A 57,671-nucleotide genomic window follows, 5' to 3' on the forward strand; every position below is an offset into this window, starting at 1 on the left:
ATCGGGAATAAAACCGGTGGGGATTCGGGTAAAGAGCAAATAACAGAATAATAAAATCAGAATAATTGAGGCGATACCGATAAGCGGTATTTTGATACAAGCCCTCACCATTCCCACATAAAAACCTGTAGAAATATGCAGAGCTTTATTAAAGAAACCAAAAATACCGGTCTCCTTAATACCGGCAACTTCCCCGTCTTTACTCGGCTTTAACAAGCTGGCACAGAGAGCCGGACTTAGTGTCAGTGCATTCAGGGAGGAAATGGCCACCGCCATTGAAATGGTGACAGCAAACTGCTGATACATTTTTCCCGTAATTCCCGGCATCAACATTACCGGGACAAAAACTGCAAACAAAACAAGGGTCGTAGCAATAACGGGGCCGGTAACTTCACGCATGGATTCCAGCGCGGCTTCCTTTGGCGGGAGGCCATCAGCCATTAACCGCTGGGTGTTTTCCACCACGATAATCGCATCATCTACCACTATGCCGATCGCAAGGATTAAGGCAAACAATGTGATGGTGTTAATCGTCATCCCAAATGCCAGCATTAAGGCAAAGGTGCCTATCAGGGATACGGGAATAGCAATGGCTGGTACCAGCGTAGAGCGCCAATCCTGCAGAAACAAAAAAACCACCAGGATTACCAGTATCAGGGCAATAATCAGTGTTTCCACAACCTCTTTAATTGAGGCCTCTACAAATAATGTGGTGTCGTAGAGAATCTCCGCTTCCAGCCCATCCGGGAAGCGCTTCGACAACTCAGCAACCTTGGCCTTTATGCCATCGGCCACTTCGATCGCATTTGCCTCGGGCAGCTGGTACACCCCTATCACTGCTGAAGCCTGGTTATCCAATTGCCCATAGGAAGAGTAAGATTCACTTCCCAGCTCCACCCTCGCCACATCCCTGACTTTTACCATGGCCCCATCGGGCTTGGCGCGGATGGTGATGTCCTCAAATTCGCTGGGAGATACCAAGCGCCCCTGCACCAAAATATTGTATTGGAACTGCTGATCTTGGCGGATCGGTGGCGCCCCGATCTGACCGGCGGCTACCTCTACGTTCTGTGCCTGCACAGCAGAGATAACATCCTGGGCGGTCACATCTAACGAGGCCATCCGGTTGGGGTCGAGCCAGAGGCGCATGGCGTAATTGCGCGAGCCAAAAATAACAACACTGCTCACCCCCAGCACCCGCGCCAATTCATCTTTTAAATAAATCTCGGCGTAATTTGCCAGAAATAATTCATCAAACTTTTCATCTGGGGAGAACAAATTGACTACTAGTAACAGCGTGGTGCTCTGCTTGGAAACTACCACCCCATCTCTTTTCACATCCTCAGGTAGCTGGGGAGTGGCCTGCTCCACCCGGTTCTGAACATTAACCTGGGCGATGTCATCGTCGTAGCCAGGCTTGAATGTCACCGTGAGACTGTAGGAGCCATCATTGCCACTGGTGGAAGACATATAATCCATGCCCTCCACACCATTAACTTGCGACTCAATCGGCACAGCCACACTATCGCGCACTACTTCGGCGCTGGCACCGGCAAACGTGGCGGCGACATTGATGGTCGGTGGCGTTATTTCAGGGAATTGCGACACCGGTAATTGTGGCAAGGAGAGTATCCCAGCGAGGGTGATCAATATGGAAATAACAAAGGCGAATCGTGGCCGCCGGATACAAAAGGCGCTAATCATGGGCAGCGACAGCTATTTGTAGTCATCGTCATGCCCCTCAGATTCAGGGCTTGCTGGTGCCGCTTCCCCATCAATTACCGGTAGTTCTCTCTCCCCTTGACTGTCTGTAGAGCCAGATTTCGCCGCAGAACTACTACTTTGCTCAGCGGGAGGGGCTGGTGGCGCTTCAACATCGTAGGGGTTTCTAGGGGTGTTTTGCGGCGTCACCGGCTTCCCTGCGACAACCCTCTGTAAACCATTAACGATTACAGATTCACCGGCGACAAGCCCGCGATCTACAGCCCACAACTCCCCTTCCCTCTGCCCCAAGGTCAGGTAGCGCTTCTCCGCAATATTATCTTTGCCCAAAACAAAGACATAACGCCCCTGCATATCCTCCATGACCGCTGACTGGGGTACCAGCGGCCTCAGGGCGTCATTGCCGGTGTAGACGCTTATGGAAACTCGGGCAAACTGGCCCTGTACTAATAGTTGGCCTGGATTGGGAAACAGGGAGCGCACCGCTACCGATCCGGTATTGGGATCGATCTGATTATCGATAAATACGATTTTGCCCTTATGGGGGTAGTAATTGCCGTCGGGTAACTCAATGCGGACATCCAGGCGAGTGGGACTTAAACCCTCTCGCTGCCGCCGCTGGGAATCCACCTGCACCGCATAAAGTTGCTCTTCTGGCACTTCAAAGAGCACATAAATGGGATCCATTTTTACTATGGTGGCCAGGGGATCGGTGCTTGGCCCTACCAGGGAACCCACTGGAAATTCTGTACGCCCGATTCTTCCAGTGAGTGGCGCGTAAACTTTGGTATAAGAAAGATCCAGCTCAGCGCTTTGAACTTTGGCGCGATTGGCATCGACTTGGGATTCCGCTTCCTCAAAATTACCTTCAAGCTCATCCATCTGTACCTGACTGATAGCCCCTGTGGCCACCAAACGTCGGCCACGCTGGAAGTTCCGTTCAGCAACTCTCAGGGAGGCTTGGGATTGTTCCAGAGTGGCGCGCTGATTCGCCAGTTCGGCAATAAAAGGGCGCGGGTCAATTTCAAACAGTAACTGCCCTTTCTGGACGGTTTCCCCCTCGGTAAAATTGCGACTCTGGATATATCCTTGTACACGTGGGCGGACTTGATATTCATCAGTTGCCTCTACCCGTCCGACGAATTCAAAGCGGGGGATAACAGGCTCCTCCCTAACAACCAGTACTTCTACTGGCGGGGGAGGTGGCGCCTTTTCCTCTTCGCCTTTACCACCACAGGCGCAAAGGGCAAGGAGCGCTAGTCCGAGCAGAAAAAAACGCGCCATCGCAGGGTAGATACCGCCTTTATACTTCAACATCACTAACAACTATAGGCGTCAACCGGTCCGGAAGCTGGCGCTCAAATCTCGCATGGGTATACTGACGCCATGAAATTTTGCAGCCAATGCGGCAGTAACGCCGTAACACTTTCCATTCCCAAGGGCGATGACCGCCCCCGCCACATCTGTGGCAGTTGCGGCGCCATTTACTACATCAACCCCCGTGTTATTGTCGGGGTTGTCCCTTACGTTGGCGACAAGGTGATGCTGTGCAAGCGCGCCATACAGCCGCGCCTGGGGCTCTGGACTCTGCCTGCCGGGTTTATGGAGAGTGGCGAAACTAGCGAAGAGGGCGCCTTGCGAGAGTCCTGGGAGGAAGCCCGGGCCAGTATCCGCGTGGACGAGCTCTACTCCGTCTACGATATTCCCCATATCAATCAGGTCTACATGATGTACCGGGGTGAATTGACCGATATGAATTTCGGACCCGGGCCTGAATCGCTCGAAGTTGAGCTATTTCGCGAAGACGAAATTCCCTGGAGGGAGATTGCATTTCCCATCATGCACCGCACTTTGGAGCACTATTTCGAAGATACCCGTATCGGGCAATACCAGTTACACCGCGGTGTCATCAATCGAAAGCTGTAAACCACTTTACTTAGTTAGTTAATGACCCTGCATTAAAAGGATGTTTGCATGAAATACTTTCCAATGCTCGGTGCCTTGTTACTGGTAGGCATTGTCCTGCCTATGATCTTACCGGGCCCAGATGGCAAACCCATTATGTCACCCTCCGACTGGCTGCCACAAAAACCGGATATTTCAGCGATTCGCGAAACCGGTGAGCGAGCTATGCAAAGTGTGCGCGAAACCACCCAGGAATCAGTGTCAAAAATTGAAGAGTTGGCAACTTCCAGCGGGCTTGTATCTCAAGGGGATTCTGACAAGCAAACATCTGAGGTTTTTACCTGGAAAGATAAAGATGGGAACTGGCACTTCTCAGACACCGTGCCGGAGGGGTTGGATTCTCACGTGCGTATTCACCGCGTCAAGCCTCTAAATACAGTCACTGCCAATGACCCTATTGAGTTGAGATCCGACTCGATCGTTGAAGACAGTAGCCCCGCCGAAAATAAACTGCCGACCCATCACACCAGTGTTTCAAAATTACTGGAAGATGCGAAAGCGATCGAGCAAAAAAGCCACGAACGACAAAAGGTACTCGATAGCCTTTAAGAGACCTCTGCTTTATTTAAGCCGGCACTACTGCAGCGATCATCCAATCGCCAGAGGTCAAACGCCGGTTCTTCATAGGGGTGGGCTGCTCGCATTGCATTGAGAGCAGCATCCACCAGCTCATCGGCACAGACCATCTCCACACGGTATTCCATTACAGTCTCGACCTGTCCCGACTGACCAATAAATGGCTGACTCCCATCCAGCGGCCTGAACTGCCCCTCTCCCAGGACTTGCCAACAACAACTATCGTAGTCACCAATACGCCCAGCCCCCACGGAAAATAGCGCTTGCTTTACCGCTTCCAAGTGAGACTCGGGAATATAAACACATAGCTTATACATAAATAATCGTCCTTCTCTCCCCCAAAAACAAAGAGGCCTCTTGGGCCCCTTTGTTTACCGGTAAAGTATTTTTTAAAACATCATAGTCATTAACTTGCGCTGGTACTGAGTGGCAACAGGGTCGCCAGCACCCAAACTTTTTACAATATCCAGGAACGTCTGCTTGGCAGCACCATCGGCAAAGCCCATGTCTTTACGCAAAATATCCAGCAATAATTCCAATGCTTCTTCATGGCGGTTGGCCTGACTGTACTGTACGGCCAATTGATAAGCAGAATCGCTATCCGCAGGGTTTTCTTCCAGCGCCTTTTGCAGAGCCTGAATTTCTGGAGTTTCCGCTGCCTGTTGCTTCAGCTCCAATTGAGCCATCAGCTGCTGGTATTCCGCATCCTGATCTGCCAGCAGAATTTTACTGAGCACAGTCTCCGCTTCCTGGGCACGGTTTTGGTCGAGCAGGATAGCAGCCAGTTGCTTGGCGATATCAGTGCGTTCAGACGATTCCGTATAAGCCTGACGCAACAGAGGCAGAGCTTCCGCCACTTTATCTTCACCGATTAACGCCTGTGCCTGCTGCAACTTTATGTCCCAGGGTTTTGGTAGATACTTATCCAGCATCTCACGAATCTGTGTCTCTGGCTGCACACCGGCAAAGCCATCTACCGGCTGGCCATCTTTTAAAACCATTACCGTGGGCAAACTGCGTACACCCAGCTGACCCGCCAGCATTTGCTCGGTATCTGCATTGACCTTGGCCAATAAAAACTGACCGCTATACTCATTGGCCAGTTTTTCCAACACCGGCATCAACTGCTTGCACGGCTCACACCAATCGGCCCAAAAGTCCACCACTACCGGGCGCTTCATGGACTCTTCAATCAGAATTTGCTGGGCGTTCTCTGCCGTTACATCGACAATAAATTCGTTCACATCCTCTCCTAGACTAAATCTGGGTATTTCTATTCTCAGGGGCCTCTAGCGGTAGAGCAGCTCCGCTCCATAGGCCAGTTCCAGGGACTCCCGCTCAAGCTTGCGAAGCCCCTTAACCACCAAGCCATATGAGCGATCCACCATTCGCTCAATCTCATAATCGGGCACTGTGCCATCCAACAACACCGTATTCCAGTGTTTCTTGTTCATATGGTAACCCGGGATAACACCGGAAAAGATGTCCCTTAAGGCCTGGGCTTCATCGGGATCGCACTTGAGATTACTGGCGTTCACCCCGCGGTAACAGCTTAAGGTAGCAAACATACGCCCCTTAATCTTAAATACCGCTACATCCGGGCCAAAAGGAAAATCCTCGATAGCTTCCGGGCGCGATAGTAAATACTCTCTCAAAGTGCCTTTTTGCATGATTACCAATCCAGGGATGACGGCAGGCGCGGCGAGGACAATAAGCGGGTAAAGCGCTGCCAGCGCTCTTCACTATTTTGACTGCCCTGCTCTACATAATCAGCAACCAGTGTCTTACCCCAATTGTAATTAATTACGTAGGCGCCGTAGGCATCTACAAAATCCTTCCGCTGTGCTGCCTTGGCGGGGCTCATCAAGGTATATTTCTCAAACAACGCAGGTACCTGCGCGCCCTCAATTTCCCCGTCGATATACTGGCGGGCAATCTCATTGCCGGCAAAACCCAACTTATCTACCAGGGCCATTACCTGCTCATACTTTTCCGCCGTTTTCGGATCCAGGCCAGCTAGGGGGTAGAGAACTTCCATTTCAAAACGGGTTTTCTCTTCACCGGGGAAAGTCAGCTCAATCCCGTAGTTTGCACTTCCTTCGGCAATCAGTGACTGTGGACTGAAAAGCGGGTAAACGCTGTACTCTGCCCAACCCCGTTCCTTGACCAGAGTTTGCTCCAACAGCGCGTTATAGGTGTGATGCCCCGGATACCCTTCGTGACAGCCCAGATCAATAGCCCTATCTATCGTAATAGGCAGGCCATTGTTCACCTGTATAAGACTGTGCGAACGCCCCTTATACCAGTTGTAGCCACTCCAGGGTTTGTCGCTGACATACTCCAGAACAAAACTCTCATCCGCTGGGAGTGAAACATACTGCTTGGTGCGCGCGCGGCATTCTTTAATGGCGGCATCAAATACGGCCTGAAGGCGATCGGCAGGAATTTCATAAGCTTTGCGGAAGCTGGCTACCCTCTCACTCAAGGGCTGCTCACCTGGGAGTAATGCTTCCAACTCCTCCAGCATGGGTTCAAAACTTTCCAAATCCTGCTGCGGGGGCTCGGTGTCGTAGAGGGTTCGAGCTTCATTGGTGAAGCTTCTCGGGCTCTCTCCTGCCAGACTACGAGCATGGAACACCAGGGCCCGCAACTGTGTCTTCAGGTAATGCATGCGCAGGTTTTCGATAGACCCATCGCCGTCGATTACCGCTGGCAGCTCTGCCAGTAAAGACTCACCGCGCCGGGCGATATCTGCAGCGCTCGCCTTACTCTTGGTGGCAGTTTCACGCAATTCAGCCGGACCGTAATAGGCATCGACATAGCTGTCGTCATGATTTCCCAGTTCAAGTACTAGAAGGACATAAGCCTGGGCCAGACTATCCATCGCACTAACTCCATTATCGGATTTGGGATTGGTTGTAGTCGATTGATTATCAACCCCGACTTCAGAATCGGCTTTTTTATTAGCTGTAGTTTGGCCATCACAAGCCCCGAGCAGAAGGGAAATAGCCAGCACTGGTAGCGCCTGTGCCAGTGTTCTCAAATACATAATTCTTATTTCTCTCACGTACATTAACAATGGGAGCTGGAAACTAATGGAATCAGGCCCCTCCAGGACCGAGACGCAGTGACATCAGGAACGCTAAAACAACTTAACCCTGGCGGCTGGGCTGCTGTTCTACGTCCTCCCCTTCCCCAAGGCTATCGCTGCCACCTTCATCCAGGGGCTCCCCCTCCCCATGAACTTCAAACTCATCGGCCACCGGAGCTTTGCGCAATACCAGGAACCCCGCCACTCCAGCAATTACTGATGCCAGTAGGATACCCGCTTTAGCTTGGATCAACAGCTCATATTCAGAGCTAAAGGCCAGCTCGGCAATGAAGATCGACATAGTGAAGCCAATCCCGCCAAGGAGTGCAACACCGACAATATGTTGGAAATTGGCGGACTTAGGCAGCTTACCCCAGCCAAGCTTCCAGCCAATCCAGGTGGCGCCAACGATACCTACCAGCTTGCCCACAACCAAGCCGGAAATGACCCCAAGGGTGACAGGGTTTATCACTGCCGAAGAACTGGTAAAACTACTAAAGGGAATACCGGCGTTAGCCAATGCAAAAATAGGGATTATTACGAAGCCCACCGGTGTGTGCAGGCGGGTTTCCATGCGCTGTAGCGGTGATTGCGCCAGGTTGACACCATTTCCCAGCGCCATCACTCGGGCGCGCAACGCATCGTTAGCAATAATCTTATCGCCTGGCCGGAAACAGCGGTCAAAGCTGCGAATAATATCCTTAACAAAGGTACTAAAGGCCACCGGGTCATATTTGGGTTTGGCCGGCAGTGCCATTGCCGTAATCACCCCCGCAATAGTCGCATGTACCCCCGCCAGGTAGAACTCATACCAGAGCAGCACACCGACAAATACATAGGCCGGAGAACTGCGAACCCCCGCCGCTTTTAGCAGCCACATAATCACTACCAGGCAACCCGCCGCAATCAGCGCAGTGATATTCACCTGTTCGGTATACCAGATTGCAATCACTAAAATTGCGCCCAAATCATCCACAATGGCTAGCGCAACCAGGAAAGTAACTACCGCACGAGGCACCCGATTCCCCAAAAGGGCAATACAGCCGACAGCAAATGCTATATCCGTGGCCATGGGAATGCCCCAGCCGCGTTCTGCACCACTATCCGCATTAAAAGAAGCGTAAATAAGTGCCGGCACCACCATTCCGCCAATTGCCGCCATCACCGGAAGTACAGCCTGGCGAAGGTCGGACAGCTCTCCCACCATAAATTCGCGCTTTAATTCCAATCCCACCAGAAAGAAAAAGATCGCCATCAAGCCATCGTTGATCCAGTGATGTAAGGAGAGAGAGAATTCCCAGTTTCCCGCGCTGAGGCTGATGGGCATGTGCAACAGGTGTTTGTAAGCCTCCTGCAAAGGAGAGTTGGCAATAACCAACGCCGCCAGAGCTGATAGCATCAGCAAAATACCACTGCTGCTTTGGCGATGGATAAATTCTTCAAAGGGAGTAACCAGGCGCCCAAAGGCGCCCTCAAGTGGCGCCTCAAAGACCTTTCCCTTGCGAATTTTGAACTTATCCAGAACGCTTTTTGCCATCAGCTAACATCCTCCTTACTAAAGATTAGTCCCACAATTTGCGGAGCCGCACTTCTACCTGCTGGAGCCAGAGGTTAGCATGGGCCCTGTATTCTCAATTATGTAACCAGGATTGCACCGCGAAACATGACCCGATTGGATCAACTGCTTGTACAGAGAGAGCTGGCAAACTCCCGCACCCATGCAAAGAAACTGATTGATGCCGGAAGGGTCATGGTATCCGATGGCGGTACCCTCCAGCCCGCGCGCAAGGCCGGGCAGAGCATTCCGGAAGATTGCGCCCTTGAAGTCACCCCCCTACCAGAAGACCAGTATGTTTCCCGAGCGGGCGTGAAATTGGCCGCCATCCTCGACCAGACAGGACTAAACCCCTCCGGATGGCACGCACTGGATGTTGGCTGCTCTACAGGCGGTTTTAGCGACTGCCTACTTCAACGGGGAGCAGTATCAGTTGTCGGTGTTGATGTTGGGCGAGATCAGTTGGCGCAGAAGTTACTGGATGACCCCCGTATGCACCTATTTGAAGGGGTAAATGCACGCCACCTGGAAGCCTCCCAAATCGCCCCCCACGGAGACGCAGGTTTTGATGCCATCGTTATGGATGTCTCTTTTATTTCCCAAGTACTCATTCTGCCGCAGTTACCGGCCTTGCTTAAACCTTCGGGACAACTCTTAAGTCTGGTTAAACCGCAATTTGAAGTGGGCCCGGAGGGGATTGGCAAGGGTGGTCTGGTGCGTGATGCCAAATACTACCCGGAGGTGCACGAGCGCATCACTGCCTTATGCGAAGACTTGGGACTTGAGGTGAAAGAGTATATTGACAGTCCAATAAAGGGCGGCGATGGCAACCGGGAGTTTTTACTTTGGGCCACTCGGTATCTACGCTAACCTGAATTTCTTCAGGTGAATTAAACCTTACAGAAAAAACCATTGCTGAAGTTTCGATAGCCCTAACGAATAAGGGCTATCTACCGAGTTAATATTTAAATACATATTTAGTTAGCTTGATATGCATCTTGAAAAGGTTTTTTAACGCGTTCAGCCCAGTCGATTCATACACGCCTGCTGAACAAAGGCCAAAAAAGAGCTCACCTTTGGCAATTTTTGTCGATGTTGTGGGTAGAGCGCATACAGATCCACCGGTGGCATCTCCCACTCAGGAAATACTGGCACCAATAAATCCGCAGCTACTTCTTGTTGGCACATATAGTCGGGGAGAATTGCGATTCCACAACCATCAACCAGCATCTGCTTTAGCATCAAGAAGTCATCGACTCTCACTCTCGGCTCGATCATTATTTCTCGAACATCAGTTCCATTCGTTAAATTCAACCTGCCACCATACTGTGCACTGCTCATAATTAGAAACTCGCAATCGGCCAAAGATTCTAACTCGGCATTCAGATTCTGACGCTCTATGTAATTTGGGCTAGTGTATAAACGGCGCCGAATTTTCCCTAACTTCTTGGCTATCAACCGAGAATCAACCAACTCTCCCACGCGGATAACCAGATCGTAGCCCTCCTCGATCAAATCCACTCTTTTGTTAGATAGAGTTAACTCCAATTCAATATCAGGATGGGCCTGTAGAAACTCACCCAGCACATCTTTCAATATCGCATGGCCTACACCAACAGAGACGCCCACCCGCAGCTTACCGCACGCCTTGCTCACTAAACTGCCGACTTTGCTTTCTGCTAGATCGACTTCATGCTGTATTCGACGGCAATGTTGCAAGTAGGTACTGCCGGCTTCGGTCAAGCTTTGTGTGCGGGTGGTTCGCTCTAGCAAAGTGACTCCTAGAGCATGTTCCAGCTTGGCAATTTTCCGGCTGAGATTTGCCTTAGGCAAATTAAGCCTTTCCGCAGCTGAGGTAAAACTACCTGCATCCACTACTGCCATAAAAAGCAGCATGTCGTTCAAATCAACGTTACGGCCCATTCTATGAAACCTGCAAAGCTTTATTGTTGTTAAAAATGGGATAATGATTACGAAAAATAACTATATATCAAACAAAAAGGGATATCTAGAATGACTCCATCGACTACAGCAACAGACAAACCACCCGGAGAAAAAAATGGAAATTTTAGCCCGAGACACACTGGAGTTAGGCGGATTCGCAGGTATTACTGAACATCGACTGGTGACTGATAGCCGCGTATTTGGTGCTCGCAAAAAAGCAGAGGCTTTTGAAGGACTGGGCAACATGGTGTATTTGGCTGATGCACGCTATTTACCCCAGGGCTCATCGGGTATGCATCCGCACAGTGAAATCGATGTTATCTCTATCATTGTCGAGGGTCGGGTCAGCCATGAGGGATCTTTAGAACACGGCAAGGATTTAGCCGCAGGTGAAGTTCAGGTACAACGTGCAGGGGGAGAGGGTTTCTCTCACGATGAAATTAATCCAGACAAACAACAAAATAGAATGCTGCAAGTCTGGGCGCTGCCAGAGAAAGCTGGCCAGCCTGCGGGGTATAAAACCTACAAACCAGCATTAGATGGCGCCACTCGTATTTATGGAGGTATTGACGAGAAAGGCAGTACTTTTGATAGCAGCACTTTAATGGACATTGCACACTTAAAAACAGATGAACAATTATCTTTAAATGAAACTCACTTAATCTATGTAATTAGTGGAAGTGCAAAAGTAACCTCAGGGCACATCACAGAGCAGGTGAAGGAGGGCGACTTAATCCGAGGGGACAACTTAACTCTCACCAGTACAGCAGCGCTGCACTTGCTTCTTGTGAGCCATAACAATTAAATCCTCAGTTACAGAAATATCAATCTGAACTATATGACTGGCCAAGCAACAACTCTACCATTAGTTAGAATGTGAGCTTTATCCGCTTTGATGAAGGCGCCTAAATCAAAACCAAATAAAGTTCTATTTTACGGATGCTGACTGCCAAATACTTCCCGGAGGTGCGCAAGCGCATTAGGGCTTTATGCGAAGATTTGGAATTTGAAGCAAATGAGTATATTAGCAGACCAAAAAAAGACAGAGATGGAAACTGAGAATTTTATCTATGGTAACACCTGCCAATGCTGTATTAATATGAGATATTTAAGAGATATAAAATAGTAAGCGAGGGACCTCAATAAAGCCCCCTCACCATAAATAAAACTAATAGAACCTATTGTGAACCACTAAACTGATCGGATAGCAAGCTGAGTGGTATAACGCCATTTTTCAAAATTTTTCCATGAAATTCTTTGATATCAAAATTGACCTTCTCCTGCTCTTTCTGACGCAACTGAAGAATATGTGTAAAACCAATATGATATGAGCTTGCCTGGCCAGGATGAAAAACAAAGCGATTAAGATCTTTAAAAACCTCCCACTCTACCAGCCCTGTAGCTTGAGAAAAATATTCTTCGGCCTCAGTTAGATCCCATCCTTTTGCATTTATACCCGTATCTACCACTAAGCGGGCTGCCCTGCGGGCCTCTGCTTGTAATCTTCCTAAGTTTCCATACGGATTGTTGTCATGCCAACCCTGCTCAAAGGCTAAACGCTCTGCGTACAACCCCCAACCTTCAGAGAAACCTGAAATATTGGTAATACTCCTAAATAGGGGCAGGTCTAGATTACCCGTAAATGAAAATTGCGCATGGTGGCCAGGTATTCCCTCATGGTAAACAAATCCGGGCAATTCCAATAAGGTGGTATCTACAGAAGTATCTACAAAGATCACTGCACTTTCTCCTCCGCTAGCCTGACGGTACCCATAGCCAAGCGATTCTATGAACTCCAATTCAGGGTACTGAAAATCAGGAAACAGACCAGCACTTTTCCCTGCTGCCTCATCTAACAACGTCTTAAATACACTCAGAACATCTTCCCTGGCAATTTGCGGTGAATCCCGGCGAGCCATCTCATATAGCGTCGGCAAATCATTTGAGACATCATAACCAAGTGATTCAAACTCAGAATATATTTCAGTGTGAATATCTTTCAGAGCAGCAATCCCAATTTGATGTGCTTCATGGGCATCTTGTGGAAGACCGACAAACCTACTTAACAGCCTATTGTAAAATTCATTTCCTCCCGGGTACTGGGAAAACCCAGGGTTTTCGGGTGCGTTTGGTAGCAACTTCAAGAGCTTACTAGATACTTTTGCACGGGCTGGTGCTATCTGATTTGCTAAGATATCTTTACACTGGAGCAACCACTCTTCTTTTTGCAAGTCAGAAACGGCCATTTCATTTACGGCTGACTCAAATAACAGATAGATGTTGTCTTGCTCAGGAACTTCATTCCAAAATTCAAGTGTATCACTAACCCATATCACTGTTTCTTTATCATCAATTATTCCCAATCGTGCCCTAACAGACAGCCAACTATTTATTGAAGAATAATATGAAGGCAAGCGTTTCATTTGTGCTAAATAGTTTTCAACACCACTAACATCATCAAGATTAAAGCTCTGGAAGACATACCAAGCACTAATCGCAGTAAATGCATTAACTCTAAATTGAGGCTGCCCCTCAACCGACAAGTAATTCTTTAAAAACCATAAATAATAGTCATAATCAACCTTCTGCACCTCACTCAACTTCCGTCTATCAAATGACTTTAACTTAGCCAGCACTTTGACATATAACGCAAGTGTTTTAGCTTTATACTGTAGAGATATTGGTGTAATGCCAGGTGATAAAAGCCCTATTTCTTCATGCACTTGATGAATCAATGCCAACTCAGGATCTCGCCTAAGCAGCTCAGCATTAGATACCTCTATAAAATAATCAAATTCCTGATCATAAGCCTTAGCCGGCAAACCAATAAAAACACAGAGAATAACCCAGGCATATTTTAACTTCTTCATAGAGCTTCCTTGAATACGCTTCGTTATGTTATGCAACCAAAATAATAATGCCTAGTAGAAAAAAGAAAGTGAAATAATATTTACTTAACCCACATGATATTCATACTTTAGAATTAAAATTTTCTCTATAACCACCACATCCCCCTCGATCTCATTCAAATATATTTTAAGCTCGAGGTATATTCAGCCAAAAAAGCCACGTTATTTGCCAACCAATGTCACCCCCTTCGCTATGCACTTCTTAGCAAAAACAAAAAATCAAAAAACGCCTTATCAGAAATTTAAGAGCTTTATATTTCCATCACCATTCCTACATAGCCCCGTAACAACCCACACCTATGCTGCGCCATGTAACTCTATCGAGGATAAACATAATGAAAAAATTACTTATCATGGCGGTCCTATCCACTTCTAGTCAGGCAGCTCCGCTAACAAACTATCAAGTTATTGATGGCGATACAGTTCACGGTTACGTCGACAATGAGTATGTAAAAATACGCTTGAACTGCATTGATGCCCCTGAGACCAACCCCAGCACCCAAACGTACGGCCCCGAAGCCACTCAAACCCTAAGCGACCTATTGTCATTTGGTTCAGTTGATTTTGAATCTACAGGGAAAGACATCTATGGTCGGGAAACTGGGTATCTGCATGTGAATGGGTACAATATCAATCAAGAAATGGTAATACGGGGAGCTGCCTGGAATTATGAATACTATTGCGGCAGCGAGTTTGAACTCGAGCAGGAATTTGCTTACTACTACGGTCTTGGGTTGTGGTCGAACACTGATGCTATAGACCCCTACTGTTTTCGCAAGAACTTGGACTACGATTACTGCTACTACAATCCAGAGAACAACTTAATTTTAGATAACTAGATCAAACGCAATAGAAATCAGAAAAATACAGCATAAAATAACTTGGGGGTCTGACTTTAGGGCAACGGCAGCACTTCAGATCACCAGGTTAAGCATAACTACTGAAAATAAATCTAATCGACCTCAAGTTGAGCCATTCTATTTCTTGCTGTTTCATTATCAGGATTAATTAACAATGATTTTCTATAGCAATCTATAGCAAGCTCTTTCTTCCCCTTTACCATATAAGCTTCAGCCAAGCTATCCCAGGTCTTATATGAACCTGGATAAAACTGTGTATTCAATTCGAAAAACTCTATTGCCTTATCAACATCTATGCCAAACTGATCATTATAGAGACGATCATAGCCAAAGAAACTAATAACATCTTCCCTCAACATGAACGTTCCTCCGAGCTTTCTTGAAAACTGTTCGAAGTGATTTTTAACATTCACTAGGGGCGAAATCTAGCTTGATCATCGATCATATAACCATCAAAAATTGATCGAAGCCCTCTATAAAAGCTAATAACGGGCATTGTATGATGATTTTCTTCTGTCCCATAGGTTACTGAATCTACGTACAGCCCTTTCTTAGGCTTCTCATTTCGCAGCCTGATAAATTCTGCAACATAGTTTTCATCAAGATATACACCTTCTACTCTCTTTGACGTAGAGATAAACAGCCTGCGCTTTTCAGTTGATTTACCTTGTAGGAATTCAGAATACCGCTTTAACATAATCTGCTCATCCCACCACATACTTGGATCAATAGCGATATACGCATTAAAGTCTTCAGGCGATGAATATAAGCTATGGATAACAGGTAAACCTGTAAATGAGTAACCTGCAAGAATTTGATACCCAGATGTCGGATATTCCGCGTTTATCTCTGGGATAAGCTCTTCTCTTAAAAACTCAAGAAATTGATCAGCGCCCCCTGTATTGGATAGCGCCTGATTTTTACGTCCACCATATTCAGTTAGCGATCGAGTAGGTGAACTATCTCTTACACGCTCTTGACTTACGATACCTACAACAATCATTTCAGGAATTACTGGAGTGGCATCAGAACTCAGCTGCCGAACCATACCTGTGAAGACATGAAAGAAACTATTAAAATCTGCATCAAGTAAATAAAGAACCGGATAATCTTTATATCCACCTTCTTTAAAGGATGCGGGAAGAGAAATCCAATACTCCCTTCTCTCTTCGAGAATTTGCGAGACAATGACCTTGCGCTCACCAATAGTTAACTCATTGGATTGAGCAGTCAAACTCCAAACTGCGGCAATTAAAATTGCTATAAATTTGCCTTTCATAGGAACACTCCATCTTTCCACCAGCTAACCATTTAACCCACTAATAATTTAATAATCATAAGAGAAAGAAAAGCATACGCCGCGTTCTGGGCTCAATGAGAATGAAGAATTCACAATGTGTTTAGAATGCAGCTTAGTCTTTCCCCCTGCCTCAAAAGTAAGTGGTTAAACTGCGATATATACTCAACCAATCATTTGGACCTTTTAGGCATTAGTCCAAAATATTTCCTGCTTTGCGAAGGGATCCTTGTAAGAATCCTGGCTGACCTGGGTTAAACCAAGCCTTTGCATGGACATTTCAGCTACATGTCTATTAAATGCTGAGATATGCCCTCCATTTAAATAGTGGTCAATATCTACCCAGGAAGCATGCTTAATTTCTTCCGTATCTGTTATTACAATATCCCGATTTAAGGCGCTCAATTCACATACGAAGTAGATATCCGTATAGCCTAAATTCGTAGGAAATCGGGTAGCAAATCCTAGTACTGAGGAAAACTCGCAGGACACACCGGTCTCCTCATAAACCTCACGAATCACCGCATCGGCTATCTTTTCACCCAGATCAACGGTTCCTCCAGGCAGCTTCGGGCTCGATGCTGCACTGTGGCCCTGGACACAGAGCAGTTGCCCATCAAGAAGTACGAATCCCCCAACTCCCACCGTATGGGTTGGGTAGAAGGGAACATATGCATCTTCCTGAAGCTTAAGAACCAGCCTTGTAGCAGAATCCCGACAGCTATGAAATGTAAAACCATGCTTTAGGCATATCGGGATAAACCGGGTAAGTGCATCTCGGAGATCTATCCATATCAACTTTCGGCTGTTAACTCTGGATACTTCTATAATGGCTACCAGTTCAACCAAGAACTGATTTTCCGTACCAGAAAAATTCTCAAGATCCAAAGTAACGCAATTAAAGGAATCAACTGTATGATGAAACACAAGCAACCTATTCAACACCTAAATGATTTCAATACCATAAACGATATAGCCGACACTGAATCAATCATTCGTTCATTGATGTAAAGCCAACTTAGAATCCACAATAATAGCTCTGTGCCATTATTTGATAAGATACATCCCTTCAGTGTCTGGACGGCTCAATTCAAATCCAAATTTTCTATAAAGCTCGGGAACATCTGCCATCAACGTAATATATGCTGAATGAAGGGCTTCTCGATCCAGGTAAGCCATAATGTGCTCCATGATCTGACGCCCCAGGCCAATACCTTGGAATTTTGGATCGACAGCAACATCCACTATCTCAAAATTAAGTGCGCCATCCCCCACTACCCGCCCCATAGCGACAGTTTCAGATTGTCTTTTTATATGGATACCATACAAACTATTTGGAAGGCCTTTTTCCGCTGCTTCACGGCTTCTGGGGGTTAAGCCTGTTATCTCTCGCAGTTTGAGGAAATCCTCGGTAGAAGCTACTTTCTCAATAATTGTGTACATACCTTGCCGAATAAAATAAACAAATAAATAGTACCGCTAAGCCTACCTAGTACCCAGCGACAACCCAATCGTTATAGGAAGGTACTTAAACTGGAACTTCCTGGATCTCTGTCACCACTTCAGCTTTCACGGAGTTCGCAATAAAACACTGTTTGTGGGAAAGGTGATGTATTTTTTCTAACTGCTCGCGACTGGGTTGTTTTTCACCGGAGAAGCGCACTGAAGGACGCAGGGTAACTTTAGTCATAGCAATGCGACCATCCTTATCGGCCCCCATAATTCCTATAGCTTCATCGCAATATTCATCAACCACAAACCCTCGCTTGGCTGCAATCGATAGAAAAAACAACATATGGCAGCTGGACAGAGCCGCTACAAAAGCTTCTTCTGGATCAACGTTTTCAACTACTGAATAGGGAATGGGTACAACATGGGGGGAAGAGGAGGCTGGGATAGATGCCCCACCATCAAATTGCCAGGTGTGGGCTCGACTGTATTGATTATCGGTGAAAATCTGCTCGTCGCGTTTCCAGGTCACCGTTGAAGTATACTCTGACAAGACTTATCTCCCTTTAGACGACACCCCTAGTCTTGGAGAAAAGGGGCTAAATTGGGATGCTCACCAGCCCTAAGATTACCAAGAACCGGTGAGTGCTATTTCAAATGGTCCATCGCCTCCCGAAGCCGGATATAGGCGCCACAAGAAATACTAGTTAAGCGGCATCCACCTGCTCATCGGTGCGAGCAGCCATGATAAAGTCATTTTTGTGCAGGCCCTTAGCCTCGTGACTCCACCAGGTAACCGTAACCTTACCCCATTCAGTCAGCAGTGCGGGGTGATGCCCCACCTCTTCAGCAATCGCGCCGACACGGTTGGTAAACGCCAGAGCCTGCTTGAAGTTACGAAACTTAAACACGCGTTCCAGCTGCATAATTCCGTCACGGGTCATCGGCGTCCAGTCAGGGATCTGCCGCAGCAGTCCTGGCAGTTCGTCATCACTCACCAGCGGCGCATCGGCACGACAGGCTTCACATTGTTGTTGAGCTAGTTCGGTCATGAATCGGTCCTCAAAACCTTGTTTATTATCGGCTCAATTGGGCCGGCCTCACTCTACCCGCCCCCCCTTAACGAAACAAGTACAGGGCTCAAAAACGCATTTTATCCGGTTTTACCATCACAAAATGGAACCGCATGCTAAAAATATTGGACGATCTATAGCCACCGCAGCCTTGGGTCGACATCGGCAGATTAACGTGAGGATTGTCATGAAAGCACACCTCAGTCTATTACTACTTCTAGTATCTCTAGGAGCCTGTGAGCGCCAGCAAGTGGATAGAGAGCGCCTTCCTCCACCAGAGAAGGTTATCCTGGAGGAAATGCGCTCCGAGACAAACCTGGCATTCGAGCAGCTCTGTCAGCAATTTATACACGGCCTATGGAATCTATTCCCATCCTGGGCGCTCAGTGAAGGCTACTATGAAGTAGCCAAAGAGCTTCAGGTGCCCGATAAGAGTTATCGTGAATTTGTATTGGACTTTGCTCAAATCTATGAACGCAAATTTGCAGCCTTGGATAAAAGCCAGCTCAATATCAATTCACGCAGTAATCTCGCTCTTATAGAAAATTTTCTGCATCGACTGCAATGGCAATATACCCGCTTTAAGTCATACCAATGGGACCCATCCATATATAATGTTTCCCATTCTTTTGCCCTGATCCTAAACACCGACTATGCGCCACTTCTAAAGCGCCTACATACCGTTAGCACTCGTATGCTGCAAGTGCCCGAGTACTATCAGGCCGCTAAGGCAGCTATCTATCGTCCGGCAGCGCCACAGCTTGAATTAGCAATTCAACAGAGTACAGGCTCACTGGAAGTCTTTGGCGAAGAGCTGGAAAAAACGGTTAAAGAAAGTCAGATGCCTGCGGACGCAAAGGAGATTTTCCTACGGCGAATGCACGATTCTCGCTTAGCGATACAAAGCTATATCCACTTCCTACAAAACTTGCAAAAGAAATTGACTAAATCCGGAAAATTCCGTGATTTTCGTATCGGTGAAAAACTCTACGAAGAAAAATTCCAGTTTGATATCAATATTGGAATGAGCGCTGCTGAACTATACCAGCGCGCCATCATAGAGAAGCAGGTAACCCACGATAAAATGACCAAGCTTGCCGATCAACTCTGGCCAAAATACTTTCCTTCTGATTCCCCACCCAACGAGCCACTGGCAAAAATTGAAAAGCTGCTGAACAAGCTTTCCCAATATCATGCCACCAAAGAAACTTTCAAGAAAAAAGTAGAGCAACAGATCCCGGAGCTGGCAGAGTTTGTGACCGAAAAAAACCTGTTAAGCCTGGACAAGGAAAAGCCACTGGTAGTTCGAACAACTCCAGCCTATATGCAAGGCTTTGCTGTAGCTTCCATTAATGCGCCTGGCCCCTACCATAAAAATGCAAATACCTATTACAACGTGATGCCCATAGAGACCTACTCCGATCAACGGGCGGAGAGCTTACTGCGAGAATACAACGACTATATCCTGCAGATACTCAATATCCATGAAGCGATCCCCGGGCACTACACTCAACTGGTTTACGCCAACCAGTCCCCCAGTATCCTGAAAACTATTCTCGGCAATACTGCCATGATCGAAGGCTGGGCCGTCTATGCGGAACGCATGATGCTGGATGCGGGTTACGGTAATTTTTCCCCCGAGCTGTGGCTGATGTACTACAAGTGGAACTTGCGCACTATCACTAATACCATTTTGGATTATGAGGTACAGGTAAAGGGTATCAGCCAAGCAGAGGCGATGAAGTTAATGGTCAGGGATGCCTTTCAGCAACAGGCTGAAGCAGAGGGTAAATGGCGCAGGGCGACCTTAAGCCAAGTGCAGCTCACCAGCTATTTTGCTGGCTTTACTGATATTTTGGCCCTGCGCGAGGAAATCAAAAAGAAAATGGGCAACAACTTTAGTCTCAAGGGGTTCCACGAGATGTTCCTGAGCTATGGCAGTGCACCAATACCAATTATTCGCGAACTGATGCTGGCGGACTTAGCCAAGCAAGGCAATAAATTCCAATAAAAAAGGCCCCTGTTGGGGCCTTTTCTTTAAATGGCGGAAGCGTTACACCTCACCTTCGGCAATCTTGGCTTTCCAGATCAGCGGGCCAGTAGTGTGTACTGACTCACCCTGACTGTCGACAGCCACAGTTACCGGCATATCTTCTACTTCGAACTCGTAAATCGCTTCCATTCCCAGCTCGGGGAAGGCGATAACTTCGGAGCCCTTAATCGCCTGGGCAACCAGATAAGCAGCGCCACCGACGGCCATAAGGTATACCGCTTTATTATCGCGGATCGCCTCAATTGCCATGGGGCCGCGCTCCGCCTTACCGATCATCCCGGCCAAGCCAGTTTCTTCCAGCATAGTGCGAGTGAATTTATCCATACGGGTAGCGGTGGTTGGACCAGCGGGACCAACAACCTCATCGCGCACCGGATCTACCGGGCCTACGTAGTAGATAAAGCGGCCGGTGAGATCCACAGGCAACTTCTCGCCTTTAGCGAGGATATCTACCATTTTCTTGTGCGCCGCATCGCGACCAGTCAGCATCTTACCGTTCAGCAGCAGGGTCTCACCGGGCTGCCAGTTTTGGATATCTTCTGCGGTAATGGTATCCAGGTTTACCCGACGGGTATTGCTGCCCGCTTCGCGGGTAATTTCCGGCCAATCTTCCAGCTTAGGCGGAGTCTGGCGCGCAGGCCCGGAGCCATCCAGGGTAAAGTGGGTGTGACGGGTAGCTGCGCAGTTGGGGATAATCGCCACAGCCTTGTTGGCAGCGTGGGTGGGATAATCCTTGATCTTCACATCCAGCACAGTGGTCAGTCCGCCCAGGCCCTGGGCGCCGATGCCCAGTTTGTTGACGGAATCATAGAGTTCCAGACGCAGCTCTTCAGCGCGGTTAGAGGCTCCGCGCTCTTGCAGCTCCTGAATGTCGATGGGGTCGAGCAGGGATTCTTTGGCCAACAGCATCGCTTTCTCAGCGGTACCGCCAATACCAATACCCAGCATGCCGGGCGGACACCAGCCGGCGCCCATCTGCGGAACCATCTTCAGCACCCAGTCAACCACCGAGTCAGATGGATTCAGCATGGCAAACTTGGTTTTGGCTTCACTGCCGCCGCCTTTAGCTGCCACATAAACTTCTACGGTATCACCGGGAACGATTTCATAGTGAATCACCGCCGGAGTATTGTCTCCGGTATTCTTACGAGCACCATCTGGATCTTCCAGAATAGAGGCACGCAGCACGTTGCTGGCATTTTGATAGGCCCGGCGCACACCTTCGTTAACCATATCGGTAACGCTCATATCCGCTTCCCAACGCACATTCATGCCCACTTTCAACTTCACGGTGACTATGCCGGTATCCTGACAGATTGGGCGGTGGCCCTCGGCACACATGCGTGAGTTGATCAGGATCTGGGCCATGGCGTCCTTGGCCGCCGGGTTGACCTCTTTCTCATAAGCCTTGTTCAGGGCCTGAATGAAGTCCTGTGGGTGGTAGTAAGAAATAAATTGCAGCGCATCGGCCACGCTGCCGATCAGATCATCCTGGCGGATAGTGGTCATTGCCAACTCCGATTAACGTCTCGAGGCCGGCGATTCTACACGAAATGTAGGGTTATTGACCCAGATATTCCCAGAAATCCCATTCACCTTAAGGGAAAACGGAATAAAAAAAGGCGGACACCAGGTCCGCCTTTTTTAACTCAACCGGAAAATTACATGGATGAAGCGGTGGAGTCACCGCTGGATTGCAGAGAGCGAATCGCATCGCGAAGCTGCACCAGATCCTTATTCACCGAACGGCGGTAAGCATCAATAGATTCTACAGCCTCTTCATTCGCACCGACACGCATAGTCAGGTCACTGCGCACTGAAGCCAGCTGGCGCTCCAGGCGTGCAAGCTTGTCGGTCATCTCACGCTGGGAATCTGTATTGCCCTTGCGCAACTCTGCCAGCGAAGCCTCTACAGCAGCGATTTTCTTCACGCTGGACTCGAGGCCGCTGAGCTTAGTGCTAAGAGCGGCGACTTGCTTTTTGTTAGCCGCGACTGCTGTTTTATTGGCGGAGATACTCTTGCGGTTGGTGTCATAGGCAACACCCCACAATTTGCGGATCTCCGAGGAGTTTTCCTTGGCTTTTGCATTCAGTACTTCAACCGACGCCGTAGATTCCTCATCGGAGAGGCTAAAGCGCTTCTCCAGTTCAGCAATACGGTTTTCCGCATCGGCAATACGAGTCTCTGCATCACTCAACAGGGTCCGGCTGTCCTGCCATTGCTGGTACAGGAAACCCGAAGCACCCAGGCCACCCATCGCCATAATCAGGGCACATAGCCCCAAGAAAGAGAAACCACCTCGGCGCTCCTCCACGATCACCTGGGGCTCTGGTGAATCACTCCTTTCTTCGCTGGTAGTGAGATCCAGTGATGGTTCAAGAGCGGCGCTGCCGCCCAGTGTGGGCTCTTTGCGTTGCATGGTTCGATACACCCGATAACTGTGCTGATGAGTCCGGTACCCGCCAGTTCTATGCTGCTCTTTCCGGTACCGTATTTTCAGAAATATATGACAATAGAATCCATTCAGATTCGTCGAATTCTGCGGCAGTTATACCAAAAATTGACGAAAAAGTAAGCGGTCGTCAGTAATAATAGACGACAGTCGAATAGAGCTGACAGCAAAAGCTTCCCCCCTTGTGTTTGAGGAAATCGTCCCAAACTTCCCTAATCCATCGCGCCGGCTTAATTCTGAGATGCGGCACGTGTAGAATGCCCTCACCAATAACCCTCAGACAAAGGAAGGAAAACACCATGGCTTTCGAATTGCCTGAACTCCCCTACGCTAAGAACGCCCTGGCACCGCATATCTCCGAAGAGACTTTGGAGTACCACTACGGCAAACATCATAAAACTTACGTAGACAAGCTGAACGGCCTGCTGGAAGGCACTGCTGACGCTGACAAATCTCTGGAAGACGTGATCAAGTCCTCTTCCGGTGGTGTGTTCAACAACGCAGCCCAGGTTTGGAACCACACTTTCTACTGGAACTGCCTGAGCCCTAACGGTGGCGGCGAAGCCACTGGCGCGATTGCCGAGGCTATCAACGCAGCCTTCGGTAGCTTCGACCAGTTCAAAGAAGCATTTACCACCAGTGCTGTAAACAACTTCGGCTCCGGCTGGACTTGGCTGGTAAAAAATGCTGACGGCTCAGTCGCCATTGTAAACACTTCCAACGCAGCAACCCCGCTGACTGAAGAAGGCGTTACTCCCCTGCTGACCTGCGATGTTTGGGAACACGCTTACTACATCGACTACCGCAACCTGCGCCCGAAGTACATGGAAGCTTTCTGGGCCCTGGTGAACTGGGAGTTTGTAAACCAGAACTTCGCTTAATCCCGAAGTCACCAGAAAAAGCGGGCCATGTGCCCGCTTTTTTTATTTCTTTAATGTCCTCCTCCCAATCAAATTCTCCCCACTACTGGCCAAATGCTGCTCCAGTCAGCACAATACCTGCTGATCTGCACTACACATCCCGCATAAAGTATGGGGGATTTAGGCAATCAACCTAAAGAATGCCACTGGAGTGGCACAAATTAGCAACGAAGAACCGAACACTGGGAATATGCTCATGAAGTTGAAACCAACCCTGATCGCAGCCGCCATAAGCGCGCTGGTAATCAGCGGCTGTGACCGCGGCGCCCCGAACACAGCCGAGCAGAGTGCAACCGCCACAGCCACGGAAAGCACGGCGACTCAAGAAGTCGCAGGAAAAGTGGACCCAGCCGCAGTCAAACGCGTAAACCAGATGTTCGAGGACTTCTTCCAGGAGCACCTCGCCCGCAGCCCCGAGTACAAAACTTTCCTGGGCAAAAAAGAAGACTACGATAAGTGGAACGACCTCTCCCCAGAGTTTGCCAAGGAAACCCTGGAGATCGACAAGCGCCAGCTGGCGGAACTGAATAAAATTGATCCTTCCACTCTGGATGACGCTACCCGCTTGAGCTTGCGCCTGGCAAAGCGCAACTGGCAACAGGATATCGATGGCTACAAGTGGCGCAATCACGGCTACCCCGTCAACCAGATGTATGCCACCCACACCAGCGCAGCATCGCTACTGATCAGCCAGCACCGTATCGATGATGTCAGCGATGCAGAAGCCTATATCGCCCGCTTGAATGGTATGCCCAAGTATTTCTCCCAGTTGGAAGAACAACTGAAAGCCAATGCTGCAGTCGGCACAATCGTACCTAAGTTCGTATTCCCTTACGTTATTAGCGATTCCCGCAACCTGATCACCGGCGCACCTTTTAACGGTGAAAAAGACAGCCCACTGTTTGCAGACTTTAAAGACAAAGTAGAAAAGCTGGAAATCAGTGAAGATCAAAAGAAATCACTGGTCAATAAAGCCAGCCAGGCCCTGACTGAAAGCGCCGGCCCCGCTTACGAAAAATTAATCAGCTACCTGCAAGAGCTTGAGAAAAAAGCCAACACTGACGACGGCGCCTGGAAACTGGCAGACGGCGAAGAGTTCTATAAATTCCGCCTCGGTGTTTACACCACTACGGATATGACTGCCGATGAGATCCACCAAACCGGTCTTAAGGAAGTTGCCCGTATTCACGACGAAATGCGCGAGATTATGCGCAAGGTGAAGTTCGAAGGTAACTTGCAGGAATTCTTCGAATTCATGCGTACCGACAAGCAGTTCTATTACCCCACCACTGAGGAAGGTAAAGCGGAGTACCTGGAAAAGGCCACCGCAATTATCGACACCATGAAGGGCCGCCTGGATGAACTGTTTATCACCAAGCCCAAAGCCGATCTCGATGTAAGAGCCGTAGAGGCCTTCCGCGAAAAATCTGCAGGTAAGGCCTTCTACCAGCGCCCGGCCCCCGATGGTTCGCGCCCAGGTATCTACTACGCCAACCTGTACAATATGAACGATATGCCGTCTTACCAGATGGAAGCATTGGCCTACCACGAAGGTATCCCCGGCCACCATATGCAGCTTTCGATCGCTCAGGAATTACAGGATATTCCCAAGTTCCGTAAATACGGTGGTTACACTGCTTATACCGAAGGCTGGGGCCTCTACTCCGAACTGGTGCCCAAAGAATTGGGCTTCTATGAAGACCCCTACTCTGACTTTGGACGCCTGGCTATGGAACTGTGGCGCGCTGGCCGATTGGTGGTAGACACCGGCCTTCACGCCAAGAAATGGACCCGCGAGCAAGCGATCGACTACCTCGTAGAGAACACCCCGAACCCGAAAGGCGACGTGGTTAAAGCGATCGAGCGCTATATTGTGATGCCTGGCCAAGCGACCGCATACAAAATTGGTATGCTGAAAATTGTCGAGCTGCGTGAAAAAGCCAAAACAGAACTGAGTGATCAGTTTGATGTTCGCGGCTTCCACGACACTATCCTGGCCAGTGGCCCAGTCCCCTTGGATGTACTGGAAGAACTGGTTAATGAGTGGGTTGCAAAAGTAAAAACCCAACAATAAATAATAGAAGCGACAGATAAGTACCTGATAACTACTTGTCTGTCTTTTTCTCATCGTCAGTAGAGCATTGCAGAAGTAAAAATTCTGTATAGTTTTTACAATACGGCATTTATTGTTTTACAGGGAAGTCCGGAATGACACTCCGGACTTCTTATTAAGCAATCACCAGCTCCCAGCATGAATGGCACTGTGGTCTTATTTCACCCCCCCTATTTTCAGCTCACCTTAGCCGCCACTGTCGTATAAAAGCACCAAAATAAAACATACCCAGTATTCCCCATACCAAAAAAGTGCACCGCTCTTATTTTCTGCTGAATTTATATCCACAAAACCAAATAATGGGATGCTTTTACATAAAAAAGTCCATTAACTGCAAAAATAATGATAAAAAAGTAAGAGCTACTCTTTGAACGCAAGGATTGTACTCATGAAGTTAAAAATAACTCTGATTGCAGCGGCAGTAAGCTCACTCATTCTCACAGGCTGCAACGACAGTACCAACAATGCGGATGCACAAAAGATTGCACCCTTAGAGGAAAGTGCACTTAATCAGCCACCTCCCCCGAAGGTCAGTAAAGAAATGAGCGAGGCCAGCAAGAAGGTCAATTTGCTGTTCGATAATTTCTTCCAGGAGCATCTAGACCGCAGCCCTGAATTTAAAACATTCTTGGGTCTGAAAGAGGAGTACGGCAAATGGAATGATCTAACTCCTGAATTTGCGCAAGAAACCCATGAAATTAATAAGCGTCAATTATCCGAGCTGAATAAAATTGATCCCGCTATACTGGATCGACCTACCCAACTTAATCTTCGACTGGCAAAACGCACGTTGCAACAAGAGATCGAAGCTTATAAGTGGCGAAATCATAATTACCCAGTCAACCAAATGTTCGCCATCCATACCGGCGCCGCTTCAACACTTATCAGCCAGCACCGTATCGATAACATTAGGGATGCCGAAGCTTATATTTCCCGATTAAATAGAATTCCCCAGTATTTCGCACAGCTGCAAGACCAACTGGAAGAAAAGGCCAAAGCTGGCACCACTATTCCAAAATTCGTTTTCCCCTATGTTATTGGAGATGCACAAAACCTAATTACTGGTGCTCCTTTTGATAGAAAAAAGGACAGCCCTCTATTTGCTGACTTTAAGGGAAAAGTAGAAAACCTCGATATCAGTAAAGAACAGAAAAAGTCCTTAATAGATAAAGCTAAAACAGCACTAAAAGACAACACTGGCCCCGCCTATAAAACCCTAATCGACTACCTGCAAGAGCTTGAGATACGCGCAACTACTGATGATGGCGCCTGGAAACTGGCAGATGGCAGTGACTTTTATAATTTTCGTCTCGGCTTTTACACTTCTACCGATATGACAGCCGAAGAAATTCATAGGATTGGCCTTGAAGAAGTGACTCGCATCCATGATGAGATGCGGGAAATTATGCGTAAAGTAAAATTCGAAGGTAAGTTGAAAAACTTCTTCGAATTTATGCGCACCGACCAGCAATTTTATTACCCGACCACTGAACAGGGGAAAGCTGCATATCTTGAGAAGGCTACTACCATTATCGATACCATGAAGGGTAGGCTGGACGAGTTATTTATCACCAAACCTAGAGCGGACCTCGATGTGAGAGCGGTTGAACCTTTCCGGGAGAAATCTGCCGGTAAAGCTTTTTACCTGCAACCTGCTGCCGACGGCTCACGCCCAGGCATCTACTACGCCAACCTCTACAATATGGACGATATGCCCAGTTACCAGATGGAAGCACTGGCATACCACGAGGGTATCCCCGGCCACCATATGCAGCTCTCTATCACCCAGGAATTACAGGATATCCCTAAGTTCCGCAAATATGGTCACTATACCGCCTATACCGAGGGTTGGGGCCTTTACTCTGAAATGGTGCCAAAAGAGATGGGACTCTACCAAGACCCCTACTCAGATTTTGGGCGCCTCGCCATGGAGTTGTGGCGAGCAGGACGCCTTGTAGTCGATACCGGAATTCACACAAAGAAGTGGACCCGAGAACAAGCCATACAATACCTGATGGAAAACACCCCTAATCCTGAGGGGGATGTTATTAAAGCCGTCGAGCGCTATATCGTATTACCCGGCCAGGCAACAGCCTACAAAATTGGCATGCTCAAAATTTTACAGCTTCGTGAGAAAGCCAAAAAAGAACTGGGAGAGAAGTTTGATATTCGTCAATTCCACAATGCAGTTCTGGCCAACGGCCCAGTACCACTGGATGCCCTGGAGGAAATTATTGACGAGTGGATAGCAAACACCAGAACTCCAAAAGTATAACTAAAAGGTTAAAACAGAATTAAAAAAGGCCACTATCTGTGGCCTTTTTTAATTTAAGCTAATAGCGCTCACTCTTATACTGCAAACCGCTGCCGGTATGTAGAATGATCTTATCTCTTAGGTATCGCATGGCTTAGCTATACTGTGCTCAGTTGGCTGCGGGGTAATAGTCATAACTTTTACTTCGCTAGGCGTTTCAAATCGGTGCCAGACACCTTTTGGTATAACCAATATTTGCCCAGCAGATAATTCGTTCTGCTTCTCTTTACCGTTTACGAGAAGAATTAGAGTTGTTTCTCCATCTACAACTTGAACAAACTCATCTCCATTGGTGTGCCTTTCCCACTCACTATTCCCTGAATAGTGGGCTACATATATTCCACCATCCCTATACTCGGACAATAAGGCAAATGCATCTTTAGCTTCCTCATCCGTTGTTTCGGGAGTTCTTCCTTTTAGAAATTTAACTCTAGAAAACCCATCATCTATCGTAATAGCTTTTGACTTCGGCACTTACCAACCCCTTACAAGTACTACTCTTACTACTGGGGTGGAAGGAAAGAATACACCGCACTCGAGACACGCTGTGAATACATCCCTGTAAGCTCCTAATCGGCATCCATGCCTCATAGGGTCCCAAGCGCGGTGTATTCTTCCCTTCTCCCTTTTTAGTTACTAAAACCACATAATCCGAGCACCTTCACCCTTTCTAGCGGTAAAGATGCTCAACTTTTTAAGTTACTCTTTTGACGATCCTATAGCCGAATACTCTGCAAAAGTGAATCCTAACTCTTGTTGGTTGCTATCCACTGATCTACCTGCTGCTCCAACACTGCCAATGGCAAAGCGCCATTGGTGAGAACTACATTGTGGAACTGGCGGATATCAAACTGGCTACCAAGCGCTTCTTTAGCGCGTTCACGCAACTCAAGAATCTTTAGCATACCGGTTTTGTAGGCCAGTGCCTGACCGGGCCAAACCATATATCGCTCGATTTCGGTGGTGACTTCGGACTCAGTCATACCGGTCTTTTCCAGCATATAATCAATCGCTTGCTCGCGACTCCAGCGCTTATAGTGCATTCCAGTATCCACGACCAACCGCACAGCCCGGAACATTTCCGCCTGCAACCGACCCAAATCATCATAGGGGTTTTCCTGGAAACCGGCTTCTTTAGCAAGCTTCTCGGAGTACAGTGCCCACCCTTCCGAGTAAGCATTAAACAACCCCATTTTACGGAAAGTCGGCACACCTTTTAGTTCTTGCGCTATTGCCAACTGGAAGTGATGCCCAGGCACCGCTTCATGGTAAGCCAAGGTACGCATTCCAAACTTTTTGGTTTCATGAACATCCCGCAAGTTTGCATAAAATACGCCGGGGCGAGACCCGTCCATTGCTGGAGGGTTGTAGTAGGCTCCCGCCGAACCTTGCTCTTTAAACTCTGGGACTCGGCGCACCTCAACACCCATTTTGGGTTTTAAATCAAAATAGTCACCCAGGCCTGCATCAATTTCATCAATCATTAGCTGGTAATCGGCAATAATTTTCTCCCGCCCTAAATCTGAATCCTCATAAAGAAACTGGGGATCATTATTCAGTGCAGAGAAACGTTCGCTAATAGTGCCACTGGTTCTACCAACGGATGAAAAAATTTCATTCATTTCCGTTTCAATTCTTGCAACTTCTTCCAATCCAATACGATGGAGTTCCTCCGGTGCAATATCTGTACTGGTAAAGTTGCGTACCTGATAGGCATAGTAGGCATCCCCATCCGGCAATGCCCAAACACCATTGTTCTCTCCAACTTTTAACCGGAGAGTACTGAAATAATCGATTAGCCCTTGATACGCGGCGTAAACTTCTGTACCAATCAGCAACTCAGCTTGGCTGAGAATACGTTCCCGCTCCTGTTTATCCAGCTTTTCAATTTTGTTAAGTCGCTCCAGTAATGAGGCATAAAGTATATTTTCTTTTACCGGCGCGGCGATAAAACCCTGCATTTCCTCTAAAACACTATCGACAACAAAGCGCGGGGGCAGAATATCTTTCTCTTCCCTTATCTTCAGACCATCCAGCAATTGATCAAACTTACGTCCGACCTCTCCCAGACGAGACAAGTAATAATCAGCTTCTTTTACATTGTTGATCTGATGTACTTCAGCGAGAAACTCCGGCAACCTATTCTGCTCACCCGACATTTGGTTAAGCGGGTAATCATGGTGCCTCCAGCGTTCAACTTCCGCCTTTATACTGAGAAGATGCTCTAACACATCATAGGAAATGGCCTGCTGCCCTTCCAAACTTTCGCGATCATAGCTGCGCAATACCGCCAGCTCGCTCTTCATCATTTCAATAACACGCAACTGCTCTTCTTCAGACAAATCATCGAGATGCGCATTGTGTCCATCAATTCCAAATTGTTCCAAAATTCTAATTTGTGAAAGGATTTCCGGACTGCTACTACCGATTTTTATAAAGACACGTTCAAAAAATACATCTATAGACCAAGGCTTGAAATAAACTGCATTAATAGCAAAAGCAGAAACTGCCAAAACCCCCACAAAAAATAAGCCGCCAAACCATTTGGCAATAGTCTTAATCATTATATTTCTCCCGAATTCTTAGCTGTAATTTTGTCCCGGTATCAGGATCACCTCAACTCCCGCAGCAGAGAATTCCGATAGAGCGATCAGCGCAGGGGCCAAGCTGAATTAGACCCATAATTCACAACTATTTTATCGGCGATACAAAGTCACTGGGCTTCAGAGCCAGCAGGGAGCAACTGACCTTCTGCAATATATTCTCTGCAGTATTCCCCATAATGAAACCGGGAATACCCGCCCGTCCAACAGTGCCCATAACCAGCAAGTCGAGACCTTCTTCATCAATCAGCAATGGAATAAAGTTATCTGGATGGGCAACCACATGGTGAATACGTATTTCCCCCTCAATTCCGGATGCACGTATCAATACATCGAGTTTTGATCGGTGTTGGGCCCGCGCTGATTCAGTGGCCTCATCCAACTCTTCCTCAGAAGCGCTCAAGGGAAAATGGCGCCGCAAGTATTCATCGATATCGAAGTCCCAACAGGAAATAACGTTCAACACCCCACTGCAACTGTCAGCGAGTACTCGCGACCAACGCAGCAACCGGATCGCCAAGTCATAAGTGCTGCCATCCTCGCATTCAGGGTCGAGAGCTACAGCCACCTGAATCTTGTTGCGATGTTCCTTGATTGGGCGGCACAGCCATACCGGGCAGGGACACTTTCGCAGCAGATCCATATCCATTGCCTTGAAGCCCTTAAGCTGGCTGCGACCCTCAACATTCTTGATCACCAGGTCATAGCCCTCAGCCAATACCCGGCGGATCACCCGCTCGGCAGGTCGGGCACCACAATCTGACTCAATCTCCAAATTGGTCCTTTCCGCCGATAACTCCATATGTACGCGGGCCGACTCAATTTCACTCCTGACCCTATCAAGCATTGTCCTCACACAGAGCCGACTAAACTCCTCAAACCCCTCCGGCACCTTCGGACAGACCAGTAAAACCTTAATCTCCGCCTGATGATTGCGCGCCACTGCAAAAGCCTGCATGAGTCCGCTGCTTTCATCCTCAGCAGCATGGCTGACATACAGGATTTTATGAATGTTTGGCATAACGCTGCCCTCAACCAGAGATATTTGGGAGCAAACAGGGGCAAGACTCACCATAAACCCACTCGCTGCCTCAAATTGGTATCGTGAGTAGAGCAGATTTCACACGGAAATACACAGGTGAAGGAGATGGCGCAGGAGCAGATAGGGAAGGTGAAGTGAGTAAACACCAACCATATTAGACGGAAAAAGCGTCAAGTGTCGCTATAACACGAGACAGAGGAGCCCAAATGAGCTCAGGAGGCTAAAGCAGGTCGGCCAGAGTCCAATGCTGGGGTCAGATATCCAAAACCTGCTTAACAAAAGGAATGGTGATTTTACGCTTAGCCATAAGTGAAGCCCGGTCCAGCTCCTCCAGACACAGAAAGAGTGCTCGAGTATCCCTCGGGGCGCGGTGCAATATGTACTGGGCCACATCTTCCGGCAGGTCAAAACCGCGCAGACGGCTGCGACGGCGCAGGGCGGCAACTTTATCGCTGTCATTCAGGGTTTTGAGCTGGAACACCAGGGACCAGTGCAGGCGTGACTGCAGATCAGCCAGGGCAATATCCATACCTCGGGGTGACTTGCGAGCCCCCATTAATAACTGCCGGCCGCCATCCTTAACTCGGTTATAGAGGTGGAAAATAGCAGTCTGCCACTCGGGCTGCCCCTCCAACAAATGAACGTCATCTATACAGACAAGGTCCAGTCGTTCGAGTCCGTCGAGAATAACAGCCGGGTCCATGTTCATTAGGTCTGCGAGAGGGAGATAATGGAAAGAGCGACCATTGGCCTCTGCGCACTGACAAGCAGACTGAAGCAAGTGGCTAATACCACTACCCGCCTCACCCCAAATGTAAATTACAGACTCGGGATTCTCGCCACTGGCAAAAGACTGCAGCAGGGCAACTACCTGTCGATTTGGATCTGAATCCGACAGGTAGAAGTTATCAAAAGTGGCGTCATCCCGCAGGGATACCCCCAGCGGCAATTGTTGCGGAATACTCATCTCAATCCCAGTGATAGCGCAACGGATTCTCAGCGCTGCCCAAGGGTGAACGGTATCCATTCAGGTTAATGGCGTCTCCGTCCGCTTGTGCTCGCAATTTATGGTTTAGAGCCAGGGTATCACGCAAATTGCTCAACCCTGCCGAAGTGACCAGTGCCAGGCGCATTCGGTCCCCTTCAACAGAGAGCAGGTTAGCACTGCTGACCTGTGCCAACCCCTGTAGGTAACCAGATGCCTTGGCATAATCAGCAAAACTGTCGATACCAGATAACTCAACAATCACCGCGCCCAACTGATTGTCCTGGCCATTCGGGGACACCGCATAGCGCTGAGCGAGAATATTGGCCAGTTGGTTAACGCCGCGCAGAGCGACCTCTTCCAGCGAACCTCCGGCAGTATCGAAGGCATAGCTGCGACCGCCGTGAATTAGCAACCAATCTGCCTGCCAGCGATGGCCCGAAGCTTGAAGCACCCGGCCCATCAAAGTGGCATCGGGGCTATAGCGAAAACCCGCCTTCTCAGCTGCCTGCTCATCCTGCGCCCAGAGAGCTCCCAGGGGCATATTGCGCTGATCATTCAGGTCCATTACCGGGAAATCCAGGGGGACACCGCGCTCGATAGCCATTGCCTCAAGTACAGAGAAGAGCTCCGGGGTCGCTTCTTCACTCAGAGCACTGCGGCCCTCTTGCAGGGTATCTACTGCAAGCCACACCAAAGTGCCGGGGCGATTGTTAGGCCACATGGGCAAGTTCATTTGATTAACTTGCCGGGAGATCGCTTGGGGATCAAAGGAAAGGTGCAAGTAGAGCTGATTGTCCTCACGGGTATAGCGATACCCTTGAACAAACTGCTGTGCATTTTTTAATATCGGCTGCACATTTGGGTTACTACCGACAGCGGCATCTCCCGTAACACGTACGAACACCCGTTCCAGGCCGCGACTTCCGGCTGCTGCACGATCCGTGGCTCCGCGACTCGACACAGCCTCGACAACTTCGTACAAATCCGAGATGACTCGAGCTTGGACCGGTAGGGCTAGAACACTGATGATCAGAGCCAGCAACTGCAACACCAATCCCTGCCGGAGCAGCTTGTGCATAGGACTTCTCTCCAAACCTCTTATTTTCCGCCCCTGAGCTTGCAGAAATTATTATCGATGTGCAAGACGCCAGATTTTAGGGCGGACTAAAAATTGCGGCTATTGTATCAGCGTCAGACGTTTCTCTCAGCCCCGAGTTCTCACTATCGGAGTGATTTCACAGTTCAAATGGTGAGAAAATGCCGAAATCCCCCTTCGAGATGCCGTCTGGGCGTGGCTCCCGAGGCAAGACCCAGATAGAATACGCGCCCTTCGAATACCCACCGCAGGAAGAATCATGAGCGATTCCAAGCCGCAATCTACGCAAACATCCCTCTCTTATAAAGATGCCGGTGTCGATATCGACGCAGGTAATGCACTGGTAGAGCGCATCAAAAATGTCGCCAAACGCACATCCCGCCCCGAGGTAATGGGCGGACTGGGCGGATTCGGCGCCCTGTGTGAACTTCCAAGCGGCTATAAAGAGCCGGTTTTGGTTTCCGGCACCGACGGTGTAGGTACCAAGTTACGCCTGGCAATGGACTTGGGCATTCACGACAGCATCGGTATCGATCTTGTCGCCATGTGTGTGAATGACCTGATCGTAGCAGGAGCTGAACCCCTCTTCTTCCTCGACTATTACGCAACCGGCAAACTCAATGTCGATATTGCTGCAGAAGTAGTTACCGGCATTGGCAAAGGCTGTGAGCTGTCAGGCTGCGCACTGGTCGGCGGCGAGACCGCCGAAATGCCCGGCATGTACGAAGGCGACGATTATGACCTGGCAGGCTTCTGCACCGGTGTCGTAGAAAAATCTGAAATCATCGACGGCAGCAAAGTTAAAGCTGGCGACGTATTGATCGGCCTGGCCTCCAGTGGCCCCCACTCCAATGGCTACTCCCTGATCCGCAAGGTTCTAGAAGTCAGCGGTGCCGATCTCCAGCAGGACATCGGCGGTGAAACCCTGGCCAAAGCGTTGATGGCCCCGACCCGTATTTACGTTAAAAACCTGCTGCAATTAATGAAGAGCTTCCAGGTGAATGCGCTAAGCCATATCACTGGCGGCGGCTTACTGGAAAACCTGCCCCGCGTACTGCCCGAAGGCTGCAGCGCGCGTATTGATGTCACCAGCTGGGAAATGCCTCCTGTATTTAATTGGCTGCGTGATGCAGGCAATATCGATAGCCGCGAAATGTACCGCACGTTTAACTGCGGTGTTGGCATGGTTATTTGCGTGCCTGCAGAGCAATCCGAGTCGGCACTATCCGCTCTCAAGCAAATGGGCGAAGACGCCTTTGTCGTTGGCACTATCGAAGATGCCAAAGAAGGGGCGGAAGCAGTAGAGCTGGCGGGGCTGTAATGTCTTGTAGAGTTGCCGTATTAATCTCCGGTAGTGGCAGCAACCTGCAGGCTCTGCTGGATGCCGCCGCACAAGAGGACGCGCCTTTTTCCGTGACTGCAGTTGTCAGCAATAAGGCAGATGCCTATGGGCTGACTCGCGCAGAACAGGCAGGCGTTCCCACCTCTGTGGTGGATCACCGGGATTTCTCCAGCAGAGAAACCTTCGATCACGCCTTGATCGAAGAGATCGACAAGTGCAAACCAGATTTGGTTGTACTGGCTGGGTTTATGCGTATTTTGACACCCGACTTTGTGCGCCACTACAACGGCCGCCTGATCAACATTCACCCCTCCTTACTGCCGAAGTACCAGGGCCTGCATACCCATAAGCGGGCACTGGAAGCCGGGGACAAAGAACACGGCGTAACCGTGCATTTTGTCACCGAGGAACTCGATGGCGGACCACCTATCGTCCAAGCCATTGTTCCTATTAAGGAGGGAGACACTCCAGAGCTACTGGCAAAGCGAGTGCAGGTTCAAGAACACATCATTTACCCCATGGCAGTTACCTGGTTTGCTCAACAGCGCCTGCAAATGGCAGATGATCGAGTTCAGCTGGATGGTGAATTACTACCTCACCACGGGGTTCAGGTTTCCGCATAAAACCAGACCTTGATAGCTGGCGGGGTAAAAGTCCTTCAATGTACTTTGCGCGCCTCGCCAGCTAGTATTCAAAAGGGTTCAGTTTTTTGTGGGATATCACAGTGCGCCTTTTTGCTACCTCTCTGTTTCTTTTTTTAATTACCGGCCAGGCAATTGCTGCTGAGCTGGAACCTTTCAAAGCCACCTACGCCGCCCGATTTAATGGGATCAGCATTACCGCCACTCGGGAATTGTCCGGACAGGACGGCAACTGGCGCCTGGACTTCGATAGCAGCGCCCTTTTTGCCAGCATTAAAGAGTACTCTCGCTTTACCAGCCAGGATGGCCATATCACCCCCCAACATTACGAATATCGCCGCAAAGGCCTTGGTCGAAATCGCGCCACGGTGCTTAATTTCGAACCATCAAAAGGTATGATCTTTAACGTCCATAATCCGGAGCGGGATCTCAAAGACGCCCCACCCAATATTCTTGACAAGGTGAGCTATCAAATCCAACTGGCACTCGATGTCGCCGCTGGAAAAACAGACCTTCAATACAAAGTTGCCGACGGCAAAAAAATTCGCGATTACAAATTCAGTCAAGTTGGCACTGAAACCCTAAAAACACCTCTGGGCCCGGTGGAGACAATTAAAGTCGCTCGAGTGAGAGATAAAGACTCAGGAAGAGAGACAACTGTCTGGATCGCACCGCAATGGAACTACGCTTTGGTGAAACTTATCCAAAGAGAAGAAAATGGCAAAAGGTATCAAATCAACCTGACAAATTTATCCATCAACGGCGAAAAAGTCGCTGCCAGCCAATAAATGGCCACATTTTCGACTGATGAAAAAAAATCCGTCGACTTGGATAGATTTTTGTCCCCATTGTCTTTATAAAGTCACTCCTCTCCCTCACTAGGGCAATGACGTATTGCTAGACTTTTTAGTAAGGGATTTGCTACGGAAGTGGAAGGTACTTATATAAGTCTAAAGGCCTTCCTGCCATGGCAGAGTTTTTTCCAACCTGTTTATGGCTTTCAGTAATCAGCAGACTTAGAGATGGGTTCTCATGAATAAAAAATACCTGCGACACGCAGTTCTGGCCGCAGCTATCAGCTCCGTTTCCCATGGCGCTATGGCTGCAGGTTTCTACTTGCAGGAAACCAGTGCAACAGGCCTTGGCCGCGCATTTGCTGCCGAAAACACTATCGGCGACAACGCTGCAATTCTGGCGCGCAACCCAGCCGGTTCAGCTCTATTCAATACTTACACCATTTCTCTTGGTGCGACTTACGTTGATCCCGAAATCGATGTTGATGGTGATGTCACCTACTATGTCGGCAGTGAGGAAACTGGCTACCTGGGATTCGAAACTCCCGCGAGCGCCAAAGACTACGCCACCAGCGCGGTAATCCCCAACGGCTACCTGGCCGCCCCCATCAATGATGAGTGGTCCTGGGGCCTTGCCATGTACACCGACTTTGGCCTGGAAACTGATTTCCCGGATAACTTCCCTGCAACTACAATCGCCAACAAAACCTCTCTGCTGACCGTAAACATCCAGCCATCTGTTGCTTACGATTTTAACGATCAATTCAGCATTGGCCTGGCAGCGAATATTTTCTACGTTGATGCAGAACTGAACACCACCTTCCCCGATGACTTCCTGATCGGTGACGTTGTAGAACCCGTCTTAGGATTTAACCCCGCCGGCGCCACCGTGTTGGACGTAAAAGGGGATGCCTGGGACCTGAGCTGGACCATCGGCGGCCTGTGGCGCATCAGCGACAACACTCGCGCAGGTATTTCTTACCACGCTAAGTACGACCCCAAAATTAAGGGTGAAGTAAGCTCCGACATCGCTCCGAGCCCGCTGGATTCATTTGACGATACTTCCGGCAACCTGACCCTGAACCTGCCTGACACCCTGGAGCTGGGCTTCTACCACCGCTTCAACAATAACTGGGGTGTGGCGGTAGGCTACATGTGGACCAACTGGGACCGTTTCGAGCGCCTCGAAGCCTTTATCCCCTCCGCTGGTGAAGAGTACAACCCGCTTCTGCTGAAAGAAGAAAACTTCCAGAGCGGTTCTCGCTTCAGCATCGGTGGTGAATACTACCGCAATGACGAGTGGACCTTCCGCTTTGGTTACGCTTACGACCAAGGCGCAGCCCGTGACGGCTTAAACCGCGAAGAAACTGAAGAGCTCTCAGAGCTGGTAGATGAAGATCTCCCGATTACCTGGCGTACCCTGTCTATTCCTGACACTGATCGCCAGTGGCTGACTGTTGGCGGTACCTACTCACTGACTGACAAACTTACCGTTGATGGTGCTTTCGCCTACATCTGGGGTGATGACGAAGTTATCCAGGAAGCTAACAACATCAGCGACACCCTGATTACCTACTTCGATGGTGGCACCACCAAGACCGAAGCTTACCTGTTCAGCTTGGCTCTGAATTACCAGTTCTAAGTCACCTTAGATCTGATGAGAAGAAGGCTCTACCCCTGGTAGGGCCTTTTTTATTTCCAGCTATTATCCTCCTCACCTAAGCCTCCATTAACCCCACAACAATCCACTCCCCAGAAAACTCCCCCTCACCCCCAATCCAAATACCACCAAAGCGTTAACACCGAAAAAAAGGGTTAGATATCTCCATCCTTAAATTTGATATAAGGAACGTCAAATCCTAAAACCAGATGAGTTTGCAAAATCATATTTCCTAACAACGTATTTAAATTATTTATTTTTGCTCAATCAATGGAATTTGGAGCTTATTTGTTTAACTTATCAATATTCTTCAAAATCGCCTTATTCAGAAAGCAGCCCCTATAAGCTCACATCACTGTTACTCAAGGATCTCTGAATAACTCCGTAATACCCCTGCAACCTCTCATTAACCGAGAGGGCTCACGCATGCATTGCAAACATAAAACCCACTTAAATTGTGAAGTAAGTCAAACTACAAGAGTAAAATCATGAAGTTGTCAGCAGTATTTATCTTGTTAATTTTAAGCCTGGATGTCGCAGCCTTCTCTATGGGAGACGCCATCAATACGGCTGGTCGACAAAGAATGCTATCCCAACGCATCACCCAGACTTACATCTTGCGCGGGATTCAACCGGATGCAGAGCGCCACGAAAAGGTATTTGCCCGATCAATTCACGAATTTAAAAAGAATCACGAGAAACTAAATAATTTTCATGGCGCAGAAAAGATCAGGGATCAACTTGTTAAAGTTGAAAGAGAATGGAAAGCCTTTGAGTCTGTCGCCTTACAACCCGTCAATAAACAAAGCGCCAGCGAATTATTTCAGCGCAGCAACTCCCTTCTTTCTGCTGCTCACACCTATGTGGTCCAACTCCAACAAGTCGCCAATCACAACAGCGCCGAACTCATTAATATCGCCGGCCGCCAGCGTATGCTCTCCCAGAGAATCGCCAAGAACTACGCTGCTAAACTTTGGGAAGTATCCTTGGATGATGCCGAAACCGGATTGCAAGAAGATCTCTCCGAATACTCCAACCGACTGAATCAGCTATTGGAGAGCCCCCTCAATACGCCAGAGATCAATGACAACCTACGAAAGGCAAAAGACCATCTGAGTTACGCCAGCCGGGGGTTTGAGGGAAATATGAAAATATCTGAAAAGCGCCAAATTCAGGTAATTACCGGCACCACGGATCTAATGCTACGCAATATGAACATCATTACTGAACAATACGCCGAATTGTTAAATTCACAGGAGTAGCAATGAGAACGGACATTGAGTTCAGGCCCAGCACAGAAAAAATCTTGCACGAACTGGCCGACCCTGATTTCCAAGCTCTTAATCAACAGGCTAATGATGAAACGGTCAAGCGCATGAAGCAGGCCACTCCGGTATTAATCGGCATAGGCAAGGCCGGAGATAATATACCTGGCATGCGCAAGAACTTAATGCTCCACGCCGGCCCTCCAATAACCTGGCAGCGGGCATCCGGGCCATTAAAGGGCGCCATTATTGCCGGCCTGATTTATGAAGGGCTGGCAAAGAATAAAGCTGAGGCTGAAAAAATTATGGCCGAAGGCGGGGTGGACCTGGAGCCCTGCCACGATCACAGTGCCGTTGGACCAATGGCGGGTATTATCACCTACTCAATGTCGGTTTATATCGTAGAAGACAAGGTAACCGGGTATCGAGCTTACTCCAATCTCAGCGACGATCGAGGTGACAACCGGGGAAGCTCGATGCGATTCGGTGTCTATGACCAAGATGCAATCGACCAACTTCACTGGATAGAAAATCATATAGCTCCAGTCCTCGATCAAGTGATCAAAGAGCAAGGCGGTATCGATTTCCTGCCCATTATCGGCAGAAGCTTACTGATGGGTGATGACTGCCACCTGATGACGAATGCAGCCACATTACTACTTTCCGGAATCATATTACCGGGCATCATCAAAAACTGTACGAACAAACACGATATTGAAAAAATATCGACTCAAATCTATCAGGACGGCTCCTTTTCCCTAAACCCTATTATGGCCACCTGTAAAGCTGTAGCCGACGCAGGAAGTGGTATTCCCCATAGCAGTATCATCACCACAATGGCCCGCAATGGAACAGAGTTTGGGATCAAGGTCTCTGGTCTTGGAAACACTTGGTTTACTGGAATTGCAGGAGTAGGACACGGGCAATTAGTACAGGGCGTTACCCCAGCAGATGTCAACAGGGACATGGGAGACAGCGCGATTACCGAAACAGTGGGACTGGGTGGCACCGTCAGGTCTATTTCCGGCTCCAGTGTAGAAACGGTCAACAACACATTGCAGATGTATAACCTTTCCCATTCAGAGAGTGACACCTTCCTCACTCCAGGAATTGATGACAGGGGTCCACCCTTGGGCTTTGATCTACTGAAAATCATCAAGGCAAATATTACACCAACCATTAACTCCAGCTTGGCGAACAAAACCATGAACCGCTATATGGCGGGAATTGGGTCTCTTCGTCCTCCGATGGAAGCCTTCACCAAGGCTGCCGCAAGCTTCTTAAAAGAGGAAGAGAAACAAACCAAACTACATTAGAAACGAGACTGCCAGCCAAAAAAAGGGGGCAAAGCCCCCTTCTTCATTTAGCTTCAAAAATAAAGCTAAGACTCTTCAGACTACCAACCGCACTGACGCCCTTGGTTCTGCTCTTCCAGGTACGCCATCAGCGGCTGGAAGTAATCGATAATGGCGGAAGCATCCAGGTCGCGCTGACCGGTGAGCGCTTCCATAGCATCCGGCCAGGGCTTGCTTGCACCCATTGCCAACATAGCGCGCAGCTTCTTACCAGCCTCATCATTCTGGTAGATGGAGCAGCGGTGCAGCGGTCCGGTTTCACCAGCGGCTTCACACAGCGCGCGGTGGAATTGGAACTGCTGGATACGCGCCAGGAAGTAGCGAGCGTAAGGCGTATTACCGGGGATATGGTACTTGGCACCCGGATCGAAGTTCTCTTCGGAGCGCTCTACCGGAGCGGCAATGCCCTGGTAATCTTCACGCAGCTTCCACCAGGCCTTGTTGTAGTCTTCCGGCTTCACCTCACCGTTGAATACTTGCCAGCGCCACTTATCAACGAGCAGACCAAATGGCAGGAAGGCAATCTTATCCAGCGCCTGCTGCATCAGGTAACCGATATCTTTACTCTCATCCGGCACCTCATTCATCAAACCGATTTCCTTGAGGTACTTCGGCGTGATGGAAAGCGCGATGGTGTCGCCAACAGCTTCGTGGAAGCCGTCGTTAGCGCCATTTTTATAGAGGAAAGGCTGATCCTTATAAATGCGCTGGTAGAAGTTGTGGCCCAACTCGTGGTGGATGGTAACCAGGTCTTCACCCGTTTTATTGATACACATCTTGATGCGGAGATCGTCCTGCCCGTCCATATTCCAGGCGCTGGCATGACAAACTACATCGCGATCGCGTGGCTGGGTGAACTGAGAGCGCTCCCAGAAAGTTTCCGGTAGAGGCTTAAAGCCCAGGGAGGTGAAGAACTTCTCCCCGACTTTAACCATGTCTTTTTCACTCATGCCGGAATCAACCACCAGCTGAGTCAGATCATAGGGCGCCTGCATGTCGTCGTCTTTTACGATGTCGTAGACGTTACCCCACTCCTGAGCCCACATATTACCCAGCAAGTGTGCAGGAATCTTACCCTGAGCCGGCACTACGTCATCGCCATAATGCTCATTCAACTTGGCGCGAACATGGCAGTGCAAAGCTTCGTACAACGGCTTCACTTTACCCCACTGGGTATCCATATCTGCCGCAAAAGCATCTGGAGCCATATCGTATTTGGAGCGCCAGAAAACACTCAGGTTGTCATAACCCAGCTCTTTGGTGCCCGCATTACCGATCTCCACCTGGCGCTCATACAGAGGCTTCATGGGAGGAGAAACTTTACGCCAACCAACCCACAAATCCTTAAGCAATTCAGGATCGCGATTAGTCGCCATCACCTGCCCCATCTCGGTCAGGGTATAGCACTTTTCTTCACCGGCATCTTCGCGGCAGTATTTACCGGCACCGTACATGCCCTGCATTTTTGAGCCAATTTGCGCCAACTCAGAAGTTAGTGCCGGATCTTTCGGCGCCGGGAATACCAACCCCTGCTTCAACATGGTCAACTGGCGACGGGTATCCGGGTCCAGGTCCAAGTCGTTAAATTTGGCGGCCTCTGAAGCCAGCTCCACGGCCAGGGTGGTGTATCGCTCTGAAGCCAAAGCTTCTACGTATTGGGAATCAATATTGATATAGGTAGAAGCAAGCCAAGCGGCATGGCTTGCCTCTTGTCCCATTTTTTCCATGCGAGCCTGGGCATCTTTTAAGAAAGCTTGCGCATCTTTGACTGTCAGCTGGGAATTATCAGCTGGGCTTTCCGCAGTCGCCTGGGCTACACCAACCGGTTTTACCGCTTGCTGCCCACTGTCACAGGCAGACAGTGCAACGGCAACCGCTATCGAGAGAGCAACTTTTTTCATTTTCTCCTCAAGAATCATTTTTAGATCTGCTTATAGTTGACGCCGTTTATAGCATAAGCCCCACACAATCAGCGACGACGAGGCCGAAGATCGAGCCAGATCGACACAAAATCCCCTTTTATATCGTCTTTGCGAGAAAAAATTTGGTGAGGAAAAGAGCAAAAACCCAGGATACGGTCGAGCAAAACACTCTCAACGGGGAATTTCAGGGGATGATTTTTGAAACAAAGAAGGGAGAGATTGGAGGCAGCCCAACCAGCAACACCCTCGGCACATGATACCACTGCTACCGTTGCTCCCTTCCGGGCCTGGCGGAGTTCACAGCTGCTCATTGCGAGGGGACCGGGAGGGCCGCCACAACGATCTTCGGTGTCAGTGCATCCGAAGAGGGCGCGATTATAGAGGCATAAACGAATAAGATCCAGCCCTATTAACAGGTTATAATAAACGACTACTATCTCACCCCCTGCAAAGAGTTACTCATGCACTTGTTTGTCGATAATTTAACCAACGTTGACTTCAGCTACCTCGACTCAAAACGAGGCATCGTAGGCGAGACCTGGCTGGCAAACGCAGCCCTCGATGGCGCCTTGGATGAACAGGGGATGGTTTGCGACTTTGGCATAGTGAAAAAGACCCTGAGGCATTGGCTGGATGATCAAGTCGACCACCGCCTCTTGGTACCTACCCGCTCACCCCAACTGACCCTGGAGCACAGTGGAGACCAGGTTAACCTGACCTGGCTACTGGAAAACGGGGCCTCTATTAAAGTGTCAGGTCCGGAACAAGCTTTTGCCTTAGTGGACGCCGAGGTAATTACTCCTGAGAGCGTCGCCATCTGGTGTGTCCAGCAGCTGGCCAGCCACTTCCCCGATAGCGTGGAGAAGCTCAAGCTCAGCTTCCACTGTGAAGTCATTGAAGATGCTTTCTACCACTACAGCCATGGCCTGAAAAAACACCTTGGCAACTGCCAGCGTATCGCCCATGGACACCGTTCACGTATTCAGGTCATGACGGGTGGCCAACGCGATACAGAGCTGGAAAAGTACTGGGCTGAGCGCTGGGAAGATATCTACCTGGGCACTCGCGAGGATCTGGTTTCAACAACTGCCGATGATCGCGGTGAGGATATCCATAACTTTGCTTACAGTGCACAACAGGGAAACTTCACCCTGTCCATCCCTGCCAAAGTTTGTGAAATTCTTGACTGTGATACCACGGTGGAGCAGTTGGCCCAATATATTGCCAACACCCTGGCGGCTAAAGAGCCTGGGAAAGCGATTACCGTAAGAGCCTACGAAGGTATTGGCAAAGGCGCGATTGCTTCAGCTCAAACCAGCTAGCCCAGCCCCATAGCACCGACACCGTTATAAATTGAAGTACCAAGGCGCCCGACTTTGAACCTGATTGTTTTACAAAAGCACGACTTTATTAGCCCCAATCGCGTCCGCCTGACTGGACGCCAATTGGAGCATATCATCAAGGTTCACAGAGCAGCGCCGGGACAACAACTTCGTGTCGGACTGCTCGACGGGCAAATAGGTAGTGGCGAGATTGTTACGCTCGACGAGAAGTGCGTTGAGCTTGAAGTGGCACTCGCAATCGATCCGCCCCAGCCATTACCTCTCACACTTATTTTGGCCCTGCCTCGACCCAAAATGCTCAAGCGGGTTATCCAGCACCTGACTGCACTCGGAGTCAAAAAACTGGTTTTAATTAATAGTTACCGGGTCGAAAAGTCTTACTGGCAAACCCCCTGGTTGCAGGAAGACAAACTCTTTGAGCAATGCTTGCTCGGACTAGAGCAGGCTGTCGATACGCAACTGCCGGAAATTCTGTTGCGCAAACGCTTTAAACCGTTTGTCGAAGACGAACTCCCTTCCCTCTCCAGTGACTCCCGTAAACTGGTGGCTCATCCAGTAGGGGGAACAGCTTGCCCTGTGGACATAAAGCAACCGACCACTTTAGCCATTGGCCCTGAAGGCGGCTTTATCAGTTATGAAGTCGAGAAGCTCCAGGAAGCAGGCTTTCAATCCGTTCACCTGGGTCCACGTATTTTGCGGGTAGAAACTGCACTGCCAGTCCTAATTAGCCGGTTATTTCCCGCTTTTTAAATTGCTCAAATTTTAGAGGCTCTAATACACCTTCACGGGGGCCTCTAAACACCTGTTTGATCTATTGTGTTTTAAAACATAGAGCAAGCTTTTACGAAAGCTTAACCACCCATACTTCAATTGTTCAAATAAACCCCGCTAAAGTTACCTATCTCTCACGATGAGACAATTGCGTAATTCAGCAATCAATATTTCATCAATTTGTCACAATTAAGTCATATTTTGCGCCCTCGTTTTACCACCTTACGGTCGAATTACTATGAGCGTATTCTTAAGCCGGCTAAAGCAAACCCTTACCTTACTTCTTCTTGGGGGGGCACTGGCTGCTGCAACTTCTACAGCCCAAACCCGTTTCCCTCCCGATACAACGGGCCTGCTTTTTACTCTACACGGCTCCAATACTGTCGGTGCAAAGCTGGCACCCAACCTGGTGAGCGATTACCTCGAAGCCCGTGGTGGCAGTAATCTGGAGATTATCCCTTTAGGGAAAGAAAATGAGGTTCGAGTGCAAGGGGATCTCGGTGGCAAAAAAATATATGTCGATATTGCGGCACACGGTTCAAGCACGGGATTTAAAGGCCTTGAACGGTCCCAGGCCAATATCGCCATGGCTTCGCGACCAATAAAAGATGCTGAGCACGCAGCGCTGAGTCGCTTTGGAGATATGCGCGGTCAAGGTGCAGAACATGTCATTGCCATCGATGGACTCGCCATTATTGTTCACCCTCAAAACCCCATTACTCAATTAACCCTGCAACAAATAGCAGCAATATTTTCCGGGAAAATTACCGACTGGTCTGAAGTGGGCGGGCGGAAAGGTCGTATCAAAGTTCTGGCGAGAGATAATCAGTCCGGCACCTGGGATACGTTTAAAAGCTTGGTGCTCGGGAAAAAGCACTCCCTTATTACTAATGCAAAACGCTTCGAATCGAATGATCAATTGTCAGACCGTGTTTCGGCGAATCCCAACAGTATTGGGTTTGTCGGCTTGGCGTCTATTCGACGGGCCAAGGCCGTATCGGTATCTGACCAGAACACCCAACCGCAAGCTCCAGAGCATCTGACAATTGCAACTGAAGACTACCCCCTCTCCCGCCGTCTATTTCTCTATACCGCTGCTTACGGTTTAAAACCCGTCGCCGAAGAGTTCCTGCACTTTGTACAGAGTGAACAGGGACAGGAGCTGGTAAAGGCCACTGGATTTGTCGCGCAGACGCCAATCGGTGTAAAACCTGAAGCCAACCGGGAGGGGCCCAGCGAATACCTGAAGTTAACGGAAAATGCAGAACGCCTGAGTATTAACTTCCGTTTCTCTGAAGGCAGCGCCTCTTTAGATAACAAGGCAAAACAGGATATACAGCGACTTGTCCGCTTTATGCAAAAGCCTGAGAACAGCCACAAGCGACTGCTATTGATCGGATTTGGCGATGAGAAAGTGAGCGAGGGACGCTCAATCGTGTTATCAAAACTACGCGCAGTTACCGTTCGCTCAGCTCTAAGGGATCACCAGATTAATACAGCACCGGTTCAGGGCTTTGGTGCCTATCTGCCGGTAGCCTCCAACAGCTCCAGCTCAAAGATAAAAAATCGCCGGGTAGAAATCTGGGTTATTTAACCCTAGCCCTAAACCCCTCTCCCTCGTGAGGCGACAAGGAAGTCCCTCAGCACCCTTTCTGTTTTTCCTCCTCCCCTTCCCCAGTTTTTCCCTAAACAACAAGCCCAGCTTTCTCCAAAACATAAATAACGCGCATAAAAAAGCCGCGTAAATACGCGGCTATCAATTAGTGGCTATGCCACCAGGTCTCACAGAGAGGAACGCAAAGAGCGCTCCGGGGGAAACTTCCCAACAACAAGCGCGTTACCGCTTATTTACAATGTGGCCGCCCGCAGGCGGCCACTGGGGGCAATTAAGCTACAGCGTCTTCCGCTACTGCTTGTTTTTGCAGAGCCAGTTTGGGATCTACAAACTCGTAACCCAATACGTCGGCTACGGCTTGGTAGGTCACCATGCCAGCGTGAACATTCAGGCCTTCCAGCAGGTTGGAATCGTCCAACAGTGCCTGCTTGGCGCCTTTGTTTGCCAGGGCTACCGCGAAAGGCAGGGTGGCATTGTTCAGGGCCATAGTGGAGGTGCGAGCTACACCGCCGGGCATATTGGCAACACAGTAGTGAACCACACCATCAACTACGTAAGTAGGCTCTTGGTGAGTAGTCGCCTTGGAAGTCTCGAAACAACCGCCCTGGTCAATAGCAACGTCAGCTACAACTGCGCCTTTCTTCATGCGGCTGATAATGTCGCGGGTCAGCAGTTTGGGGGCTGCCGCGCCAGGAATCAGAACCGCACCAACAACCAGGTCAGCTTCCAGTGCGTGCTTTTCAATAGCATCGTTAGTGGAGTACTCAGTGCGAACCGCGCCACCGAAAATATCGTCCAGCTGACGCAGACGCGGTAGGGAACGGTCGAGGATAGTAACGTCAGCACCCATACCCAGGGCCATCTTCGCTGCGTTAGTACCAACAACACCGCCACCGATAATCAGGACTTTAGCGGGAGCTACACCGGGAACACCGCCGAGCAGTACGCCGAGACCACCCTGGGCTTTTTCCAGGTGGTGGGCACCGCACTGTACAGACATACGACCGGCAACTTCAGACATAGGCGCCAGCAGAGGCAGGCCACCGAAGCGATCGGTTACGGTTTCATAAGCGATGCAGGTAGCGCCGGACTTAACCAGCAGCTCAGTTTGTTTGGGGTCTGGAGCCAAGTGCAGATAGGTGTACAGAACCTGCCCAGGGCGCAGCATTTCGCACTCGTGGGGCTGGGGTTCTTTTACCTTGACGATCATATCGGCAGTGGCAAAAATCTCTTCCGGAGTATCGATAATCTTGGCGCCGGCTTGAACGTACATCTCGTCGGGGAAACCAATAGCGGCACCACCATCCTTCTGTACGATCACTTGGTGGCCGTGGCCAACCAGTTCGCGAACACTCGACGGCGTCAGGCCAATACGATACTCGTGGTTCTTAATCTCTTTAGGGACGCCAATCAACATTTTCCTTCTCCTCGCTCTGTGCGCTCGGTACTGCCTTAATCAAATAGGAGTACCTAATTTCTATGTTTTCCCCAGTATAAGAACAGATAAGAAGTGGATATTTAGTAGATTTTTGATAAAACTAGTGGAATCCACTATACAACCTGTCGCCAAGTCTACTTTTTGACCATGTCGACCAATTCGGAGTCAGCAGTTATGCGCAAACGTGCGGGAGAGCTAAGTACCATCGACCGGAACATATTGCGTGTTCTACAAAAGAATGGGAGAACCAGCTATGCCGAGCTGGCCCGGCAGGTAGGTCTGACCGCGACCCCCTGCGTCGAACGGGTCAAGCGCCTGGAAAGTGACAATGTTATTCAGGGCTACACCGCCCTGATCAACCCGGAGTACCTTGATGCTGCCCTGGTGGTTTTTGTGCAGATCAGACTGAATCGATCCGCACAGGACGCCTTTGAGGAATTTCGCAACGCCGTGGCCGCCCTGCCGGAAGTTCAGGAGTGTTACTTGGTATCGGGGAATTTTGATTACTTGATCAAGGCCCGGGTGGCGGATATGAGCGCCTACCGCAAGTTTTACGGCGAAACGCTTTTAACGCTGCCGGAGGTGCAGGAGTGCACCAGCTATGTGGTGATGGAAGAAGTCAAAGAGACACTGGAAGTACCGGTTCACTACAACCGATAGGGGGATAGATCGATGAGTGGCCACAGCCACTCATCTGCATAAACCGGCAATCAGTATTGAATGCCCAGTTTCCGGTAAATAAAACCAATCACCCAGGCTGGGCCGATCAACAGGAATTGTAAGTCCTTAAAGAAAGAGGGTTTCTTGCCTTCGATATGGTGGCCAATAAATTGGAACACCCACATGATCACGAATAGGGCCAGTGCCGTCTGCCAGATAGGCACCCCCAGCCGCTCCAATACCGACCAAGCCCACAAACACAGAACAGTTAATCCCGTCATTCCCAGGGCAATGGGAAACGACATCGCGAAATAAAACAGAAGAATCGGGATTGTCACCACGACAGCCCAGTTCAGCCAGGGAATTGTCGCCATAAATTCCGGCTGCGGAACTGCCCACAAAAGTCCGGCCACAGTTGCATAAATTACGGGAACAGCAATCCAATGAATGGATTTGTTGATCGGATTCTGATGACTCTCACCATACTCGGAAAACCACTGCTGGGCACTGCGCATGACAATCTCCTCATTCTTATATTGTTATTGTCAGAGCAATAATAATCCCCAACCCATGGATATCAATCAATGGCCGAAAATACCACGAGGCCTACAAAACGTGGCTTTTAGCGCCTAACGTAGGCATCCAACTGGGATAAATAGAGATCCGCCATCGATTTATCGAAACAACAGAATACAACCTGCTGCGGCGCTCCCTCCTTCTCCTGGAATTGCTGCACCTGCTCTACAGCCACCTCTACGGCCAGCTCTGGGGGATAATCGTAGATACCGCAACTGATCGCCGGAAAAGCGATTGAGCGCATGTTTTCGCGCCGGGCCAATGCCAGGCAGTGCCGATAACAGCTGGAGAGCAACTCGGGCTCACCCAAACTGCCGCCGCGCCAAACTGGCCCAACCGTGTGGTAGATACGTTTTACGGGAATGGAATAAGCGCCAGTGGCGCGCACTTCACCAACAGGACAGCCGCCCAGACTGCGGCAGGCCTCCAGTAGATTGGGCCCCGCTGCGCGGTGTATGGCCCCATCGACACCACCGCCTCCCAAGAGACGGCTGTTGGCAGCATTGACGATTACATCGACGTGCAATCGAGTGATATCACCGAGATGAACTTTGATCACTCAGCATCTCCAACCGCTATTTGAATAATTGCTGCGGATGGAAATCCATTTCACTTCACAACAGTCGCACCTTTGCCAGAGATGCGTCCCTAGCGCGGCTGGTCTGTCTCGGCCCGAGCGAGTCGCTCGGGCTCAAGTCCTGCCCTGCCCCCTCAACCAAGCAACTTGCGGTGCTGTGAGGCAACGGCTTCCGGGCACTTCGTCAGCGCGCTCACTAACACGATAGCAGCTGAAGAGAAAACAAAACCCGGCAACAGCTCATAAACATCAAAAATGCCACCAGAGAGTTGCTCCCACACCACAACGGTGAGGCCGCCAACGATAACACCGGCAATAGCGCCACTGCCCGTCATACGAGACCAGTAGAGACTGATCAACAACGCCGGGCCAAAGGCGGCACCCAGGCCAGCCCAGGCGTAACTCACCACATCCAGAACCTTGGAATCCGGGTCCATCGCAATCCACACAGCGACCAGTGATAAAGCAACCACCGCCCAGCGCCCCACTTTCACCATGGCTTCCGGAGTGGTCTCACGACCAAACCAAACGTGGTAAATATCCTCCGCCAACGCAGCCGAGGACACCAACAGCTGGGAATCTGCCGTACTCATAATGGCAGATAGAATCGCCGCCAAAAGAACACCGGCAACTAGCGGGTGGAACAGCACCTGCACCATTTCCATAAATACAGTTTCGCCATCAGGCAGGCTCTGCTGGATTTCCAGGTGGGCAAACAGGCCTACCGCCATTGCGCCCAAGAAGCCCGCCAGGGACCAAACCGCCGCTACTGTCGCCGCAACCGGAATATCGTTAGGGCTACGCACCGCCATAAATCGCGCCAAGATATGCGGCTGGCCGAAGTAGCCCAGTCCCCACGCAAGGGAACTGAGTATCGCCACCAGGCTTAAGGTTTGCCCGGTGTTATCGGTCATCCAGTGGGTCAGCTGTGGCATCTCCGTTTGCAGGCGAGTCCAGCTGGCAGAAAAACCACCCTGGTCAGAAATAACAACGAGAGGCACCGCAATCAGCGCCGCACTCATCAGCAGCCCCTGGAACACATCGGTCCAGGACACCGCCAAAAACCCGCCAAACAGCGTGTAAGAAATAACGGCAACCGCACCGATAATCACCGCCCAGCGATAATCCCAGCCAAATACCGTTTCAAACAATTTGCCGCCGGCAATCAGGCCCGAAGCCACATAGAAAAGGAAAAATAACAGAATGAATATCGCGCAGACGGTGCGCAGATAGGGGTGCCCCATCTTAAACCGACGGTCCAGATAGGCTGGCACCGTCAGGGAGTCGTCCAGCTCATAGGTGTAGATGCGCAGGCGCCGGCCCATTGTCACCCAGCTCAGAACGATGCCGGAGAAAAGGCCAATTGCGATCCAACCGGCGGAGAGCCCCGCTGCATAGGCCGCGCCAGGCAAACCCAGAAGCAGCCAGCCACTCATATCCGAGGCTCCGGCAGACAGGGCCGCCACAGCCGGCGGCAGGGAACGGCCACCGAGGAAATAGTCGCTGGCATTTTTCGTACGCATGTAGGCGTAAATACCGATAACAACAATCAACGCCAAATAGGCGACAAAAGTAAGGGCGATCAGCCACTCGGCGGCCATAAGGGATTCCTTCTGATCAAAGTGGGGTGGTACTTGGCGCGGGAATAGTCTGCGTTTTCCTGCTCAATTTTTCAGCGCATTGAGCTATGGAAAGAGCACCACCTAAAAATTGTTATGTTTATTGCGCGTAAATCTACCCATAAGGTGGCGCCGACTCAATCAGCAAACTACATATATGTTGGATACAACTACAGAAAAAAAGACAACACTATGGGCATTTGTCTGGACGAGCTCCGACTCCAGGTTATCCGTCCAACCCTCAAGCACTTGAGAGCCTGGAGCCAGGGCATGGAGAATCTCCTTCTGGGAACCGCTGCCCAGGAGTCGCAATTGGGCTTCCACCTCAAACAGGGACGGCGCCACGGGCTGGGTATTTACCAAATCCAGCCCCACACCCACCGGGAAATCTGGGATCAATACCTGATCGATCACCCAAGCCTCGCCTCAAAAGTGCGAGGGCTGGCGAGCCAGCGGGATTTTCTCGATCACCCCCACAGCGAACTGACCACCAACCTGCGCTATGCCACAGCCATCGCCTGGCTGATTTACAGGTCGGCCGAAGTCCACAAGATCCAGGACGAGGAAACCTCAGACGTGGCCAATATGGCGCGCCTCTGGCATCAGCACTTTCACCACGGGCCCAGTGCCAGTCCCCGGGACTTTGAATGCAGTTACGCGCAACTGGTCAGCGGTGCAGATCCTACAGATTCAGCGCCTCGATATACTGGGGCTCCACTTCCTGAGCATCCTCAGGCTCCCAAGAATTCACCTGGCGCTGGATTGAATGGTCAGGACGCTCGACAGCCGACGGCTTAGAGCGATCCAGTTCCAGACTCTCAAAATCATAGAGGTCCCTGTCCGCCAATTGTGACGGGGACACCCGGGTAATCGCGGCGAAAATATTCTCGCTGCGGCCTGGGAATTTCTTATCCCACTCCCGCACCATCTGCTTGATCGCCTGGCGCTGAAGATTCTCCTGGCTGCCGCACAGGTTGCACGGAATAATCGGAAACTGCTTGTACTCGGCGTACTGGGCGATGTCCTCTTCACGGCAATAGGCGAGCGGACGAATCACGATATTGCGGCCATCGTCGGCGCGCAGTTTGGGCGGCATCGCCTTGAGGCGACCACCGTAAAACATATTCAGGAACAGGGTCTCGACGATATCGTCTTTGTGATGGCCCAGTGCCACCTTGGTGGCGCCAATTTCTTCGGCAAAGCCATACAAGGTGCCACGACGCAGACGGGAACAGAGCCCGCAAGTGGTCTTGCCCTCAGGCACCACTTCCTTCACGACCGAGTAGGTATCCTTCTCAACAATATGGTGGGGAACACCCAGGGACTGCAGGTATTCCGGCAGGATATGCTCGGGGAAGCCCGGCTGTTTCTGGTCCATATTGACCGCCACCAGTTCAAAGTTAACCGGCGCTGTCCTCTGCAAATTCAGCAGCACGTCCAGCATGGCGTAGGAATCCTTACCGCCGGACAAACAGACCATAATCTTGTCGCCCTCTTCAATCATATTGAAGTCGGCGATGGCGCGGCCCACATGGCGGCGCAGGCGCTTTTGCAGCTTATTAAACTCGAGCCGCTCGCGGCGGTTTTCCAATTCGGGCATGGTGTCTCTCTAACTCATTCGCGACCAGTGACCGGGCCCAGAGTACCGGCACAAAACCTTAAACTTTGGGACCAGAGCCAGGCTTTCCTGTTCCTGGGGGCGCGATTGTACGCATTTCGATCACGGAGTACACGACTCACCAGCCGCCTTCTCCCCCAGCAGGGACTTCACGCAGGGCCAGACATGATCCAGCAGGGCCGGCTGCGCCTTGGCGGTGGGGTGGATACCGTCGGATTGCATAGCGCCCTGCTCCAGGGCCACGGTTTCCAACAGGAAGGGCACCAGGGCGACCTCTTCGGCCTTGGCTACTTTGGGGAATACAGCGGCAAAAGCCTCGGTATAAGCGCGGCCGTAGTTCGGTGGGATACGCATCCCCAGCAGCAGGACTTCGGCCCCGGAATCTTTAGCCAGCTTGACCATCTGCTGCAAATTGCGCTGCAAACTCTGGGGTGGGTAGCCGCGCAAACCGTCGTTGCCGCCCAACTCGACAATCAGCCACTGGGGTTTGTGCTCTTCCATCAAGCGCGGTAGCCGGGTCAGGCCGCCTGCAGAGGTCTCCCCGCTGATACTGGCATTGATCACCTTCACCGGACGCCCCTTCTCCTGCAAGCGCTCTTGCAACAGGTTGACCCAGCCCAACTCCTCATCGATACCGTAGGCCGCACTTATGCTATCCCCTAATACGAGCAGAGTGCCGGGCTTGTTGGCACTCAGTGCCAGATTGGGGACCGACAGCATCAGCACCAAGCCGAACCGAGTCAGTAACTGCCGAAAAAAGGCTGTTGTCATGTCATACTCTCCAAAAATCTCGCGTATCCGCAAAGGGAATACAGTATGTCCGCCATTCTCACGGCAGAAAACCTCTATCACAGGGTCTCCACCAGCGAAGGGCCACTGACCCTATTAAACAATATCTCCCTGAAAGTCGCCCGTGGCGAGAGCCTCGCAGTGACAGGGGCCTCAGGTTCCGGCAAGTCCACCCTGCTCGGCCTGCTGGCGGGATTGGACAAACCCACCGAGGGCAAGATCTGGCTGGCAGGCGACGAGATCACCGCCATGGACGAAGAGCAGCGCGCAGCAGTCCGCGCCCGCTGCGTGGGCTTTGTATTCCAGACTTTCCAACTGCTACCCGGCCTTACCGCCCTGGAAAATGTGATGCTACCGAGCGAATTGCGCGGTGAACGGGGCGCCGCCAAGCGGGCGGAAGAATTCCTCGCCCGGGTGGGCCTGGAACAGCGACTGCGCCATTACCCGCGCCAGCTATCCGGCGGTGAGCAACAACGGGTGGCCATTGCCCGGGCCTTTGCCAGCTTTAGCAGCAAAGATGCCATCCTCTTTGCCGACGAACCCACCGGCAGCCTCGACGCCGGCAACGGTGCCAAAATTATCGACCTGCTGTTTAAACTCAACGAAGAGTCTGACACCACCCTGGTGCTGGTGACTCACGAACAGCGACTGGCAGAGCGCTGTGCCTCCCACCTGCATATGTCGGCAGGCGCCGTAGATACCTACGCTCCCCTTATCGACGGAGACAACCTGTCGGAGGTGTCCGCCTGATGCTGCCACTCAGACTGCTGTTCAGGGACTGGCGCGGTGGCGAGTTGGCGCTAATTGCCTCGGCCCTGGTTTTGGCTGTTACCTGTGTCACTGCGATCGCCCATTTCACCGACCGCCTTACCCGCGCCATGGAGCAGCAATCCCTCACTTTCCTGGCCGCAGAGCGGGTGCTGCGCAGCAGTAAGCCTGTGGATAGCGCATGGCTGGAGGAAGCCGACAAAAAGGGATTGGAACAGGCCGAAATAGTCCAGTTTTCATCCATGATCTCCGCCAACGACCAGTTCCAGTTTGTCTCGGTCAAAGCCGTCGATAAAGGCTATCCATTGGTGGGGCAACTGGAAATCAGCAAGTCCCAGAGCGGCCCTAGTGAAGTGGCACCACAAGGACCTCCCCCGGGAGAAGCCTGGGTGGAGTCCCGTCTTTTACCTTTGATGGGAATCCAGCTCGGCGATTCTATCGCCCTCGGCGACACCCAATTGAAAGTGACAGCCATACTGGAGCGGGAACCCGACCGGGGCACCAGCCTGTTTGATATGGGCGCGCGACTGCTAGCCAATACCGCCGACCTGCCCGCCGCAGGTGTGATCCAGCCCGGCAGCCGAGTGCGCTACCGCTACCTGTTTGCCGGTGATGACCAAGTCCTGAAGGATTACTTTGACTGGCTCAAACCTCAACTGACTGAACACCAGCGGATACTGGACCTGCGCGAAGGCCAGCCCCGTGTTGCCTCTGCTCTGGATAGAGCCGAGTCATTCCTGTTTCTCGCCGCCAGCCTTGCCGTTCTCCTCGCCAGTGTCGCCGTCGGCCTGGCAGCCAGACGCTACGGACTGCGCCACGGCGCCTACGTAGCCGTAATGAAAAGCCTCGGCGCCGGGCGCAACAAAATTCTCGGTATCTACCTGGGACAGCTGGCCGCCCTCACCCTGATTGCCACCGCGATCGGGCTGGCACTGGGCACCTTTATCCAGAGCCAGGCGGTCAACCTGATGGAAGGGTTCTTCCCGGTTCAACCCCCGGCCACCAGCTGGAGCCCACTGCTGATTGGACTCGCTACCGGCCTCGCCTGCGCCCTGGGCTTTGCCCTGCCGCCACTTTTCCGCTTGGCCCGCACAGACCCAATGCAAACCCTGCGGCACGACTGGAGCAACCCGGATAGACGCGAATGGCTCGGGCTGATTCTCGGCCCCAGCGCCATGCTGCTTCTAATCTGGTGGCTGTCCGGCAGCCTGCTCATGACGCTCGCCTTGTTTGTCGGCATGCTCCTGTTGGTAGCCGGCAGCGCCCTGGTCAACCGCCTCTTGGTGCGCGGCAAGTTGGCCTCCCTCGGGGGAGCCTGGCGTATTGCCCTGGGCAGCCTGCAACGCCGAGCCGCGTTCAACACTTTATTGATTGCCGCTTTTGGCACCGGATTATTGGCCATGCTGGCCATGGTCTTTGCCCGCACCGCCCTGGTGGATGAGTGGCGGATGCAATTGCCGGAAAAAGCCCCCAATCACTTCCTCCTGAATATCGCCCCCCACGATGTTCCAACCATGGAAAATATGCTGGCAGAGGGCGAGGTAAGCAGCACCGAGTTTTACCCCATGGTGCGCGGCCGTTTGGTAGCGATTAACGGCGTCTCGATTAAAGAGAAAAAAGATCGTCCCGGCGGCGTTCGCCGGGAATTAAACCTGAGCTACACCGACACCCTGGCGCCGGACAACCGTATCTTGGAAGGCGAGTGGTGGGACAAGGCCAGCGAAGGTGTTTCCGTAGAAGTGGAGCTGGCAGCCCAGCTGGAACTGTCACTGGGAGATCAATTGCGTTTCTCTATCGGAGGCCTCGAAGTAGAAGCCCCGGTAGCCAGCTTCCGCTCGCTGGACTGGAACAGCATGCGCCCCAACTTCTATATGATATTTGCACCGGGCACTATCGATGATTTCCCGGCTACCTATATCACCAGTTTTTACCTCCCACCGGAGGACAAGCTACTGGTCAACGATCTGGTTCGCGCCTTCCCCAGCGTCAGCGTGATAGAGCTGGATAAGATCATCCAGCGTATCCGCGACACCATTAACCAGGTGTCCTTTGCCATCGAATCGGTAATGGCCCTGATGCTGGTTGCCGGGGTCCTGGTATTAATTGCCGGGGTGCGCGCCAGTATCGCCGAGCGATTGCAGGAAGCGGCAATTATCCGCACACTGGGAGGCCGCAGGCGCTTGTTGCTGAGAAGCCTGATACTGGAATTTGGCCTGCTGGGTTTTGCCGCCGGTTTGCTCGCGGCTATCGGTGCCGAAGCCACCTTGGCTGTGCTGTCTTATTGGGTCTTTGAACTGCCGGTGATATTGCACCCAGTCCTTTGGCTAACCGGACCACTCACCGGTGCAGTACTGGTTGGCACCGCCGGTACCCTGGCCTGTTACAGCTCGATCAGCCAGCCCCCGCTCAGAGTACTGCGCGAACTGGCCTAACGAATGATTGTCGGCTCTTGAAAATAAAGATGTAGTTTTTATGGACCTGGATTTCGATCGCAAACATATTTGGCACCCCTACTCCTCCCTGATCGACCCGCCGCCGGTATACCCGGTGACGCGGGCCGAAGGGGTACGTATTTACCTGGAAGACGGGCGCGGCCTGATCGACGGTATGTCCTCCTGGTGGAGCGCCCTGCACGGCTACAATGTGCCCGAGCTAAACCAGGCCATGCGCGATCAGATGGACAAAATGTCCCATGTGATGTTCGGGGGTTTAACTCACGAGCCCGCGATCGAGCTGTGCAAGAAATTAGTGGAAATCACTCCACCTGGTCTCAACCGGGTATTTCTTGCTGACTCCGGTTCAGTGTCTGTGGAAGTGGCTATCAAGATGGCCGTGCAATACTGGCACTCCCATGGCAAGCCCGAAAAGAACCGCCTGCTGGCCCTGCGCAACGGT

52 protein-coding genes and 1 other RNA gene (2 of these 53 running past the window's edge) are annotated in these 57,671 nt (G+C 50.3%); 23 read left to right on the forward strand and 30 right to left on the reverse strand.

Annotated features, from left to right (window positions below; translation table 11 throughout):
• Positions 1-1,704, reverse strand: the 5' portion of a protein-coding gene (locus tag ACJJIR_RS15710; RefSeq protein ID WP_444906064.1) for an efflux RND transporter permease subunit. It extends 1,470 nt beyond the left edge of the window; 1,704 of the gene's 3,174 nt are visible here — the first part of the coding sequence; the start codon lies at positions 1,702-1,704; the stop codon falls past the left edge of the window.
• Between the two features lie 12 nt (positions 1,705-1,716).
• A complete protein-coding gene (locus tag ACJJIR_RS15715; RefSeq protein WP_413664814.1) occupies positions 1,717-3,039 on the reverse strand; it encodes an efflux RND transporter periplasmic adaptor subunit in 1,323 nt (440 codons plus the stop codon).
• A gap of 69 nt (positions 3,040-3,108) precedes the next feature.
• Here ACJJIR_RS15715 and ACJJIR_RS15720 point away from each other — a divergent pair, with 69 nt between their 5' ends.
• Both ACJJIR_RS15720 and ACJJIR_RS15725 read left to right on the forward strand, forming a co-directional pair.
• A complete protein-coding gene (locus ACJJIR_RS15720; RefSeq protein ID WP_413664813.1) occupies positions 3,109-3,648 on the forward strand; it encodes an NUDIX hydrolase in 540 nt (179 codons plus the stop codon).
• A 48-nt stretch (positions 3,649-3,696) separates the two neighbouring features.
• Entirely contained in the window at positions 3,697-4,236 is a 540-nt protein-coding gene (locus tag ACJJIR_RS15725) for a DUF4124 domain-containing protein (RefSeq protein ID WP_413664812.1), read from the forward strand.
• Here ACJJIR_RS15725 and ACJJIR_RS15730 read toward each other — a convergent pair.
• The 5 genes from ACJJIR_RS15730 to nhaA all read right to left on the reverse strand — a co-directional run bounded on the left by ACJJIR_RS15730 (position 4,233) and on the right by nhaA (position 8,891).
• Positions 4,233-4,580, reverse strand: a complete 348-nt coding sequence (locus tag ACJJIR_RS15730) for a YqfO family protein (RefSeq protein WP_413664811.1) — start codon at positions 4,578-4,580, stop codon at positions 4,233-4,235. The genes ACJJIR_RS15725 and ACJJIR_RS15730 overlap by 4 nt on opposite strands.
• Before the next feature lie 72 nt (positions 4,581-4,652).
• The gene (trxA, locus tag ACJJIR_RS15735; protein ID WP_413664810.1) at positions 4,653-5,507 is read right to left on the reverse strand and encodes a thioredoxin; all 855 of its coding nucleotides are present in this window, start codon (positions 5,505-5,507) and stop codon (positions 4,653-4,655) included.
• 45 nt (positions 5,508-5,552) lie between these two features.
• Positions 5,553-5,933 carry an MmcQ/YjbR family DNA-binding protein gene (locus ACJJIR_RS15740; protein ID WP_413664809.1) on the reverse strand — a complete coding sequence of 127 codons (381 nt, stop codon included), beginning with the start codon at positions 5,931-5,933 and terminating at the stop codon, positions 5,553-5,555.
• A gap of 2 nt (positions 5,934-5,935) precedes the next feature.
• Positions 5,936-7,312: a hypothetical protein gene (locus ACJJIR_RS15745; protein WP_444906065.1), complete on the reverse strand. Its 1,377-nt coding sequence runs from the start codon at positions 7,310-7,312 to the stop codon at positions 5,936-5,938.
• 103 nt (positions 7,313-7,415) lie between these two features.
• Positions 7,416-8,891: a Na+/H+ antiporter NhaA gene (gene nhaA, locus ACJJIR_RS15750; protein ID WP_444906066.1), complete on the reverse strand. Its 1,476-nt coding sequence runs from the start codon at positions 8,889-8,891 to the stop codon at positions 7,416-7,418.
• A 126-nt stretch (positions 8,892-9,017) separates the two neighbouring features.
• On the opposite strand from nhaA, the gene ACJJIR_RS15755 reads away from it, so the two are divergent.
• Positions 9,018-9,779 carry a TlyA family RNA methyltransferase gene (locus tag ACJJIR_RS15755; protein ID WP_444906067.1) on the forward strand — a complete coding sequence of 254 codons (762 nt, stop codon included), beginning with the start codon at positions 9,018-9,020 and terminating at the stop codon, positions 9,777-9,779.
• A 150-nt stretch (positions 9,780-9,929) separates the two neighbouring features.
• Here ACJJIR_RS15755 and ACJJIR_RS15760 read toward each other — a convergent pair whose 3' ends face one another.
• Entirely contained in the window at positions 9,930-10,832 is a 903-nt protein-coding gene (locus tag ACJJIR_RS15760) for a LysR family transcriptional regulator (protein WP_444906068.1), read from the reverse strand.
• Positions 10,833-10,968: 136 nt separating this feature from the next.
• Between ACJJIR_RS15760 and ACJJIR_RS15765 the strand changes: the two genes are divergently transcribed.
• The gene (locus ACJJIR_RS15765) at positions 10,969-11,658 is read left to right on the forward strand and encodes a pirin family protein (protein WP_444906069.1); all 690 of its coding nucleotides are present in this window, start codon (positions 10,969-10,971) and stop codon (positions 11,656-11,658) included.
• A 373-nt stretch (positions 11,659-12,031) separates the two neighbouring features.
• Here ACJJIR_RS15765 and ACJJIR_RS15770 read toward each other — a convergent pair whose 3' ends face one another.
• Positions 12,032-13,723 carry a DUF885 domain-containing protein gene (locus tag ACJJIR_RS15770; protein WP_444906070.1) on the reverse strand — a complete coding sequence of 564 codons (1,692 nt, stop codon included), beginning with the start codon at positions 13,721-13,723 and terminating at the stop codon, positions 12,032-12,034.
• A 374-nt stretch (positions 13,724-14,097) separates the two neighbouring features.
• Between ACJJIR_RS15770 and ACJJIR_RS15775 the strand changes: the two genes are divergently transcribed.
• Positions 14,098-14,601, forward strand: a complete 504-nt coding sequence (locus tag ACJJIR_RS15775) for a thermonuclease family protein (RefSeq protein WP_444906071.1) — start codon at positions 14,098-14,100, stop codon at positions 14,599-14,601.
• Positions 14,602-14,714: 113 nt separating this feature from the next.
• Here the strand turns inward: ACJJIR_RS15775 and ACJJIR_RS15780 are convergent, their stop codons facing one another.
• From ACJJIR_RS15780 to ACJJIR_RS15805, 6 genes are all read right to left on the reverse strand, one after another.
• Positions 14,715-14,981, reverse strand: a complete 267-nt coding sequence (locus tag ACJJIR_RS15780; RefSeq protein ID WP_444906072.1) for a tetratricopeptide repeat protein — start codon at positions 14,979-14,981, stop codon at positions 14,715-14,717.
• 53 nt (positions 14,982-15,034) lie between these two features.
• Positions 15,035-15,901 carry an alpha/beta hydrolase gene (locus ACJJIR_RS15785; protein ID WP_444906073.1) on the reverse strand — a complete coding sequence of 289 codons (867 nt, stop codon included), beginning with the start codon at positions 15,899-15,901 and terminating at the stop codon, positions 15,035-15,037.
• 204 nt (positions 15,902-16,105) lie between these two features.
• Positions 16,106-16,846, reverse strand: coding sequence for an NUDIX domain-containing protein (locus ACJJIR_RS15790; protein ID WP_444906074.1), 741 nt, complete (start codon positions 16,844-16,846; stop codon positions 16,106-16,108).
• Between the two features lie 120 nt (positions 16,847-16,966).
• The gene (locus ACJJIR_RS15795; protein WP_444906075.1) at positions 16,967-17,362 is read right to left on the reverse strand and encodes a GNAT family N-acetyltransferase; all 396 of its coding nucleotides are present in this window, start codon (positions 17,360-17,362) and stop codon (positions 16,967-16,969) included.
• A gap of 85 nt (positions 17,363-17,447) precedes the next feature.
• Positions 17,448-17,921: an OsmC family protein gene (locus ACJJIR_RS15800; RefSeq protein WP_444906076.1), complete on the reverse strand. Its 474-nt coding sequence runs from the start codon at positions 17,919-17,921 to the stop codon at positions 17,448-17,450.
• Between the two features lie 154 nt (positions 17,922-18,075).
• Entirely contained in the window at positions 18,076-18,420 is a 345-nt protein-coding gene (locus tag ACJJIR_RS15805; protein WP_108732232.1) for a 4a-hydroxytetrahydrobiopterin dehydratase, read from the reverse strand.
• Between the two features lie 208 nt (positions 18,421-18,628).
• Between ACJJIR_RS15805 and ACJJIR_RS15810 the strand changes: the two genes are divergently transcribed.
• Positions 18,629-20,452: a DUF885 domain-containing protein gene (locus tag ACJJIR_RS15810; protein WP_444906077.1), complete on the forward strand. Its 1,824-nt coding sequence runs from the start codon at positions 18,629-18,631 to the stop codon at positions 20,450-20,452.
• 42 nt (positions 20,453-20,494) lie between these two features.
• On the opposite strand, the gene ACJJIR_RS15815 is transcribed toward ACJJIR_RS15810, so the two are convergent.
• On the reverse strand, positions 20,495-22,003 hold the full coding sequence (locus tag ACJJIR_RS15815) for a fumarate hydratase (RefSeq protein ID WP_282931690.1): 1,509 nt from the start codon (positions 22,001-22,003) through the stop codon (positions 20,495-20,497).
• 152 nt (positions 22,004-22,155) lie between these two features.
• Positions 22,156-22,914 (reverse strand): coiled-coil domain-containing protein, encoded by a 759-nt coding sequence (locus tag ACJJIR_RS15820; RefSeq protein ID WP_282931689.1) that lies wholly within the window; start codon positions 22,912-22,914, stop codon positions 22,156-22,158.
• Positions 22,915-23,246: 332 nt separating this feature from the next.
• On the opposite strand from ACJJIR_RS15820, the gene sodB reads away from it, so the two are divergent.
• The 3 genes from sodB to ACJJIR_RS15835 all read left to right on the forward strand — a co-directional run bounded on the left by sodB (position 23,247) and on the right by ACJJIR_RS15835 (position 28,255).
• Entirely contained in the window at positions 23,247-23,828 is a 582-nt protein-coding gene (gene sodB, locus ACJJIR_RS15825; RefSeq protein WP_108732228.1) for a superoxide dismutase [Fe], read from the forward strand.
• A 235-nt stretch (positions 23,829-24,063) separates the two neighbouring features.
• The gene (locus tag ACJJIR_RS15830) at positions 24,064-25,941 is read left to right on the forward strand and encodes a DUF885 domain-containing protein (protein WP_444906078.1); all 1,878 of its coding nucleotides are present in this window, start codon (positions 24,064-24,066) and stop codon (positions 25,939-25,941) included.
• Between the two features lie 427 nt (positions 25,942-26,368).
• Positions 26,369-28,255: a DUF885 domain-containing protein gene (locus ACJJIR_RS15835; RefSeq protein ID WP_444906079.1), complete on the forward strand. Its 1,887-nt coding sequence runs from the start codon at positions 26,369-26,371 to the stop codon at positions 28,253-28,255.
• A 117-nt stretch (positions 28,256-28,372) separates the two neighbouring features.
• On the opposite strand, the gene ACJJIR_RS15840 is transcribed toward ACJJIR_RS15835, so the two are convergent.
• The 5 genes from ACJJIR_RS15840 to ACJJIR_RS15860 all read right to left on the reverse strand — a co-directional run bounded on the left by ACJJIR_RS15840 (position 28,373) and on the right by ACJJIR_RS15860 (position 34,005).
• The gene (locus ACJJIR_RS15840; protein WP_444906080.1) at positions 28,373-28,768 is read right to left on the reverse strand and encodes a cupin domain-containing protein; all 396 of its coding nucleotides are present in this window, start codon (positions 28,766-28,768) and stop codon (positions 28,373-28,375) included.
• Between the two features lie 272 nt (positions 28,769-29,040).
• Positions 29,041-30,858 carry a DUF885 domain-containing protein gene (locus ACJJIR_RS15845; protein ID WP_444906081.1) on the reverse strand — a complete coding sequence of 606 codons (1,818 nt, stop codon included), beginning with the start codon at positions 30,856-30,858 and terminating at the stop codon, positions 29,041-29,043.
• Positions 30,859-30,985: 127 nt separating this feature from the next.
• Entirely contained in the window at positions 30,986-31,918 is a 933-nt protein-coding gene (locus tag ACJJIR_RS15850) for a universal stress protein (protein WP_413664792.1), read from the reverse strand.
• Between the two features lie 274 nt (positions 31,919-32,192).
• Entirely contained in the window at positions 32,193-32,906 is a 714-nt protein-coding gene (gene hda, locus ACJJIR_RS15855) for a DnaA regulatory inactivator Hda (RefSeq protein WP_282931683.1), read from the reverse strand.
• Between the two features lies 1 nt (position 32,907).
• The gene (locus ACJJIR_RS15860) at positions 32,908-34,005 is read right to left on the reverse strand and encodes a DUF2066 domain-containing protein (protein ID WP_282931682.1); all 1,098 of its coding nucleotides are present in this window, start codon (positions 34,003-34,005) and stop codon (positions 32,908-32,910) included.
• Between the two features lie 277 nt (positions 34,006-34,282).
• Here ACJJIR_RS15860 and purM point away from each other — a divergent pair, with 277 nt between their 5' ends.
• From purM to ACJJIR_RS15890, 6 genes are all read left to right on the forward strand, one after another.
• Complete coding sequence (gene purM / locus ACJJIR_RS15865) at positions 34,283-35,344, forward strand: phosphoribosylformylglycinamidine cyclo-ligase (RefSeq protein WP_444906082.1); 1,062 nt, start codon at positions 34,283-34,285, stop codon at positions 35,342-35,344.
• Positions 35,344-35,988 (forward strand): phosphoribosylglycinamide formyltransferase, encoded by a 645-nt coding sequence (gene purN, locus ACJJIR_RS15870; protein WP_444906083.1) that lies wholly within the window; start codon positions 35,344-35,346, stop codon positions 35,986-35,988. Before purM ends, purN begins: the two co-directional genes overlap by 1 nt.
• Before the next feature lie 101 nt (positions 35,989-36,089).
• Positions 36,090-36,794, forward strand: coding sequence for a DUF3108 domain-containing protein (locus ACJJIR_RS15875; RefSeq protein ID WP_282931679.1), 705 nt, complete (start codon positions 36,090-36,092; stop codon positions 36,792-36,794).
• Between the two features lie 244 nt (positions 36,795-37,038).
• Positions 37,039-38,442 (forward strand): outer membrane protein transport protein, encoded by a 1,404-nt coding sequence (locus ACJJIR_RS15880; protein ID WP_444906084.1) that lies wholly within the window; start codon positions 37,039-37,041, stop codon positions 38,440-38,442.
• 506 nt (positions 38,443-38,948) lie between these two features.
• Positions 38,949-39,722 carry a type IV pili methyl-accepting chemotaxis transducer N-terminal domain-containing protein gene (locus tag ACJJIR_RS15885; RefSeq protein WP_444906085.1) on the forward strand — a complete coding sequence of 258 codons (774 nt, stop codon included), beginning with the start codon at positions 38,949-38,951 and terminating at the stop codon, positions 39,720-39,722.
• Between the two features lie 2 nt (positions 39,723-39,724).
• Entirely contained in the window at positions 39,725-41,041 is a 1,317-nt protein-coding gene (locus tag ACJJIR_RS15890; RefSeq protein ID WP_444906086.1) for a YlbE family protein, read from the forward strand.
• 80 nt (positions 41,042-41,121) lie between these two features.
• Here the strand turns inward: ACJJIR_RS15890 and ACJJIR_RS15895 are convergent, their stop codons facing one another.
• Together ACJJIR_RS15895 and ffs are read right to left on the reverse strand one after the other, a co-directional pair.
• Positions 41,122-42,981 (reverse strand): M2 family metallopeptidase, encoded by a 1,860-nt coding sequence (locus ACJJIR_RS15895; protein ID WP_444906087.1) that lies wholly within the window; start codon positions 42,979-42,981, stop codon positions 41,122-41,124.
• Between the two features lie 250 nt (positions 42,982-43,231).
• Positions 43,232-43,329, reverse strand: an RNA gene (ffs, locus tag ACJJIR_RS15900) — signal recognition particle sRNA small type.
• Between the two features lie 134 nt (positions 43,330-43,463).
• Here ffs and ACJJIR_RS15905 point away from each other — a divergent pair.
• The 3 genes from ACJJIR_RS15905 to ACJJIR_RS15915 all read left to right on the forward strand — a co-directional run bounded on the left by ACJJIR_RS15905 (position 43,464) and on the right by ACJJIR_RS15915 (position 46,710).
• The gene (locus tag ACJJIR_RS15905) at positions 43,464-44,324 is read left to right on the forward strand and encodes a 6-carboxytetrahydropterin synthase (protein WP_444906088.1); all 861 of its coding nucleotides are present in this window, start codon (positions 43,464-43,466) and stop codon (positions 44,322-44,324) included.
• Positions 44,325-44,378: 54 nt separating this feature from the next.
• Positions 44,379-45,095 (forward strand): 16S rRNA (uracil(1498)-N(3))-methyltransferase, encoded by a 717-nt coding sequence (locus tag ACJJIR_RS15910; RefSeq protein ID WP_444906089.1) that lies wholly within the window; start codon positions 44,379-44,381, stop codon positions 45,093-45,095.
• Positions 45,096-45,354: 259 nt separating this feature from the next.
• On the forward strand, positions 45,355-46,710 hold the full coding sequence (locus tag ACJJIR_RS15915; RefSeq protein ID WP_444906090.1) for a substrate-binding domain-containing protein: 1,356 nt from the start codon (positions 45,355-45,357) through the stop codon (positions 46,708-46,710).
• A gap of 292 nt (positions 46,711-47,002) precedes the next feature.
• Here the strand turns inward: ACJJIR_RS15915 and ald are convergent, their stop codons facing one another.
• A complete protein-coding gene (ald, locus tag ACJJIR_RS15920; RefSeq protein ID WP_413664782.1) occupies positions 47,003-48,148 on the reverse strand; it encodes an alanine dehydrogenase in 1,146 nt (381 codons plus the stop codon).
• A 195-nt stretch (positions 48,149-48,343) separates the two neighbouring features.
• Here ald and ACJJIR_RS15925 point away from each other — a divergent pair, with 195 nt between their 5' ends.
• Complete coding sequence (locus tag ACJJIR_RS15925; RefSeq protein WP_282931670.1) at positions 48,344-48,829, forward strand: Lrp/AsnC ligand binding domain-containing protein; 486 nt, start codon at positions 48,344-48,346, stop codon at positions 48,827-48,829.
• A 50-nt stretch (positions 48,830-48,879) separates the two neighbouring features.
• Here the strand turns inward: ACJJIR_RS15925 and ACJJIR_RS15930 are convergent, their stop codons facing one another.
• The 3 genes from ACJJIR_RS15930 to putP form a co-directional block, all read right to left on the reverse strand.
• Positions 48,880-49,344 carry an Mpo1 family 2-hydroxy fatty acid dioxygenase gene (locus ACJJIR_RS15930; RefSeq protein WP_108732210.1) on the reverse strand — a complete coding sequence of 155 codons (465 nt, stop codon included), beginning with the start codon at positions 49,342-49,344 and terminating at the stop codon, positions 48,880-48,882.
• A gap of 107 nt (positions 49,345-49,451) precedes the next feature.
• Entirely contained in the window at positions 49,452-49,964 is a 513-nt protein-coding gene (locus ACJJIR_RS15935; RefSeq protein ID WP_444906091.1) for an O-acetyl-ADP-ribose deacetylase, read from the reverse strand.
• A 152-nt stretch (positions 49,965-50,116) separates the two neighbouring features.
• Positions 50,117-51,583 (reverse strand): sodium/proline symporter PutP, encoded by a 1,467-nt coding sequence (putP, locus tag ACJJIR_RS15940; RefSeq protein ID WP_282931667.1) that lies wholly within the window; start codon positions 51,581-51,583, stop codon positions 50,117-50,119.
• Between the two features lie 210 nt (positions 51,584-51,793).
• Here putP and ACJJIR_RS15945 point away from each other — a divergent pair, with 210 nt between their 5' ends.
• Complete coding sequence (locus ACJJIR_RS15945) at positions 51,794-52,399, forward strand: hypothetical protein (RefSeq protein WP_444894819.1); 606 nt, start codon at positions 51,794-51,796, stop codon at positions 52,397-52,399.
• Here ACJJIR_RS15945 and ttcA read toward each other — a convergent pair.
• A complete protein-coding gene (gene ttcA / locus ACJJIR_RS15950) occupies positions 52,284-53,201 on the reverse strand; it encodes a tRNA 2-thiocytidine(32) synthetase TtcA (protein ID WP_444894820.1) in 918 nt (305 codons plus the stop codon). The two genes, ACJJIR_RS15945 and ttcA, sit on opposite strands and share 116 nt — an antisense overlap.
• A gap of 120 nt (positions 53,202-53,321) precedes the next feature.
• Positions 53,322-53,990, reverse strand: coding sequence for an arylesterase (locus ACJJIR_RS15955; RefSeq protein ID WP_444906092.1), 669 nt, complete (start codon positions 53,988-53,990; stop codon positions 53,322-53,324).
• 45 nt (positions 53,991-54,035) lie between these two features.
• Here ACJJIR_RS15955 and ACJJIR_RS15960 point away from each other — a divergent pair, with 45 nt between their 5' ends.
• The 3 genes in view from ACJJIR_RS15960 to bioA are tightly spaced (at most 40 nt apart) and all read left to right on the forward strand, a layout consistent with a single transcriptional unit that may run on beyond the window.
• On the forward strand, positions 54,036-54,758 hold the full coding sequence (locus tag ACJJIR_RS15960) for an ABC transporter ATP-binding protein (protein WP_444894675.1): 723 nt from the start codon (positions 54,036-54,038) through the stop codon (positions 54,756-54,758).
• The gene (locus tag ACJJIR_RS15965) at positions 54,758-57,208 is read left to right on the forward strand and encodes an ABC transporter permease (protein ID WP_444906093.1); all 2,451 of its coding nucleotides are present in this window, start codon (positions 54,758-54,760) and stop codon (positions 57,206-57,208) included. Before ACJJIR_RS15960 ends, ACJJIR_RS15965 begins: the two co-directional genes overlap by 1 nt.
• 40 nt (positions 57,209-57,248) lie before the next feature.
• Positions 57,249-57,671 carry the beginning of an adenosylmethionine--8-amino-7-oxononanoate transaminase gene (gene bioA, locus ACJJIR_RS15970; RefSeq protein WP_444906094.1) on the forward strand. 849 nt of this gene lie beyond the right edge of the window, so 423 of the gene's 1,272 nt are visible here — the first part of the coding sequence; the start codon lies at positions 57,249-57,251; its stop codon lies off the right edge, out of view.

It is taken from the genome of Microbulbifer maximicatervae (SeqCode), assembly GCF_052467385.1.

Bases quoted from the DNA above. Each gene is read 5' to 3' on its own strand.
- ACJJIR_RS15715 (WP_413664814.1), bottom strand. From the start codon at position 3,039: ATGTTGAAGTATAAAGGCGGTATCTACCCTGCGATGGCGCGTTTTTTT.
- ACJJIR_RS15720 (WP_413664813.1), top strand. From the start codon at position 3,109: ATGAAATTTTGCAGCCAATGCGGCAGTAACGCCGTAACACTTTCCATT.
- ACJJIR_RS15725 (WP_413664812.1), top strand. From the start codon at position 3,697: ATGAAATACTTTCCAATGCTCGGTGCCTTGTTACTGGTAGGCATTGTC.
- ACJJIR_RS15730 (WP_413664811.1), bottom strand. From the start codon at position 4,580: ATGTATAAGCTATGTGTTTATATTCCCGAGTCTCACTTGGAAGCGGTA.
- ACJJIR_RS15740 (WP_413664809.1), bottom strand. From the start codon at position 5,933: ATGCAAAAAGGCACTTTGAGAGAGTATTTACTATCGCGCCCGGAAGCT.
- ACJJIR_RS15745 (WP_444906065.1), bottom strand. From the start codon at position 7,312: ATGTATTTGAGAACACTGGCACAGGCGCTACCAGTGCTGGCTATTTCC.
- nhaA (WP_444906066.1), bottom strand. From the start codon at position 8,891: ATGGCAAAAAGCGTTCTGGATAAGTTCAAAATTCGCAAGGGAAAGGTC.
- ACJJIR_RS15755 (WP_444906067.1), top strand. From the start codon at position 9,018: ATGACCCGATTGGATCAACTGCTTGTACAGAGAGAGCTGGCAAACTCC.
- ACJJIR_RS15760 (WP_444906068.1), bottom strand. From the start codon at position 10,832: ATGGGCCGTAACGTTGATTTGAACGACATGCTGCTTTTTATGGCAGTA.
- ACJJIR_RS15765 (WP_444906069.1), top strand. From the start codon at position 10,969: ATGGAAATTTTAGCCCGAGACACACTGGAGTTAGGCGGATTCGCAGGT.
- ACJJIR_RS15770 (WP_444906070.1), bottom strand. From the start codon at position 13,723: ATGAAGAAGTTAAAATATGCCTGGGTTATTCTCTGTGTTTTTATTGGT.
- ACJJIR_RS15775 (WP_444906071.1), top strand. From the start codon at position 14,098: ATGAAAAAATTACTTATCATGGCGGTCCTATCCACTTCTAGTCAGGCA.
- ACJJIR_RS15780 (WP_444906072.1), bottom strand. From the start codon at position 14,981: ATGTTGAGGGAAGATGTTATTAGTTTCTTTGGCTATGATCGTCTCTAT.
- ACJJIR_RS15785 (WP_444906073.1), bottom strand. From the start codon at position 15,901: ATGAAAGGCAAATTTATAGCAATTTTAATTGCCGCAGTTTGGAGTTTG.
- ACJJIR_RS15795 (WP_444906075.1), bottom strand. From the start codon at position 17,362: ATGTACACAATTATTGAGAAAGTAGCTTCTACCGAGGATTTCCTCAAA.
- ACJJIR_RS15805 (WP_108732232.1), bottom strand. From the start codon at position 18,420: ATGACCGAACTAGCTCAACAACAATGTGAAGCCTGTCGTGCCGATGCG.
- ACJJIR_RS15810 (WP_444906077.1), top strand. From the start codon at position 18,629: ATGAAAGCACACCTCAGTCTATTACTACTTCTAGTATCTCTAGGAGCC.
- ACJJIR_RS15815 (WP_282931690.1), bottom strand. From the start codon at position 22,003: ATGACCACTATCCGCCAGGATGATCTGATCGGCAGCGTGGCCGATGCG.
- ACJJIR_RS15820 (WP_282931689.1), bottom strand. From the start codon at position 22,914: ATGCAACGCAAAGAGCCCACACTGGGCGGCAGCGCCGCTCTTGAACCA.
- sodB (WP_108732228.1), top strand. From the start codon at position 23,247: ATGGCTTTCGAATTGCCTGAACTCCCCTACGCTAAGAACGCCCTGGCA.
- ACJJIR_RS15830 (WP_444906078.1), top strand. From the start codon at position 24,064: ATGAAGTTGAAACCAACCCTGATCGCAGCCGCCATAAGCGCGCTGGTA.
- ACJJIR_RS15835 (WP_444906079.1), top strand. From the start codon at position 26,369: ATGAAGTTAAAAATAACTCTGATTGCAGCGGCAGTAAGCTCACTCATT.
- ACJJIR_RS15845 (WP_444906081.1), bottom strand. From the start codon at position 30,858: ATGATTAAGACTATTGCCAAATGGTTTGGCGGCTTATTTTTTGTGGGG.
- ACJJIR_RS15850 (WP_413664792.1), bottom strand. From the start codon at position 31,918: ATGCCAAACATTCATAAAATCCTGTATGTCAGCCATGCTGCTGAGGAT.
- hda (WP_282931683.1), bottom strand. From the start codon at position 32,906: ATGAGTATTCCGCAACAATTGCCGCTGGGGGTATCCCTGCGGGATGAC.
- ACJJIR_RS15860 (WP_282931682.1), bottom strand. From the start codon at position 34,005: ATGCACAAGCTGCTCCGGCAGGGATTGGTGTTGCAGTTGCTGGCTCTG.
- purM (WP_444906082.1), top strand. From the start codon at position 34,283: ATGAGCGATTCCAAGCCGCAATCTACGCAAACATCCCTCTCTTATAAA.
- purN (WP_444906083.1), top strand. From the start codon at position 35,344: ATGTCTTGTAGAGTTGCCGTATTAATCTCCGGTAGTGGCAGCAACCTG.
- ACJJIR_RS15880 (WP_444906084.1), top strand. From the start codon at position 37,039: ATGAATAAAAAATACCTGCGACACGCAGTTCTGGCCGCAGCTATCAGC.
- ACJJIR_RS15885 (WP_444906085.1), top strand. From the start codon at position 38,949: ATGAAGTTGTCAGCAGTATTTATCTTGTTAATTTTAAGCCTGGATGTC.
- ACJJIR_RS15890 (WP_444906086.1), top strand. From the start codon at position 39,725: ATGAGAACGGACATTGAGTTCAGGCCCAGCACAGAAAAAATCTTGCAC.
- ACJJIR_RS15895 (WP_444906087.1), bottom strand. From the start codon at position 42,981: ATGAAAAAAGTTGCTCTCTCGATAGCGGTTGCCGTTGCACTGTCTGCC.
- ACJJIR_RS15905 (WP_444906088.1), top strand. From the start codon at position 43,464: ATGCACTTGTTTGTCGATAATTTAACCAACGTTGACTTCAGCTACCTC.
- ACJJIR_RS15915 (WP_444906090.1), top strand. From the start codon at position 45,355: ATGAGCGTATTCTTAAGCCGGCTAAAGCAAACCCTTACCTTACTTCTT.
- ald (WP_413664782.1), bottom strand. From the start codon at position 48,148: ATGTTGATTGGCGTCCCTAAAGAGATTAAGAACCACGAGTATCGTATT.
- ACJJIR_RS15925 (WP_282931670.1), top strand. From the start codon at position 48,344: ATGCGCAAACGTGCGGGAGAGCTAAGTACCATCGACCGGAACATATTG.
- ACJJIR_RS15930 (WP_108732210.1), bottom strand. From the start codon at position 49,344: ATGCGCAGTGCCCAGCAGTGGTTTTCCGAGTATGGTGAGAGTCATCAG.
- putP (WP_282931667.1), bottom strand. From the start codon at position 51,583: ATGGCCGCCGAGTGGCTGATCGCCCTTACTTTTGTCGCCTATTTGGCG.
- ACJJIR_RS15945 (WP_444894819.1), top strand. From the start codon at position 51,794: ATGGGCATTTGTCTGGACGAGCTCCGACTCCAGGTTATCCGTCCAACC.
- ttcA (WP_444894820.1), bottom strand. From the start codon at position 53,201: ATGCCCGAATTGGAAAACCGCCGCGAGCGGCTCGAGTTTAATAAGCTG.
- ACJJIR_RS15955 (WP_444906092.1), bottom strand. From the start codon at position 53,990: ATGACAACAGCCTTTTTTCGGCAGTTACTGACTCGGTTCGGCTTGGTG.
- ACJJIR_RS15960 (WP_444894675.1), top strand. From the start codon at position 54,036: ATGTCCGCCATTCTCACGGCAGAAAACCTCTATCACAGGGTCTCCACC.
- ACJJIR_RS15965 (WP_444906093.1), top strand. From the start codon at position 54,758: ATGCTGCCACTCAGACTGCTGTTCAGGGACTGGCGCGGTGGCGAGTTG.